Raw genomic sequence first — 54,478 nt, 5'->3', positions numbered from 1 at the left:
GCAAGTGCGTAACGTTCCAGACAGTGCGTCAGGAACGGAGCCAGGCATGCCATTGGCCGACCCCAGCGGCGTGGGTACGCGTATCGCCGTCGCGCGCAAATCACGCCGCCTCAAGCAGTCCGACCTCGCCGACCTCGCCAACATCTCCCTCGACACCGTCAAGGCCGTCGAACAGAGCAGGCGAAACCCCTCCGAGTCCGTCCTCGACGCCATCGCAGATGCCCTCAACGTCGACCCATCACGGCTGCTCGGCACCTCAGAGCGCAGTGACAGCCGCGTTCACCTGGCCATCCCCGCCCTTCGGGCGACGGTCGATGCCTACGACCTCCCCGACGACGGACCCGTCCGCGATCTGCGAAGCCTGCAGGACTCAGTCACAGAACTGGAGGCGTGGCGGCTCGCGGCCCGCTACACCCAACTCGCCCGCGGACTTCCCGACCGGCTCGCCGAACTCACCCGTGCACTGGACGTATGCACCGGTCCTGACCACCTCGCCGTCTCCCGGCTCCTGGTGTCCGCGTACCGGTCCGCCGATGCGGTGGCCTACAAGCACGGCTACCTGGATCTGTCCGCGCGCCTGATCGAGCTGATGCGCTGGGCCGCAACCAACTCCGAGGATCCGGTCCTCGATGCCGTCACCTCCTACGTCCGGATGGAGATCTTTTTCGCCTCTCGCGTGGAAGCCAACCTCGTCACCGGGCTGCGGATGCTCGAAACGTCGATCGATCGCGCGCCCGCCCCGGACGACTGCCCTGCCCAGGCCGCCATCGGCGCCCTGCACATGCGGGCCGCAGTCGTCGCAGGGCGGATGAAGGACAAGGCGTCCGCGCACATGCACCTGGCGCAGGCGCGGCCTCTTGCCGACGGACTGCGGGAGGGCGTCTATGCGGGCACCGCGTTCGGCCCCGCGTCCTTCCGCGTGCACGAAGTCGCGGTGGCTGTGGAACTCGGCGACGGACCTACCGCACTGGCGGCAGCGCGTGAGTGGAAGCCACCGACAGATCTACCGGCTGAGCGCCGTTCGCATTACTACATCGATGTCGCCCGAGCCCAGCTGTGGCAAAACCGGTCCGCCGATGCGTTCGAGTCCCTGAAGGTCGCCCGACGGATCGCCCCGCAACACTGCCATGAACACCCACAGGTTCGGGACGTCCTGCGGTCCCTGGTTCGGTCGCAGCGATCAAACCAGAAGGCACTGTTGGGGTACGCGGAATGGGCGGGGGCTGTCTAGCCACGGGAGTACAAGGTGTACCCCCAGGTACCCCTGCAGGCAGGGAGCATGGTCGTATCCGAGCCCGTGAGGGAAGGCGGCCATGGCATGCTACCGACGGTTCATGAACTCCCCGTTGATACGACGAGCATTGTGCGCCTGCGCGGAGAGGCATGCATCGTATGCGGAAGCACAGCCCCGCCACTGACGTCGGCCGGGCACGTCGATACGCGAGACGGCAGGGGCGGTGTCATGTCGTGGTCCGTCGTCAACTGCGCCGAGCACTCTGACGGTCAGTCATGACAGCTTCGTGCAGGCGCCACACGACCCTGCCGCCGAGGATCTGCGACTACTGCAAGAAGCCGGCCACAGGCCCCTTGGTCGGCGTCGAGCCCGGCGTCCGCGACACCCGGCGCGTTGCCCTGGCCCACGATGCCTGCTACGAGCAGCACATCCAGTCCATGGATCCAGGGCCGGCCGCGATGGCCGCTCTCGCAGGGGCTGCCGAATGATCTATGACATCCTGCCGCCCCCCGGGACGACGAAGACCGGCTATTGCGGCAGCTGCGACCGGTGGACAGTCGGGGCCCGCGTCGTCGCCGAGGTCCACGGTGACACCGGTTGGGGCGGCACCGTCCTCCGCTGCGCCGGGTGCGACGTCCAGGCTGCGGCGAGAGCAATGCGTCATCGCAACCGAGATCGCGAACTCCGGCAGCGGCTTTGAACTCCCGCCCAGCCTGTGGTTAACGGGCTGGGCGGGGACGTCATCAGGGCGCGGCGGTACTCGCAGCGCCACTGCCTGCTCAGTGCCTGCGCTTGGTCTGTCGGCTGACTGCGGTGAACAGGAGCGCGCCGAGCGCGATGAGGATCGCGGCGATGCTGCCGAGGAGCCAGGCCGGGGAGCCGGTATCCGGCAGGTGGCCGTTGCCGTTGGCGCTGGCGCTGGCGCTGGCGCTGGGCGAGGCGGAGGCAGAAGCCGGGGTGGAGGAGGCGCTTTCGCTCGGCGTCGCGGACGAGGTGGTTGACGTCGGCGTGGGCGTCGCGGTGGTGGGTGTGGGCGTTGGAGACTCGGTGGTGGGCGTCGGCGTCGGCGTGGTTGTGGTCGCCGTGGGCGTCGGCGTGGTTGTGGTGGCCGTCGGCGTGGGGGTTGGCGTCGGCGTGGATGTTGAGCAGACCGGCAGTTCGCCGTTGAAGGGGTAGGCGTGCAACTCGTTGCCGCCGGCGCCCTCGTGGTTCAGGTTGCCGGCCGCGTAGACCCGGCCGTTGACGCCCGGCACGCTGACGCTGATCGTGCTCGCCGGGTCGCCGGCCAGGATCGACCCAGCGAACTGCGCGGAGCCCGTGATCCTCCCCGTGCTCGCGGTGGGGAAGTTCCACATCAGTCGTGCGCCCAGGTCGACGAGCGGATCGCCGCCCGAGAAGAACACGCTGTTGACGTTGATCACGGGATTGGAGCCGAGCATATTGACGAGCACGGTCGCGCCGGCCGGGATGCCGGTGAACGACAGCGCGACCATGCCACCACCCGTCCCCACCAGGTCGCCCGGCACGTTGAAGACCTGGAGCAGACTGCTGCCGTCGCCGGCGAAGGTGGCGGTGCCGAACTCGGTGGTCACGGTCCCGGTGGCGGCGGCCTCGGCGGCGCAGCTGGACCGTTCCTCGATGGTCGTCCGCACGGACCGGTACGGCGCCGCAGCGTCGGGGTCCTGGATGAGTTGCCCGGGAGCGGCGAAGTTGACCGTGCCGCTGCTCGTCCCGCCGTGGCGGACGTTGCCCCAGGCCGTTGTGGTCGCGTCGGACCCGCCGACCTCCATCCGGCTGCCCGCGCTGACGGTGAGGTCGCCGCCGACGGTGAGGAAGTCGTCGCCGTCCGGCGGGGGGACGCGCGAGCCGGCGCCGACCACCCCGACGTTGTAGACGCCGCCGCCGGACTTGTTCACGGTCATGTTGCCGAGGGCCACGATCTTGCCCTCGGCCTCGGCGACGCTTCCGGTGACGTTGATGTTGCCGCCGGCGAAGACGTTGATGGTGGCGTCCCGGCCCGCGAAGTTGCCGTTGCTGATGGGCGGGAACGGGTTGGGGCACGCCCCGCCCGTACAGGCGCCGAGCGGCGGGTCGAGCGGCGCGGTGCCGGTGACGGCGCCGCTGGCCGCCGTGACCGCCAGCATGGTGGCAGTCGCGGCGGCCACACCGAGCAGTGCGACGGCCTTCGCGGGCGTGGCGCGGGCCACCGCGCGGGCCAGGGTACGACGGGGCACAGGCTTTCCTCGTCAGGGGCTCGGGGAGGGCCCAGGACAGACGCTGCCGAGGGCGGGCACGGGAAACGACACCGATCCGATGAAACGACAGGTCGGCGGCCCGCTCCCGACACCGCTCCGCAGGCCGCGGCGAAGTTCACGCGGACGGATCAGCGGTCACCCGCAGAGGGTGGGCGCGTCGCCCCGGGTACCGTCCACCTGCAACCGGCTTGCCCTGCAACCGACCTGCATTGCCAGGGACATGACGACGTAACACTTTCAACAGAAAGTTGACGCAGCACGCCGCTCCCCCACGCGGCGGTGACACCTCGGGAGCCGCTCATGGACGCAGAAACCGTTCCGCAGCCCGCGCCGGAACCGGAATCGGAACCGGAGCGCCACCCCGTCGACCAACTCCTGCCGCCGACCCGGCTCGCGCTGCTCGGACTGCAGCACGTGCTGGTGATGTACACCGGATGCGTCACCGTCCCGCTGGTCTTCGGAGCGGCGGCGCACCTCGGCGTGTCCACCGTCGGGCTGCTGATCAACGCCGATCTGGTGGTGGCCGGGCTGATCACGCTGATCCAGGCGCTCGGCGTCGGCAAGGTGCTGGGCGTGCGGCTGCCCATCGTCGCCGGGGCGACCTTCACCGCCGTCACCCCGATGATCCTGATCGCCGGACAGTACGGGATGGCCGCCGTGTACGGGTCGATGATCCTCGCCGGGGTCTTCGGGCTGATCGTCGCCGCGCCCTTCGCCCGGGCCGTGCGTTTCTTCCCGCCCCTGGTCAGCGGATCGGTGATCACCGTGATCGGCCTGTCGCTGATCGGCGTCGCGGCCGGGCTGATCGCCGGGAACGACAGCACCGCCAAGGGCTACGGCGCACCCTCGCACCTCGCGCTCGCCGCCGGGATCATCCTCTTCATCCTCGGCGTCAACCGCTTCGGCCGCGGCATCGTCACCCAGCTCGCCGTCCTGCTGGGGCTGGCGGCCGGCACCCTGGTGGCGGTCCCGATGGGGCTCACCGACTTCTCCTCGGTCGGCGGCGCCCGCTGGTTCGGACTCCCCGGTCTGTTCCACTTCGGCGCGCCGGCCTTCCCAGCCGCCGCGGTGATCTCGATGTGCGTGGTGATGCTGGTGATCTTCACCGAGTCGACGGCCGACATGCTGGCGGTCGGCGAGATGACCGGCCGTCCGCTCAGCACCGGCGACCTGGCCCGGGGCCTCGCCGCCGACGGCCTCTCCGGCATCCTCGGCGGCGCGATGAACGCCTTCATGGACACCGCCTTCGCCCAGAACGTCGGCCTGGTCGGAATGACCCGGATCCGCAGCCGCTATGTCACCGCCGTGGCCGGCGGACTGCTGGTGCTGCTGGGTCTGATCCCCAAGCTCGGCGAGATCGTCGCCTCGCTGCCGGGTCCGGTGGTCGGCGCGGCCGGGCTGGTGATGTTCGCGACCGTCACCGCGGTCGGCATCAACACCCTGCGCACCGTCCGCTTCGAGGGCACCGACAACCTGCTGATCGTCGCGGTGTCGCTGGGCGTCGGCATGCTGCCGGTGGTGGCCCCGTCGATCTACCAGGGGATGCCGCAGTGGTTCCAGACCATCGCGGGCAGCGCTATCACCAGCGCCACCCTCACCGCGTTCGGACTGAACCTGCTGTTCCACCACACCGGCTTCGGCCGGTCGCGGATCCCGGCCACCCTCACGCCCGCCGCCGCGCCCACCGCCGCGCCCACCGCCACGCCCACCGCCGCATCCGCCGACGCGCCCACCGCCGTGGGAATGGATCAGGCCTGACGTTCGTTGGGCGAGTAGTTAAAGCTTCAACTACTCGGACGAAGGCAGGCCAGACACCATGATGCAGTTCGGGATCTTCTCGGTGGGCGACGTCACGGTCGACCCGACCAGCAACACCAAGCCGAGCGAGCACGAGCGGATCAAGGCCATGGTCGCCATCGCGCTCAAGGCCGAGGAGGTCGGCCTTGACGTCTTCGCCACCGGCGAGCACCACAACCCGCCGTTCGTCCCGTCCTCGCCGACCACCATGCTGGGCCACATCGCGGCCCGCACCGAGCACCTCGTCCTCTCCACCTCGACCACGCTGATCACCACCAACGACCCGGTGAAGATCGCCGAGGACTACGCCATGCTTCAGCACCTGGCGGACGGCCGGGTCGACCTGGTGATGGGACGCGGCAACACCGGGCCGGTGTACCCGTGGTTCGGCAAGGACATCCGCGACGGCATCGCCCTCGCGGTGGAGAACTACGCCCTGCTCCGCGAGCTGTGGACCAAGGACGTGGTCGACTGGCAGGGCCGCTTCCGCACCCCGCTGCAGAGCTTCACCTCCACCCCGCGCCCGCTGGACGACGTGCCGCCGTTCGTCTGGCACGGCTCGATCCGCAGCCCCGAGATCGCCGAGCAGGCCGCGTACTACGGCGACGGGTTCTTCGCCAACAACATCTTCTGGCCCAAGGAGCACTACCAGCAGCTGATCAGCCTCTACCGCAGCCGCTACGCCCACTACGGGCACGGCACCCCCGAGCAGGCGATCGTCGGGCTCGGCGGCCAGGTCTTCATGCGGAAGAACTCCCAGGACGCGATCCGCGAGTTCCGCCCCTACTTCGACAACGCCCCCGTCTACGGGCACGGCCCCTCGCTGGAGGACTTCATGGCCCAGACCCCGCTGACCGTGGGCAGTCCGGAGCAGGTGATCGAACGGACCCTGGCCTTCCGTGACCACTTCGGCGACTACCAGCGCCAGTTGTTCCTGATGGACCACGCCGGGCTGCCGCTGAAGACCGTGCTGGAGCAGCTGGACATCCTCGGCGAGGAGGTCGTCCCGGTGCTGCGCAAGGAGTTCGCCATCGGCCGCCCGGCCGGTGTCCCGGACGCCCCCACCCACGCCGCCCGCGTGGCCGCCGCAGTCGCAGCCGCGCCTGCCGCTGTCTGACCACCACCCGTTCCCCCGCCCGCCCAACTCCCGTTCGAGAGAAGGAAAACCGACCGTGAGCACCGCGCCCGTCCGCGTCGCCGTCATATCCGCCGGCCTGAGCCGGCCGTCGTCCACCCGGCTGCTCGCCGACCGCCTCGCCGAGGCCGTACGGCAGAGCCTGGACGGCGGCGGCGCGAACGGAACCGGACGCGGGCGCACGGTCGAGATCCAGGTCGTCGAGCTGCGCGAGCTGGCTCACGCCATCGCCGACAACCTGGTCACCGGCTTCCCCGGCGCCGCGCTGCGCGAGGCCGTCGCCACGGTGACCGACGCGGACGCGGTCATCGCCGTCACGCCCGTGTTCAGCGCTTCCTACAGCGGGCTCTTCAAGTCCTTCATCGACGTGATCGACAACACCGCGCTGGTCGGCAAGCCGGTCCTGATCGCCGCCACCGGCGGCACCGCACGCCACTCGCTGGTCCTCGACCACGCCCTGCGCCCGCTGTTCTCGTACCTCCGCGCGGTCGTCGTGCCCACGGGTGTCTACGCCGCCGCCGAGGACTGGGGCAACGGGGCCGCCGCCCACTCCGACAGCCTCCCGACCCGCATCACCCGCGCCGCCGCCGAACTCGCCGCCCTGATCGACGGCGTCCCCGCCCGCCGCTCCCCCGTCGAGGACTTCGTGCCCTTCGCCCAGCAGTTGGCAGCGCTGCGCCCGATCAGCGCGGACCAGGTTCCGGACAGACCCTAGGATCGGGGCACGGCATCGCGTGTCGGTCACCGTCCGGGTGAGGCATGGAGGTGGCCGTGAGATGCCCGTTGGAGGCATTCCACCGTGTCAGTCGAGCTGAACCACACCATCGTCTTCGCCCGGGACAACCGGGCTTCCGCGGAATTCCTGGCGGGCCTGCTGGGCCTCACCGTCGGGGCAGAATGGGGCCCGTTCATCCCGGTCGCCACCGGCAACGGGGTGACCCTGGACTTCGCCACCGGCGGACAGGAGACCATCGCCGCCCAGCACTACGCCTTCCTGGTCACCGAGGCGGAGTTCGACGCGATCTTCGAGCGGATCGAGCAGGCGGGGATCACCTACTACGCCGACCCGTTCCGGCAGCAGCCCGGCCGGATCAACCACAACCACGGCGGCCGGGGCGTCTACTTCCTCGACCCGTCCGGCCACGGCATGGAAGTGCTCACCCAGCCCTACGACAGCCACCGCTGACCGCGCCACCCCCGGGTGGGGGGCCCGCCGGCCCCGGGCGGCCCCCCACTCCGCTGCTGCCGCACAGACCGCTGATACCGCGTCAGCAGCCGTTGAGGATGGAGCTGAGCACCGCCTTCTCCGTGCTGTCGACGGACAGCCCGTAGTAGTGCTTGACCTGGACCCAGGCCCGGACGTAGACGCACTGGTAGGAGGCCTGCGGCAGCCACTCGGCCGGGTCGTCGTCGCCCTTGGAGCGGTTCGAACTCGCCGACACCGCGAGGAGTTGCGGGCGGGTGGTGTCATTGGCGAACGCCTGCCGCTGCGCGGTGGTCCAGGCCCAGGCGCCGGAGTCCCACGCCTCCGACAGCGGGACCAGGTGGTCGATGTCGAACGTGGACGGGTTGGTGGTCACCACGTTGTCGTAGGGGCTGGTCCAACTGCCCGACGTGGCGGTGCAGGCCGCGTTGGTGACCACATTGCTGCCGTCCCGCTTGATGACGTACTCGCGGGTGTCGCAGGTCCCGCTGATGGTGATCCAGGTCGGGAAGAGGTCGCGGTCGTAGGTGCTGGCGTGCGTCTCGGCGGCGACGGTCAGGCTGGAGAGGTACGTACGGGCCGTGGAGGCCGCGATGGGGGTGGGCAGAGCCGCGTTCGCGGTGCCGGCGCCGACACCGACCAGCAGTCCTGCGGCGAGCAGGACCGCGGCGAGCGCGGCGGAGAGGGCGGATATGGAATGGCGGAAAACGGATCCGGGCATGCGGGGGCCTTCCTGTGGCGAGGGAGCAGTGCGAACTGGAGTACGGACTGGAGTGCGCGCCAAGCCTCGCGGCCATGGGTCTATGCGGGTAGATGCCCAGCGGTAAATTTCTGATGACAAGGACATGGCGAAGCCAGGTCGTCCCGTCCGGGTAGGTCGTCCCGTCCGGGTAGGCTGCTGCCATGGCCCCGTACTCGCTCGCCGTCCTGCCGCCTCCCGCCCGCTAGCGGGCGGCACCGACCTCAGGACTCCCGCTCCGACCGCTCTCTGACGAGCCGTCGGAGAGGTGACCGCTGCCCGCATCTCGCCACCCCGCGGACCAGCGACCACCCACCGGAGCCCAGCCATGCCCTCCCTGCCCGTACGTTCCCCCCTGCCCGCCTCCCGGCCGGCCCGTCCGCGCGGCACCGCGGACTCGCCCTCCGAGGCGCCGTCCCACTCGCCCCACCTCTCGCCGTCCCACTCGCCCGTTCAGCGCCGCCGCGCGCTGCTCACCATCGGCCTCGCCGCCGTCTCCTGGGGCACCGCCGGGGCCGCCGCCGCGGTGCTGCACCGGATCAGCGACCTCGGGCCGATCACCGTGTCCTGCTGGCGCTTCGCCCTCGGCGCGCTGCTGCTGCTCGGCGCCAGGCCGCTCGTCCACCGGACCGCCGCCCGCACCACCCGTGACCGGTCCGACCAGGGCAGACGCTCCGGCCGCCGCCTGCTGCTGACGCTCGGCACCGGCCTGCTGATGGCGACGTTCCAGACCTGCTACCTCGCCTCGGTCGACCTGGCCGGGCTCGCCCTCGGCACCACCGCGACCCTCGGCGCCGCACCCGTCCTCACCGCCTTGGGCGCCCGCGTCCTGTTCGGCGAGCGCCTCGGCCGCCGCGGCGGCGGGACGATCGTGCTCGCGCTCACCGGCCTGGCCCTGCTCGCCTTCGGCAGCGGGCCGTCCGCGAGCGGCCCCGAACCGCTGTGGGGCCTGCTCTGCGCCCTCGGCTCCGCCGCCGGATCGGCCGCGATCAACCTGATCGGCCAGGCCCAGGCCCGCAGCGGCCGGGCCGGGGACCCGTACGACCGCGCCCTGGCCGGATTCACCGTCGGCGCGGTCTGCCTGCTGCCGGTCGCCGCCGCCACCGGACCGCTCCTCCCCGCCCCGCACCACCTGCTGGCAGCCGCGGCCCTGCTCGGCTACCTCGGTGCGGTGCCGACCGCCCTCGCCTACGCGCTCTTCTTCGCCGCGCTCAGCGTGGTGCGGGCGACGGCGGTCTCGGTGGTGATGATGCTGGAGCCGGTGGCGGCCCTGCTCCTCGCCGTCGGCCTGCTCGGCGAGCAGCTGACCCTCGCCGCGGCCTGCGGCACGGCCACCCTGCTCGCCGCCGTCCTGCTGCTCCCCGAGTAGCCCGGCCGGTAAAAAATGCCCGGCAGGCCGACTGGCAAGCTGGCTATAGTGCCCCGTTCATGTCTTCCGCCATGTCCACGTTGGCGTCCCGCCCCTGCCGCGTCCACAGATACCGAAGGAGCCCGCCGGATGAGTGCCGTGTTTTCCTCGACCGAGCCGTACGACCACGGAATGCTCGACACCGGCGACGGCAACCTCGTCTACTGGGAGGTCCGCGGCAATCCGGCCGCCAAACCGGTGCTGATCGTCCACGGCGGTCCCGGCGCGGGGAGCCCGACCGGCACTCCCAAGTCGTTCGACCCGGAACGCTTCTGGATCATCCTGTTCGACCAGCGGGGCTGCGGCCGGAGCACCCCGAACGCCAGCGACCCGGCCACCAACATGAGCCTCAACACCAGCCAGCACCTGCTGCGCGACATGGAGCAGCTGCGCGAGCACCTCGGCGTCGAGAAGTGGCTGATCTTCGGCGGGTCCTGGGGCTCGGGCCTGTCGATCGCCTACGCCGAGCATCATCCCGAGCGGGTCTCGGCGCTGGTGCTGCCAGCCTTCTGGACGATGAGCCGGGCCGAGGTCGACTGGCTCTACCGAGGGGGCGTCGCCCGGATCTTCCCCGGCGAGTGGGAGCAGTTCCGCAACGGCGTCCCCGAGGGCAGCGGCGGCGGGGACCTGGTCGCCGCCTACGCGGAGCTGATGGAGCACCCCGACCCTGAGGTGCGGGCCCAAGCCGCCGTCGACTGGTCCACCTGGGAGGACGTGGTCGTGTCGCTGGAGCCCAACGGCAGGCCCAGCCCCTACCGCAACCGCTCCACGGAGGCGCTGCAGGCGTTCGTCCGGATCTGCGCCCACTACGCCTCCCACGCGGGCTGGTGGGAGGACGGCGAACTGCTGCGCGGCGCCGAGCGGTTGGCCGGCATCCCCGGCGTGATCGTGCACGGCCGCCAGGACCTGAGCTGCCCGCTCAGTACCGCCTGGGAATTCGCCCGCGCCTGGCCGGACGCCGAACTGGTCACCATCGACGACTCGGGCCACCGGGGCAGCCCCGCCTTCGGCGAGGCACTGAACGCCGCGATGGAGCGGTTCAGCAAATGACGGACACCCGGGCCGCAGGCTCACCCGGTTCCCCCGGCTCCTCCGGTTCCGCGGGAGACCGCCTCCGGCAGCTGATGCGCAGCCTGTCGGAGCAGGGAACCATGCCGGGCGTCTCGGTCGCCTGCGGAGTCCGGGAGCGGGAAGCCTTCCGCTCCTGGACCGGCGACGCCTGTCGACAGGGCGGACCCCCACGGCGCGTCGACGAGCACACCCGCTACGACGCCGCGTCCCTCACCAAGGTCATGTCCACCCTGCCGATCGTGCTGCGGCTGCACGCCGCAGGCGTGATCGACATCAACGCGCCGGTCAGCCGATGGCTGCCGGAGCTGGCCAATCCCTATCGGGATGAGATGACCATCCGTCATCTCCTCACCCACACCGCAGGATTGATCACCCATCAGGAATACTGGCGGCAGCTGGACGGCTACACCGCCGTGCTCGACGCCGTGCTGCGCGAGCCGCCCGCAGCGCCGCCGGGGACGGTCTTCGCGTACTCCGACCTCGGCTACATCATGCTCGGCGAGATCCTGCGCCGGGCCACCGGCGAGGAACTGCCGGCCCTTTTCGCCGCCCAGGTCAGTGCTCCCCTGGGCCTGCGCGTCACCAGCTTCCTCCCCACAGCCGGGAACATCGCCGCCACCGAGGTCAAGGACGGCGTTGCCGTCGAGGGCCGGGTCCACGACGAGAACGCCCGGGCCATGGGCGGCGTGGCCGGCCACGCGGGCCTGTTCACCGACCTGGGCGACGCCGCCGCTACCGCCGCCGCCTGGGCGCAGCCGGCACCCACCCTGCTGCCCGCCGATCTGGCGCAGGAGGCCGTCACCCGACAGCCCATGCCGGACTCCTCGTCCGCCCGCGCGCTGGGCTGGGTCTGTGCCGGCGACGAGAGCTGGGACCACATCGGTCCGTCCTGGCCGAGAACCACGGTCAGCCACACCGGATTCACCGGGGTGTCCATCGCCGCCGACCCGGTCTCCGGCTGGTGGGCGGCGGTGCTCAGCAACGCCGTCCACTCCGGCCGGGAACGGCCCCGCCTGCGCCGGGCCCGCCTCGATCTGCACGCGGCGATCGCCGACCTGCTGACCCGCCGGGGCCCGTGGATGACGGGGCTCGGGCGGCCCTGAGGGCGGTCGGGTCACCGCGCGTCGAGACCCAGGCCGAGCAGCGCGTCGGCGTGGGCGAGCCCGCTCTCCAGCGAGATCTGCTGCAGTGACTGGGCCTCGCGCACCGGCGCGAACTGCACCCGCCCCCGGTCGTCCGTGCTGAAGCCATGGACGGCCGGGCGGGGCAGGCTGTTGTAGGCCCAGTGCGTGGAGAAGTAGTAGGCGCCAGTGTCATGCAGCACCACGATGTCGCCCTCCTGCAACTCGGGCAACTCCCGGGCGTGGGCGACCACATCGCCCGCGAAGCAGCACGGCCCCGCGATGTCCTGCACCATCGCCGCAGTGGCCTTCGGCCGGCCCCGGCCGTCGTAGGCACCGACCCGCAGCGGCCACGCGTCCGGCATCAGCACTGTCCGGGTGGCGAGTTGGGCCCCGGCGTGGGTGATCGCGATCCGTCGGCCCCCGGCGTCCTTGGTGTACTCGACCAGCGCGCCGATGAAGCCGTTCTTGGCCAGCAGTGAACGTCCGAACTCGGTGACCAGCTGGTAGCGCCCGTCGAGCAGGGTGGGTACCGCCGCCCGCAGCGCGGCGGCATAGGCCGCGAAGGTGGGACGCGGCTCGGGACCGTCGAAGTTGACCGGCAGGCCACCCCCGGTGTCCAGGCTGGTGATCTGCTGCCGCCCCACGGCGTGGTTGACCTCCTCGGCGAGGCGGTGGGTCTCCGCGATGCCTGCCGTGATGAGTTCCAACGGGCAGCCCTGCGAACCGACATGGGCGTGCAGCCGGGTGAGCCAGGGTCGCTGCTCGAAGGCCCGCACGACCTCGGCACGTCCACCGGGATCACCCAGCGCCACCCCGAACTTCGAGGTCGCGGTGGCGGTGCTCATGGCCCCGATGGAACCGGCCCCCACCTGGGGATTGACCCGCAGGCCGATGACGGACGAGCAGTCCTGGGGGCGCAGTGCGTCGATCCGGTCGAGTTCGGCGAAACTGTCCGCGTTGAGCGCCACGCCGAGGGCCAGCGCCTGCTGGATCTCCCGGCGCGTCTTGGCCGGGGAGTCCAGCACGATCGTCGCGGGCGCGAACCCGGCCCGCAGCGCGATCTCCAGTTCACCGGGACTGGCCACCTCGCAGCCCAGACCGAGGTCGGCCAGCAGCGACAGCACCGGGATCAGCGAGGCGGCCTTGGCCGCGAACGTGTGCAGCACCGGCGGGGGCGCTGTGGGCCCCGGCAGTGCCGGGGGCGCCGGGACGAAGGCCGCCTGCAGCTCGGCCACCGTGGCGCGCACGCCGTCGACGTCGATGAAGCCCGCCACCGGCTGGTCCGCGCCGAGCAACCCGTCGGCCACGGCCTGTCGCAGCACGGCCGCGAACCGATCGGCGTCTACGGTTTCGTCGGACGATGCGGTGGTGGTCGTCACCGGGAGTCTCCATTCATGTTCATGAGGAGCGTCATGACAGGCAACCACAACGTACATCCGGCGATCAGTCGCACCGGGCCGCTGCCGCCCACGGAGCAACGCAACGCCGCCAGCTACCACCTCGACACGCTCGACGCCCTCGGCGTGGTCGAGCTGATGAACCGTGAGGAGCAGCGGGCCCTCGACGCGGTGGGCGAGGCCGCCGGCCAGCTGGCCACCGTCGCCCAGCGGGTCGCCGACTGCGTGCAGGCCGGTGGACGGGTCGTCCTGCTGGGCGCCGGGACCAGCGGGCGGCTCGCGCTGCAGGAGGTCGCCGAGCTGCCGCCGACCTTCGGGCTGGCTCCGGAGATCTTCCACGTCCTCGCCGCAGGCTCGGCGGCCATGGGACCCGCTGTCATCACCAACACCGAGGACGACACCGAGGCGGCGCCAACTGCCCTCGCCGCACAGGGCATCGGCCCGGCCGACGTGGTGATCGGCCTCGCCGCCAGCGGGACCACGCCGTTCGTCCGATCTGGCATCAAAGCTGCTACTCAGCTGGGGAGTTGGACCTGCGGGATCGCCAACAACCCCGGCACGCCGCTGCTCACCGACGGCGGCTACGGGGTGCTGCTGGACACCGGCCCCGAAGTCCTCACCGGGTCAACCAGGTTGAAGGCCGGAACCGCGCAGAAGCTCGCCCTCAACCGCATCACCACCGCCGCGATGGTGGTCGACGGTCGGGTGATCGAGAACCACATGCTGGATGTGACCGGCTCCAATGCGAAACTGCGCCTCCGTGCCCTGCGCATCGTCTCCGACATCACCGGCTGGGACGACACCCGGGTCCGCACCACCCTGGAGCGGAACGCCTGGTCCGTCCGGGCCGCACTGAAGGGCGCGGGCCGGGCCGGATGACCCGACCCGAGCCTCGGCGGACAGGTCGGCGGACAGGACGGGCTCAACCCAACCGCTCGGACGGCTCCCAGACCGAGCAGTCGTGGGCGAAGAGCACCCGTCGCGGGTCGAACTCGCTGAGCCGCTCCAGCCAGGGCCGATAGGGAGGAAGCGGCGGCTCCAGCCCTTCGCGGGCCGCACGCCGGGCCAGTTGGTCCGAGCCGAACTGGGACGCGAAGTCGTGTGCCTGACCGGCGAGGACCACGGTGCCGTCCGTCTGCCTGACCACCAGCGACTGGTGCCCGTCGGTGTGCCCGGGGGTGGGGACGATCCAGACCCCCGGGCGGATCTCGCACTCCCCCGCGATCTCCTCGTAGATCGCACCGGGGAAGTCCACCAGCGCGTCCATGGTGTAGTCGCCCCGGCGGGCCGTGGCCAGTTCCACCGCCTGCACCAGGATCGGCGTGCCGCCCAGCAGCGGATTTCCTCCGCAGTGGTCGAAGTGGAGGTGGCAGTTCACCACCAGGGAGACATCGGCGAGGGTGACTCCCGCGTCGCGCAGCGCGCCCTGCAGCGCCCGGCGCCGGGGGCGGTAGTGGGCCTCGGTCTCGGAGTCGACGGCGCCGATGCCGGTGTCGAAGAGGATCAGTCCGTCGTCGCGCCGGACCAGGTAGGCGAGCACGGGCTCCACCCGCGGCTGCGAGCCGTCGGTCTCCGACGCCGGCCGGACGAAGTAGCCCAGGTCGAGTCGACGCACTGCTGGTCCGTTGCCCGTACTGCCCATCCGCTTGCCCATCCGTCCATCGTGGCAGTCGGCCGCGCCCACCGCAGGGCATGGATATTTACTAAGGCAGATTGATAAGCTAGCCTTAGTATATGAGCGACGAGAGCAACACGCTGGACGGCGGCGACGCGGTGGACACCGACGGGATCGCGGCAGCCCTGCTGGCGAGCGTCAGCCTGCTGGTGCGAAGGGTCCGTCAGGTGCCCGTCGAGGGCGGGCTCACCATGCCCGAACGGCAGGCGCTGTCGCGGCTGGACCGCGAGGGCCCCGCCACGTCCTCCGAGCTGGCCCGGCAGGCGCAGATCACCGCGCAGGCGATGGGGGCCACCCTCGGCGCGCTGCAGGCACGCGGCCTGGTCGAACGGCGCCCGGACCCCGAGGACGGCAGGCGAGTGATCCTGACCGTGACCGATGCCGGACGGCAGGAGCTGCGCGACAAGCGCAACGCCCGGGCCGAACTGCTCTCGCGCGCCCTCTCCGGAACATTCACCCCGGCGGAACTGGAGCAACTCGCAGCAGCCGCACCGCTGCTGGAGCGGCTGGCCCAGAACGTCTGACTGACGTGCACGGAAACCAAGGAAGTGACCCCGATGACTGTTCCCGCGGTGACGCACGCCGCAAAGCGCCCGGCCGGTGACCGCTACAAGTGGATGGCGCTGACCAACACCACCGCCGCCGTCTTCATGTCCGCACTGGACGGCTCCATCGTGCTGATCGCGCTGCCGGCGATCTTCCGAGGCGTGCACCTGGACCCGCTGGCCCCGGGCAATATCGCCTACCTGCTGTGGATGATCATGGGCTACCGGCTGGTGCAGGCCGTCCTGGTGGTGACCGTGGGGCGGCTCGGCGACATGTTCGGCCGGGTGCGCATCTACAACTCCGGGTTCGCGGTCTTCACCTTCGCCTCGATCCTGCTGTCCTTCGATCCCTTCGACGGCGGCCACGGAGCCATGTGGCTGATCGGCTGGCGGGTGCTGCAGGCCGTCGGCGGATCGATGCTGATGGCGAACTCCGCCGCGATCCTGACCGACGCGTTCCCCAAGGAGCAGCGCGGCTTCGCGCTGGGCATCAACCAGGTAGCCGGGCTGGGCGGGATGTTCATCGGCCTGGTGGCCGGTGGCCTGCTGTCGGCCTGGGACTGGCGCGCGGTGTTCTGGGTGAACGTGCCGGTCGGCGTCTTCTTCACGGTGTGGGCCTACCGCACCCTGCGGGAGAGCGGTGAGCGCGGCGGCGGCCGGATCGACTGGTGGGGCAACATCACCTTCGCGGTGGGGCTGAGCGCGGTCCTGATCGCGGTCACCTTCGGCCTGCAGCCCTACGGCGGACACACCATGGGCTGGACCAACCCGCTGGTCCTGGGCCTGGTCGGCGGTGGTCTGGCGCTGCTGGCGGCCTTCGTGGCCATCGAGAACCGGGTCACCGCGCCGATGATCCAGCTCAGTCTGTTCCGCCTGCGGGCCTTCACCTTCGGCAACCTGGCCGGCCTGGCCATCTCGATCGGCCGGGGCGGGATGCAGTTCGTGCTGATCATCTGGCTGCAGGGCATCTGGCTGCCGCTGCACGGCTACGACTACAGCGACACGCCGCTGTGGGCCGGCATCTTCATGCTGCCGCTGACCGCGGGATTCCTCGCCGCCGGGCCGGTCTCGGGCTACCTGTCCGACCGGATCGGCTCCCGGGGCCTGGCCACCGGCGGCGCGCTGCTGTTCGGCGCCAGCTTCCTGGGCCTGATGCTGCTGCCGATCGACTTCAGCTACTGGGTCTTCGCGGTGCTGATAGCGCTCAACGGGATCGCCAGCGGGATGTTCGCCTCGCCCAACTCCTCCTCGATCATGGGCAGTGTGCCGGCCAGGCTGCGCGGCGTCGCCTCCGGTATGCGGGCCACCTTCCAGAACTCCGGCACCGCCGTCTCCATCGGTGTGTTCTTCTCACTCATGATCGCCGGGCTGGCCAGCAGCCTCCCGCACACCCTCACCAGCGGACTGACGCAGCAGGGCGTGCCGGCCCACGTCGCCGCCCAGGTCGGCGGGCTGCCCCCGGTCTCGTCCCTGTTCGCCGCGCAACTGGGCGTCAACCCGATCCAGCACCTGCTCCAGCCCAGCGGCGTCCTGTCCCACCTGACGGCAGCGCAGCAACAGGCGCTGACCGGACGGGAGTTCTTCCCGAACCTGATCTCCGGACCGTTCCACTCCGGCCTGGTCGTCGTCTTCGCCTTCGGCGCCGTCCTGGCGCTGCTGGCAGCCATCGCCTCCATGCTGCGCGGCACCAACACCGCCGCCGCGGCAGAGCCGAGCCCGGACGCGAGCCCGGCCCCGGCGGCGTCACCGGCCACGTCGCCGAGCAGCGACTGACACGCACCGTCCCTCCCCGACCAGAGAAAGAGCACCAGCACCATGCCATTGACATCGATCGACCCCACGTCCGCACTGATCGTGATCGACCTGCAGAAGGGCGTCGTCCCGCCCTGCGCGGACATTCCGGTCACCCCGGTCGTGCAGCGGGCGGCGGAACTGGCCACCGCCTTCCGCCGCCGGGGCCTGCCGGTGGTCCTGGTCAACGTCACCGGACGGCCGTCCGGACGCACCGACGCCGGCCGGTCCGGTAGCCGCGGCAGCGCGGCCGGTGCCGCGTTTCCGCCCGGCTGGGCCGACCTCGTGGACGAGTTGGACGTGCAGCCGACCGACCACCTGATCACCAAGCGGCGGCGCAACGCGTTCCACGACACCGGACTCGACACCCTGCTGCGGGACTTGGGCGTCACTCAGGTCGTGCTCGCCGGGATCTCGACCAGCAGCGGCGTCGAGTCGACCGCTCGCGCTGCCTACGACTACGGCTACCACGTCGTCCTGGCGACCGACGCCATGAGCGACCCCGACGCCGAGGCCCACCGCAACAGCATCGAGCGGATCTTCCCCAAGACCGGCGAAACCGCCACCACCGCCGAGATCACCGCCGAGATCACCGACATGGTCGAGGAGACCCGATGACCCTCCTGGGCACACTCCTGCGCAACCGCAGGGCGGGCGAGGTCCATGTGGCCTGGAACCAGCCGCAGTTGCAGGGCCCCGAGCTATTGAGCGTGACGAGCCGTCAGTTCGTCGAACGGGGAACGATTCCGCTGGAGCACTGCGGCAGGATGGTCGGCGGCACCAACCAGTCCCCGCAGCTGGCCTGGAGCCCGCCGCCGGCCGGCACCGCGCAACTGCTGCTGGTCGTCGAGGACACCGACGTGCCCACCAGCAAGCCCGCCGTGCACTGCCTGGCGCTGATCGACTCGACGGTCGAGCAGTTGGACCCCGGCGCCCTCGCCGCCAAGCAGCCCGCCGCCGGAGTGCGGATCTGCCGCTCCACCATCGGGCGCGGGTACCAGGGCCCCGGGCCGATCAAGGGCCACGGCCCGCACCACTACACCTTCCAACTGTTCGCCCTCGGGGGCGTGGTGGATGCCGAGGCCGCTCGGGCCCGTCCCCGCGCGCTGCTTGCCGCCCTCGACGCCCCCGTCCTGGCCCGGGGCCGCCTGATCGGCGTCTACGAACGCTGACCCCGGGTCAGGCAAGTACGGTGCCGACCTACGCGTCCTTCAGCCAGCTCGGGGGCCGGAACGCCCCGCCGTACATCGGGAGTTCTATCTCCGCGCCGTAGCGGGCGAGTTGGCTCCAGGGGCGGTTGAGGCCCGCGGTGCCGTAGGCGCGGACCCGGGTGACGGTGTCCAGGTCGAGGACGTCGACCAGGATCTCCTCACCCGGGCCGGCCTGCTGGCGGACGATGCCCTCCGGGTCGACCACGGCGCTGGCGCCGACCCCGCACGGGTCGGCGCCATTGACGTTGACCACGTAGACCTGGTTGGTCCAGGCGTTGGCGCGGGCGCAGACCAGTTCCATCTCGCGGTCGCGGGTGGTGGTCAGCGTGGGCTGGATGATCACCTCGGCGCCGAGCCAGGCGAGTTGCCGTGCGGTCTCGGGGAACGAGCCGTCGTAGCAGATGGCCAGGCCGATCCGGCCGACGTCCGGGATGTCGAAGACCACGAACTCCTTGCCCGGCGTGCAGGCCTCGTAGGGCTGCCAGGGGAAGATCTTGCGGTAGCGGGCGACGATCTCGCCCTGCGGGGAGACGGCCAGGGCGGTGTTGTAGATGTTCCCGTCCCCCGCCCGTTCGAAGACGCTGCCCGGGACCAGCCACAGGCCGGTCTCCACGGCCAGGGCGCAGATCCGGTCGGTCAGCGGGCCGGGGACGGTGACCGCGGCCCGCTGCATCCAGTCCTCCGGGCACGGCCGCAGCAGCGGGGCCTCGGCGGCGAGCAACAGCTCGGGGACGACCACGAGTTGGACATGGGGGAACAGCGCACGGGTGGACCGGACCTGGTCCGCGAAGCGCTGCCAGCTGGCTTCGAGGTCCAGCGGGACGGGAGCGGTCTGGATGGCGGCGACGGCAAGGGTACGCATGGGTGGTGTTCAGTCCTCGGTGATGGTGAGTTCCACGACGGACGTGCGGCCCTCGCGGAAGAAGCGGCGGAAGCGGGTGCGGACGATCAGCATCACCGGCACACCCACGGCGATGGAGCCCACGCCGAGCAGGAAGACCCCGCCGATGCCGTGGAAGGAGGTGTAGCCGTAGTCGGGGCTGTACATGTCGTGGGCGCTGCGGACGAAGGCCGCCAGCATCATCAGGCCGCCAAGCAGCGGGAGGATGCCCTTGAGCAGCAGGTCGCGCGGGGAGTTGCGGAGCTGCTTGCGGAAATACCAGACGCAGGCCAGGGCGGTCATGCCGTAGTAGCAGGCGATCAGCAGGCCGGTGGAGAGGATGGCGTCGCCGAGGAACGCCCCGGACACCACGGAGAGGATCACGAGCAGGACGGCCGCGGCGGCGCCGAAGAACACGGTCCCGAAGCTGGGGGTCCGGTTGCGGGGGTGGATCCGGGCGAACGCCTGCGGCAGGGCGCCGTGGGCGGCCATCGAGAGGTTGCCGCGGCAGCTGCTGACCACGCTGGTGAGCAGCGCGGACACGGCCGAGATGCAGACCGCGAGCTGCAGCACCTTGGCCAGCGCGGTGCCGAGGACCGGCGGGGCGAGGCTGGCCAGGATGTCCCCGGAGTTGGCCGGGTTGCCCAGGCCGACGCCGGTGCCGCCGGTGCCGGCGAAGCTGATGGCGGCGAAGGCGGTGAACAGGTAGGTGCCCAGCAGCACGACGGTGGAGATGATCACCGCCTGGCCGGGGACCCGGCCGCTGTCGCGGGTCTCCTCGTTGACGGTGACCAGGGCGTCCCAGCCCCAGTAGATGAACAGGCACAGCAGCACCGCCTCGGCGAAGGGCCCGAAGCCGCCGAAGCCGAGCGGGTTCAGCCAGGACAGGCTGGGCGCGGCGGCGCCGTGCCGGGCGAAGGCGGCCACCCCGAAGCCCAGCAGAGCGACCATCTGCAGCGCCAGCAGCACGTACTGGACGGAGGCGGCGATCTCCAGGCCCCGGTAGGCGACGGCGGTGACGGCGGCCAGCAGCAGCACGGCCAGCGCGGTCACGGCGGTGGTATTGCCGGCGAGGGAGTGCAGGCCGAGGAACGCCAGCAGGTAGGCGGCGCCGACCTGGGCCAGGGCCGCCATGGCGATCAGCGTGGCGACGGTGGTCACCCACCCTCCGACCAGCCACCCGTTCATCGGCCCGAAGGCGCGGGTGATCCACACGAAGTTGGTGCCGCAGTCGGGCATCTCCCGGTTGAGCTCGCGGAAGGCGAAGGCCGTGAGCAGGATCGGCACGAAGCCGAGCAGCAGCGCGGCCGGGGCCAGATGCCCGACGACCAGGGTCACCAGACCGAGGGTGACGGCGATGCTGTACGCCGGGGCGACCGAGGACAGGCCCATGGCGACAGCCGCGAGCAGGCCCACCGAGCCGCCGCGCAGACCCTTGCCGGCAGCGGCGGGAGGAGGCAGGGTTCTCGGCTCGGCGTCGGTCGGGTTTGTCGTCACGAGGGCTCCTGACATGGGGACCGGTTGTTAAACGGAGATTTAAGAGGTCCCGGTCCAACCCGTCAAGAGCAGGGCCTGTATTGTTAAACCCCGATGGAGAATTCGGATCGGGGCGTCGGATCGGGAAGGGCGACATGGCAGCAAAGAAGGGCGGCGGCAAGGAGGCCCGGAGGGCCGAGCTGAGCGCGGCCGTGCAGCGGGCGCTGCTCGTGCGCGGCCTGGAGGGCCTGCGGCTGCGCGACATCGCCGACGAGGCCGGGGTCACCCCCGCCGCGGTGCTCTACTACGGCGACCTGGACGCGCTGGTCTACCAGACCTACCAGCAGGCCATCGAGCGCTACAGCCAGGAGCGCGAGCAGGCCGCCGACCAGTTCGCCGACGCCCGGGACAAGCTCGGCGCCTGCATCGACAACGGCGTCGCCAGCGGCCCCGACGACGCCCTCACCCGGCTGCTCTTCGAGTACTGGCCGCGCTGCCTGCGCGACGCCAAGGCCGCGGCCCTCGACAGTGCGTTGACGGAACGTCAGATCGCGGTCTACGCAAGCATCCTGGTGCTCGGTCAGGCCCAGGGCCACTTCACCCTGCAGGACCCGCCACGGCTGCTCGCCGCCAACTTCGTCGCCATGGAGGACGGCTACCAGATGGAAGTCCTCGCCGGCCGCCGCACCCGCACCGAGGTCATCGCCGCCCTGCGCTCCCACGCCCGGGCCGTCACCGGCCACCAGCTCCGCCCCTGACCGGACGCCGACTCGCCATCGGCACCGCTAGGGTCGCCGGATGCGCCTCTACCTGTCGTCCTTCCGCCTCGGCGACCGCCCGGACCAGTTGGTCGCCCTGCTCGGCGAGGCCGGCCCGGGCCGGATCGCCGTGATCGCCAATGCGATGGACTCCGCCCCCGCCGACGTCCGGCAGGCCGGGGTGCAGCGCGAGACCACCGCGCTCACCGCGCTGGGCTTCCACCCCGTCGAGCTCGACCTGCGCACGTTCTTCGACCAGCCCAAGGACGCCGTCCGCGCTGCCCTGCACGATTTCCCCGCAGTATGGGTCCGGGGCGGGAACGCGTTCATGCTGCGCTACGCGCTCGCCCGCAGCGGGGCCGACACCGCGCTGGTCGACCTGCTACGCCGCGACGCACTCGTCTACGCCGGATACAGCGCCGGCCCCTGCGTCCTCGCACCGACCCTGCGCGGCCTGGAGCTCGTCGACCCCCCTCAGGCCGTCACCGAGACCTGGGGCGACCAACCGCTCTGGGACGGGCTGGGCGTCCTGGACCACGTCTTCGTCCCGCACGTCGACTCCCCCGGCCACCCCGAGACGGACGCCTGCGGCGCCGCCGCCGAGCACTACCGCACCACCGGCACCCCACACCGCACCCTGCGCGACGGCCAGGCCCTCGTGATCGACGGCGACCAGTCCCAGTCCCGGATCATCTGACGGCTCCGACCCCGCGCCACTACCGCCCTCAGGCCACCCGCGTGGCGGACCCGTCCTCCCCCTCGTGCCCGGCGTCCTCCCGCGCGACCATCGCCGCGTTCCACTCCGCGACCAGCGCGTCGTGGTACTCCCATTCACCCCTGGTCAGCGGGTGTCCCCCGGCCAGGCCCAGCCAGAACTGACGTATCGCCGCGTTCGCGCGGTCGACAGCACGCTGGAGATCGGGTCGCGGCTCGGGCGAAAGTGACATACCCCCAGCATCCCAGGTCCAGGGACACCGTTGTCACCCCGGGCCGGTTACATCACCCCCAAGCACATCCGATCAGGTCAGACCGCCGTCCCCACTGCGGCACCCGCTTCAACTCAACGCCCCGGTGATCTCGCCCTCAGCCAGCACCTCGATGCCGCTCAATGGGCGCTGAAGAGTTGATCTCCAGATCGCCTCCAGATCGCCTCCAGATGGAGCCAAAACGAGCCCCGGACCTTTGGGGTCCGGGGCTCGTCGGCTGGTCACTGGCTGTGGGCGCAGACGGTTTCGAACCGCCGACATCCGCCTTGTAAGGGCGGCGCTCTACCGCTGAGCTATGCGCCCGAGTCAGGGAAACAATACCTGCTAGCCGGAGGGTTCGGTGCCGGGCCTGGTGCGGCGCGGCGGGGGCGGGTGCGAGGATGGGGCCCGCGGGCCGGGGCGGCCTGGTGGGCGATCGGTGCGAGCGGGAGAAGACGTGGCGGGCGGATCAGCGCGGTGGCGGCGCGGCGAGGCTGTGCGCGCGGACGCACAGGCCGCGAAGGACGCCGCGGCGCAGGCGTTCTACGAGCTGGACACCGTGCAGCGGGACGTGCGGATCTCGGTGCAGGCGGTGGCCGCCGCGGACGACTCCCCCGGCGCACGCCGCGCCATCGCGGACTTCACCGCGCTCGGCAACCGGATCGACGAGGTCAGCGCCGCCTATATCTCCGCCCTGGACGCCCATGACCTGGACGCCGAGGACCTCGACAGCGGCGCCGCGGCCCGGGCCCGGCAGCAGTTGGACCAGTCCAAGCAGCAGTTGCTCGCGGTGAAGGCGGAACTGGAGCGCTTCAACGGCTTCCTGGAACCGCTGGTGGTCGCCGCCGAGGCGCAGCTGGCGCAGGTCACCCCGGCGGTGGAGCGGGCCAAGCAGTCCTGGCTGGCGGCCAGCAACGCCCTGGACGCGGCCCGGGCCGCCCGGCTCGGCACGGACGACCTGTCCCGCCGGCTGGCCTCGCTCGGCCCGCAGCTGACGCTGCTTGGCGAGGGGGCCGGTAAGCACGGGGTGCAGACGATCCTGCGGACCGCCGCCGAGGCGCAGCGCACCGCCGAGGCGATCCGGGCCGAGGCCGCGCGGCTGCCGGAGCAGGCGCGGGACATCGACCAGCGGCTGAGTTCGCTGCGGACCCGCACCCAGGCGCTGGAGACCAAGTCGGGGAACATCGCCCCGGTGCTGAGCGAGCTGCGCCGCCGCTTCAGCTCCGCCTGCTGGCAGGATCTGCAGCACGTGCCTGAGCAGACCGCGACGGCGGTGCGCAACGCGCAGAACCGCCTCGCCGAGGCGTCCAAGGCCCGGGACGAGCAGCGCTGGGCGGACGCGATCGGCATCCTCTCGGCCGTCCGCGACCTGCTGAACACCGCGGACGGCTCGGTGACCGTCGTGAACGAGCGGCTGCACGCCCTCAACGAGGCCCAGCGCGCCCCGGAGGCGGAGATCGAGAAGGCCCGGTTCGCGCTGCGGGACGCGCAGCGGCTGGCGATGGCCGGACGCAGCGCCCCCGACCCCCGGCATGCCGCCCCGCTGGACGCGGCGGTGGTCCGGTTGGACAGCGCGGCCACCGCGCTGACCGGCCGCCACCCGGACTACTGGCACTTCCTGACCGAGCTGGCCGCGGTGCGGGAGACGGCCGCGCAGGTGGTGCAGTCGATCCGGGAGGAGCGCGGCGCCGGGGCCCGCTGACCCGCGGACGCGGAACAGGAAGGTCCACCGGGACCGGGCGGAAACGCCCCGCAGACCGGGCGGCCCGCACGCCGTAGAGTACGGGCATGCCTCGTTATGACTACCGCTGCCGTTCCTGTGGCGCCACGTTCGAACTGCGCCGCCCGATGTCCCAGTCCGACGCGCCGGCGATGTGCCCGGCCGGGCACGACGACGTCGCCAAGCTGATGTCCATGGTGGCCGTGACCGGCACCGCGTCCGCGTCGGGGAGCAGCGGCGCCGCCCCCGCGGAGGGCGGGGGCGGCGGTTGCTGCGGCGGGGGCTGCTGCGGCTGAGCTCCGGCCTTCAGAAACACCGGGACTAGCCGACCGCGGTCCTGACCCGGACCCGGGCGAGGAGCAGCCGGACGATCTCCTCGCCCGCCGCGACGCCGACCTGCTCCAGCGCGGTGACGCCGGGGCCGACCCAGCCGCTGTCGGCGAGTTCGCCGTGTCCCGGCCGGTAGCCGGCGTCGGCGGCGAGCAGCAGTTCCGCGTCCAGCAGCGAGTCGCCGGCGGTGAGCACCGTGGACGCGCCGGTGCGCCGTTCGACCTCCGCCAGCGCCGCCGACTTGGTGAGCGGCTGCGGCACCAGGTAGATCTTCCGTCCCTGCAGCGAGACGGTGTAGCCGCGTTCGTCGGCCCAGCCGGTCAGTTCGGCCACCCAGCCCGGCGGCAGCATCTCCCGCTCGACCACCAGGTAGGCGAAGAGGTCCTCGGCGACCCGGCGCTTGAGGGTCCACTCCGGGTCCGCGTCCAGGGCGAGGTGGTGCACGATCTCGTCCAGCGGTGCGCAGTTCTGCGCGAGCGTGGCCTTGATCTGCGCGTTCCAGTCCTCGTCGGTCACCCCGTCGACGAGCAGCTGCCCGCCGTTGGCGCAGATCGCGTAGCGCGGGGCCCAGCCGGGGACGGGTCCGGGCAGGTGGACCCGCTGGTACTGGGCCCGGGTCCGGGTGGTGACCGGGACGAACTCCGCCGCCGAGATCAGCTCGACCAGCAGCTCGGCGCAGCGCTCGGTCATGAACGACAGCGGCTTGCCGTGGTGCACCTCGACCGTGAGCAGCCGCGGGGCCTGCTCGTCGGCCATGTCCAGGGCCAGTGCCCTGGGCGAGTAGATCAGTGTGCGGTCCAGGTCGCTTCCGATCAGGAAGCGTGCGGGCGCGGGTGTGCTGGAGCTGCTCATACGGCCGTCCCCTCGTCGCCGGTCGCGCCTCGTGTGTACTGGGGGTGGATCAGTCCGACGCAGCTGTAGGGCAGGTTGTCGACCACCTCGACCGGTACGCCGCGCTGCTCGGCGAGCAGCCGGACGTGTCCGAGCTCCGCCTCCGCGCCGCGCCGCACCAGTACGCGCCACGGCACCCGCCGCAGCAGGACCCGGGTGGTCTCACCCACCCCTGGCTTGACCAGGTTCACACTGTTGATGCCGTACTCCTCGCTGATGCGCTCCATGGCGGCCCAGCCGGACCAGTCAGGTTCGCGGTCGGACGTGTCTGCGGCAGCGCTGGCGCGGACGTCGGGAAAGCACTCGGTCACGGCGTCGAGGAACTGGTTGGAGACATCGCCGTCGGCGAGCTCGCGGTAGTACTTGGCACCGTGGAAGTCGTCGGGGCCGATCAGCCCCTCCCTCAGCACCGTACGCGAGACCAGGCCCGAGACGGTGGAGTTGAGGCAGGCGGAGGGGATCAGGAAGTCCTCGCGGGTGCCGAAGGTGCGGACGCAGTGGGCCGGGTCGGCCAGCACCGCCATCTCCGGGTTGAAGCCGGTGCCGGCCAGGGCCTCGGCCAACTCCCGGGTGATCGCGCCCTTTCCGGTCCAGCCGTCCACGAACACCACGTCGGCGGCGTGGTGACGGTCCGCCAGGTAGCGCAGCGCGACCGGGTCGATGCCCCGGCCGCGGACGATGGAGACCGCGTAGTGCGGCAGCTCGAGCCCGTGCGCGTGCTGGGCCCAGCGCCGCATCAGGATGCCGACGGGGGTTCCGGCCCGGGCCAGCGAGGCGAGGACGACGCCGTGGCCGCGCTCGGCGAGGACGGTCTCGGTGACCACGGCGACGGCCTCGGCGATCCGGCCCGCGTACTCGCTCAGCGCCTGCTGGAACAGCTGCTGGTACTCGGCGCTGGGCTGGTACTCGACCGGCAGCGACTCGGCGTAGTGGGCGCCGCCCTGCTGGATCGCCTCCTCGCGCTCCTCCACCGGCGCCTCCAGGGTGATCCCGGAGAGGTCCTTGAGCAGCCAGGACACCTCCTCGGCCCGGTAGGACCCGAAGGCGGGCCCGTGCAGCGCGGGCGGCAGGGCGGCCCCAGCGGCGGCCTTCGAAACGGCGGCCTTCGAAACGGAAGCCGGAGCGGCGGCAGCGGCGGCCGGACGCGGGCGGAGGGCGGGGACGGTCACGAGCAGTACCTCATCGGTGACATGGCGCAGCCGGTCGAGCAGACCGCGTCCGGGGGCGTGCAGCGGGGGGCGGTCGGCGGCGTCGTCGATGACCAGCACGATCGTCTCGAAGCGGCGGGAAAGGTCGCGTCCCGGCGCGACGTTGTAGGCGTAGCGCAGCCCGTCGCCGTCGGCGGGGGCGTCGTGGGCGGGGAAGGAGAGCCGGGTGCGCAGCGCGTAGCCGGGGTCGTCGACGGTGAGCGCGGGCGAGCGGGTGGTGGTGGAGAAGCGCACCTCGCTGTCGGCCCCGAGGCGTTCCTGCAGCGCCCCGGCCAGCCGCAGCGGCGCGTACATCAGCTCCTCGTAGCCGAGCACCAGCACCCGGCGCGGTACGGCGGCCGTGGTGCCCGCCGTCGTGGCCCCCGCGGTGACCGCCGCGGCGACCCGCTCCGCCATGGCGGGCAGCGCCGCGTCCAGCCGGAGCCGGTCCGCGGCGGTGAAGCCGTGCCGGCCGCCGTCCGGCAGCCCGGCCGGCCAGCCGGGGTCGACCCTGGTCAGCGGGGCCTGCGGACCGGCCGGGGGCACCGCGCAGCCCTGCCGGGTCTCCTCGGCGGCGACCAGCGCGGCGCCGCGCGCGAGCACGTTCTCCGGCAGTTCCACCGCGCCGGTGGCCACCGCCGCGACCTCGATCCGCACCCCGAGGTCGGCGGCGGTCTTGGCGAACCGCTCCCGGTCCGCCTCGCCGCGCAGATCGACCAGCGCGGCGACGACGTAGCGGGTCCGCGGGAAGCGCCCGTGCAGGGCGGCGATGGTGTTGAGCACGGTGGTGCCGGTGGAGAGCTCGTCGTCCACCAGGACCAGCGGGCCGCCGCCGCCCAGGAAGCCGGGGTCGGCGGGCAGCAGCAGGTGCGAGGTGGCGTGCGAGTGCTCCTCCTCGAAGCCGCCGACCGGCTCGATCCCGGCGACCGGCCGCCGGGTCGAGTGCAGGTACGGGGCAGCCCCGCCGTCCGGGCCGCCGAGCCCGTCGGCGACGCAGTGGCCGAGGCCGGTCGCGGTCTCGGCGTAGCCGAGCACCACGGCGGAGGCCGCCGCGTCCGGGCCGAGCAGCTCGCGCACCGCGAGGCCGAGGTCGTAGCCGGTCCGGTAGACCACCGCGGGCAGCTGCGGGACGTGCTTGCCCAGCACCTGGGACACCAGCAGCTGCGCACGGCGCGGGTTGCGCCGCAGCGCCAGCCCCAGCAGCTCCCGCACCGAGGGTTCCGGCAGCCGTACGCCGAGCCGGCGTTCGACCCACTCCCCGGTCCACATGCCGTCGGTCTGCTGCTCAGTTGTCATCGTGCTGCTTTCGTCGATCGTGCTTCGGAGCCGGCCCGCGCGTCAGTCCACTCCCCCACTTCATCATGGAGGAGTGACAAACGGGTGTCCTGCATGCCTCGTCAGGGACAACCCCGGGTCACGGGCACAGGCAGGCGGCGAGGAGTTCGGCGAAGGTCACGCCCTCCCGCGAGACGCCGAACACCGAGGCGCGCAGCATCACCCGCTGGGCCCAGGCGCGGTGCGGCTTCACCTCGTTCATCTTGTTGGTGTACGCCGACCTGAGCACCCCGCCGCCGGCCCGGTCCTGGTGCAGGATGTCCGCCGCGTCGGACCACTCCTCGTGGGTGGCGACCGACAGCGCGTGCACCGCGGGGACGTGGGTGGGGTGGATGCAGGTCTTGCCGAGCAGGCCGTTGGCCCGGTCCAGCTCGATCTCCCGGATCAGCCCGTCAAGGTCGTGCGCGATCAGCTTGCGCCGGACCGACTCGGTCGGCGGCTCGGTCCCGGCGAACGGGCTGCTGCGCAGCTGTGGCTTGAACTTGCGCTCCTGGACCGGGAAGTACTCCCAGACCGGCCCGGTGATGGTGTAGCCGGTGCCGTTGGCCCGTCCCAGCACGTTCACCACGTCGCCGATCACCGAGGCGACCAGCTGGACGTCGTAGGCGCTGAGGTCGGGCGGGCGGCGCAGCCCGTACGCGGAACAGAGGTCGGTGACGCCGAGCCGGACCGCGAGGATCGCCTCGCGGTGCTTCTCCAGCACCCGGGAGATCCCGGCCAGGGTGTCCTGCCTGGTCTCCAGGTGCGCCAGCTCGGGCGACTCCAGCACCGGCATCCCGAACAGCCGCAGCCCGGTGCTGCCGCGCACCTGCTCCAGCGCCTCCAGGAAGGGCTGGCCGGTCTCCTCGGTGAACTTGGGCATGACGAAGCCGGACAGCACCGACAGCGCGGGTCCGAGCCGGGCGGCCAGGTCGGTGATCTGCTCCGGGTTCCGGACCCGGACGAAGAGCAGCGGGATCTGCGCCCCGGCCGCGGCCTGCTCGGCGGCCAGCAGCGGCAGCTGCCGCACCAGGTTGGCCTCGGCGTCCGCCACCTCGGCGTCGTCGATGGCGTCCTCCAGGCAGAGCACCATGGAGACCACGCCGTTGGCGGCCTGTTTGCGTATGTCCTCGACCAGTCGCGGCCGGGTGGCGGGTGAGTACAGGGTGGCGCCCAGCGCCGTCGACAGCACTGCGGCTTCGCTGTTCCGGTCGAAGCTCGCAGGCTCACGCAGGAAGAGACGTCGTCGGGTCTCCCCGTCGAGCTGGCTGAAATGGCGCATGGGCCCCTTCCCTGGTGAGTCTGCGAGAGCTTGCTACGTCCGGGGTCCACCGGGGCCGTTGACGGATTATCGTACGTAAGAACTAGTAATAAATCAGCCAGGAAACGTGTTGTTCTCCGAAGCGTGGCCACCGGTTAACACGTCTGCCCTGCATGCGCCGAGGCATGCGCTTGCGGATTCGCCGGGGGGCTGCATAGTGTCGCCCCAGGCCACCCTGTGGCAAGCCCGGCAACGGCGGCCCTTGAAGAGCGGCCCGAGACCCCAGCTTAAGGAGGCGGACGCCATGCGGCATCTCAGCGCCCTCCTCTGCGGTCTGCTGGGCCTGTCCGGCCTGCTGCTCGCCGACCAGTCGGGCGGTAGTACTGGCCTGGTCGCCCTCGCCACCGGCGTCGGCCTGCTGCTGCTGGCCGCGCTCAGCGCCGCCGACGCGGTCGGCGCCCGCCCCGGCAGCCCCTCCTTGCACGCCGTGCGCAGCACCGCGGTCCGGCGCAGGGCCTGGCGTACGGCGTACCTCCCGCAGCGCGACCCCGACGGACGCGGCCGTTGCCGCCCACGGGCACCGGGCCTCAGCCCGGCAGCCGCGTCCTAGCCCTTCTTCACCGCGCGGCTGTCCTCCAGCGCACTGTCATCCCCGACAACCGGAGGGCTCAGCCACCATGTCCGTCTTCGCCTTTCTCGACGTCCCCGCCGAATACGCCCAGCACGCCGCCACCGCCCTGGCCGGCGGCGTCCACCCGCTGCTCGGCGCGACCGCCACCGCCGCCGTGATCGTGCTGACCACCGCGCTGGTGCGGCTGGCGCTGCACCCGCTGGCCCGGCTCCAGGTCCGCGGCGAGAAGCTGCGCACCAGGATCGCGCCGCAGCTCAAGGAGCTGACCAAGCGCCACAAGGGCGACCCGGCCCGGCTCCGCGAGGCGCAGGTGGCGCTCTACCGGGCCGAGGGCGCCTCGCCGCTGTCCGGTCTGCTGCCCAGCCTGCTGATGTGGCCCTTCATCGCGGTGCTCTACCGGCTGTTCAGCCTCCCGGTGCTGGGCGGCCACGCCAACACCCTGCTCACCGGCACCCTGGCCGGGATCCCGCTGGGCAGGCATCTGACCGGCGCGCTCCCCGGCCAGCTCCCGGTGTTCCTGGCCCTCTACGCGCTGCTGGCCCTGGTCGGCCTGATCGGCTTCCGCAGGGCCCGGCGCGGCGCCGACCCGACCGCGCCCGGCGCCTCGGTCCTCCCCTACCTCTCCTTCGGCACGGTGCTGTTCGCCGCGTTCGTGCCGCTCTCGGCCGGGCTCTACCTGCTGACCACCACCAGCTGGACCCTGGTTGAGCGCGCCCTGCTGCGCTCCTGAGCTGCCGGAACCGAGCCGCGGAGCCGCTGGGTCTACCCTGGTCCCGTCACACCGGCGGGGACGGCCAAAGAGGGAGTGCAGCAACTCGATGACCAAGGTCATGCCCAAGGGCTCCAACACTCCGCTCTCGAACGTCGCCGCGGTGCGGGCGGTACTGCGCTGGCGCCTGGTCGCCGGGGCCCCGGACGTGGACGCGTCGGCGCTGCTGCTCGCCCCCGACGGGCGGGTCCGCTCCGACGCGGACTTCGTCTTCTACAACCAGCCCCGCCACCCCAGCGGGATGGTCCGGCACCTGCGCAAGAGCAGGCTCGCCGGGGAGGTCACCGACACCGTCGACATCGACCTGGGCAAGCTCTCCGCGGAGATCGACCGGGTCGTCGTCGGCGCCTCGGTGGAGCACGGCAGCTTCGACGAGATCCCCGGCCTGCAGATCCTGCTGTACGACATCGCCGGCGGCCCCAACGCGGAGGCCCTGGCCCGTTTCGACATCACCGACACGGCCGGGGTCACCGCGCTGCTCTGCGGCGAGCTCTACCGCAGGGGCGGCGGCTGGAAGTTCCGCGCCATTGGGCAGGGCTACTCGTCCGGGCTGGTCGGACTGGCCACGGACTTCGGGATCACCGTCGAGGAGGACGAGCAGGAGACCGTGACCGGCCCCGCAGCTGGTTCCCCGGCCGAGCCGGAGGCCGCGGCGGAGCCGCTGCCGCAGCCGGCCGCGGAGCCCGAGCCGGTCATCCCGCCGCTGCCCTCGCAGCCGCCGACCCCGCCGACCCCGCAGCCCGCCGTCCCGCAGCCCCCGCTGCAGCCGGCCGGCTACGGCTACCCGCCGCCGCACCAGCCGGGCCTGCTCCCCGAGCCGCCCGGCTTCGCCCTGCCGCTGCAGGGGCCGCAGTTCCAGCACGCCAACCGCTGACCCCCGGCCGCTGCCACTGCCGCTTCCGTCAGCCGCTGACCGGTTTGTAGCCGCGCTGCCACTGCAGTCCGAAGCCGTACAGCCGGTCCAGTTCGGCCTGGAACCCGTAGACGTACTTGACCTCGCGGCTCACCATCAGGTTGCCGTCCTTGTTCTCGATCAGTGCCACCGCGCAGGAGCGCGCCTGCGGCGCCCGCTTGTCCAGCTTGACCTCGATCGGCGGTCCGCCCGGCAGGAACAGGGTCACCAGCGCGTGCGCGCGGTCGAACGCCGGGGTCTCGTCGTAGATGTACACAAAGATCAGGATTCGTTTGAACTCGTCCTTCTTGCCCAGGTCGATGTACATCATCTCGCCCGAGGGGGCGCCGGTCCGGTCGTCCCGGCTGAGCTTGATGTACGGCGCGTGCTGCAGGTCGCCGAAGAACTCGCCCAGCGGCTGCACCACCCCCTTGGTGCCGTCCGCGAGTTCGTACATGCAGCCCAGGTCCAGGTCCACCGAGGTGATCTGGCTGCCCGAGGCCGGCATCTCCATCGGCTTGAACAGGGTCGGACGCAGCAGCCCGCGCCAGCCGCTGCCCGGCTCCCGCACCGAGCGGTTCTCCTCCCGGGCCGTCCAGTGCAGGTTGACCTGCAGCGTTCCATAGCCGGTGCCCAGTTCGGTGAGCGATACCGGCGGCGAGCCCTTGGTCAGGGTCAGCCGGTCGACGCCGGTTCCGAAAGTCCGGTCGCCCTTGTTCATAAAGTCCCGCAGCCCCGCCACAGCCCCCACCCCTCCATGTCCCTCAGGACAGCCCCGACTCCGGGACTCCATCAGCGAGTTACCCAGTTCAGGGCCCCCGCGCACCACTCTGCCGCATCGGCTCTCCGGCCCTTCCGGCGACCCGTCAACAGGAATGACTGGTGGTCACAACTGACTCACGCGTACGATGCGTGCTCTGCCGACGCGATATCGTCGCCTCGCACGCGTGTCGCGGCGTCAACTCCGGCGCCCCTGGGGGAGACACCGCCGTCGCATCCCCTGCCCTGAGTGCCGCCCGATCCTGAAGCCGAGGCTGACCCGGTATGACTCTTACATCCATACAACTGGTGTGGCTGGCCGTCGGCTGCGCGATCGCCCTGGTCATCGCCGTGGTGATGGGCCTGTTGCGCACCAAGAAGCCCAAGCACGCCGCCGAGCCCACCGACGCCTGGGAGCGCAGCGAGGAGCGCCGCCGCCGCAAGGAGCGGCTGTACGGCAGCGCCTCCTACATCCTGCTGTTCGCCTGCGCCTCGGTGGCCGCCGCGCTGTCGTTCCACGGCCTGGTCGGTTTCGGCCAGGAGAACCTGAGCCTCACCGGCGGCTGGGAGTACCTGGTCCCGTTCGGTCTGGACGGCGCCGCGATGTTCTGCTCGGTGCTGGCCGTGCGCGAGGCCAGCCACGGTGACGCCGCCCTCGGCTCCCGGATGCTGGTCTGGCTGTTCGCCGGCGCCTCGGCCTGGTTCAACTGGGTGCACGCGCCGCGCGGCGGCGACCACAACGGCGCCCCGCAGTTCTTCGCCGGGATGTCGCTGTCGGCCGCGGTGCTGTTCGACCGGGCGCTGAAGCAGACCCGCCGGGCCGCGCTGCGCGAGCAGGGCCTGGTGCCCCGCCCGCTGCCGCAGATCCGGATGGTCCGCTGGCTGCGCGCGCCGATCGAGACCTACCAGGCCTGGTCGCTGATGCTGCTGGAGAACGTCAGGACCCTGGACGACGCGGTCGAGGAGGTCCGCGAGGACAAGCGCGAGCGCGAGGCCGCGGCGGCCCGCCAGCGCAGCGAGAACCGGCGCGAGCGCGCCGAGTTGAAGGCCATCTCGCGCTCCGCGCCGCTGCGCGAGCTGACCACGCTGGAGGCCTCCGGCAACGGCGAGGCCGCCGCCGCGCTGGAGCCGGCCTCGCCCCGGGGCCTGCCGTCCCGGCGCCGCCGCACCGACGCGCTGGAGGCTCCGGCCGGCCCGTCCGGCTACTCCACCGGGTCCGCCGAGGAGGAGCCGCTGCCGCGGCTGGACTCGCTGGAGAAGAAGCTCAAGGACCTGGAACAGCAGTTCGGCTGAGGCACAGCAGAGGCATATGCGTGGGCGCTGACGGCGGGGCCTGGCAGGAGCACTAAAGTGAGTGCATGATTGCCAGGCCCGCGACCTCCTCCACGCTCAAGGAGATCAACCTCCGGACCGTCCTCGACGTGATCCGCGCCGTACCACCGGTCTCCCGCGCGGAGATCGCGCGGCGTACCGGAATCTCCAAGCCGACCGTCTCGGCGCTGCTCCAGGACCTGTTGGAGATGGGCCTGGTCTCCGAGACGGTCCGTACCGAGCTCGGTCCCACCTACGGCGCGCTGTTCTTCGCCCCGCGGCCCGAGGCCGCGTACGTGCTGGCCCTGGACGTCGGCGCCCGCCGCCTCCGCGGCGCGGTCGCCGACCTGGACGGCACGGTACGCATCCGCCGCGACACCACCGTCGAGGGCATGGACGCGCCCCGGATCGTGCTGGCGGCCAGCGAACTCGCCGAGGAACTGTGCGCCGAGGCCGGCATCGACCGCTCCTCGCTGGCCCATGCCGCGGTCGGCGTCCCCGGTGTGGTGGACCGCCGCGACGGCCGGATCTGGCAGGCCACCAACATCCCCTCGCTGGACGGCTTCATCGCCCAGGACGCCTTCGGGGAGGCGCTCGGGCTCCCGGTCAGCGTGGAGAACGACATCCACCTGGCCGCGCTGGGCGAGCAGCGCCACGGCACCGGCACCGAGGCCGAGAGCTTCACCTTCCTCTCGGTCGGCACCGGCGTGGGCGCGGGCCTGGTGCTCCGCGGCGAACTGCACCGCGGCTTCGCGGGCGCTGCGGGCGAGTTGGACAGCGCGGTGGACCCGGACCACTTCGACGCGCAGGACCCCTGCGCCGCCTCGCTGCTGCACTTCGCGGTGGAACTGCTGCCGGAGGAGGCCGCCGCGGGCCCGCTGACCACCGAGCAGGTCTTCGCGCTGGCCCGGGAGGGCCACCCGGGCGCGGGCGCGGTGCTGGACGAGGAGGCCCGGCGGATCACCGGCTACCTCGCGCCGGTCGCCGCGGTGGTGGACGTGGAGCTGGTGGTGCTCGGCGGCGGCATCGGCCTCAACGGCGACCTGCTGCTGGACCGGATCCGCGAGCGGCTGGCGGCCCGGCTGCCCTACCCGCCCCGGGTGGAGGTCTCCGCCCTCGGCGACGCGGCGGTGCTGACCGGCGCCGTCTCGGTCGCCACCAGGGCCGCGCTGGAGCAGATCCTCACCCTGCGGTTCGCCCCCTCCGGCCACCGGCGCCCGCTCTGAGCGCCGCCACCAGCCCGGTGACGGGTCCCGGGGCCGCCCCCGGAGCCGGTCAGGACCGTGCGGCCCAGGCCGCCGCGCTGGAGTCGCTGCTGCGCGCGGAACCGGCCGAGTGGCCGCTGCTGGCTCCCGCGGTGGTGCGGCAGTTGGGCCCGGAGCGGCTGCGCGGCATCGTGGAGGCCACCCGGGAGCGGGTGGGCGCCGTCGAGGCGGTGTACGACGCCCCCGACGGGCTGGTGATACGCGGCGCCCGCGCGGCCGTCCTCGGCTGGGCGCGCCTCGGCGAGGACGGGGCGCTGCAGGACCTGCGGATCTCACCCAGCCTCCGCGGCAACGGCGGCCGGACCCCACGGCTGCCGCCGTCCGCCGTCCGCTGGGCCGTCCGGGCCGCCCTGTGCCTGCTGTTCGCCTCGCGGGTCGACGGCTGCTGGGGAGCCGCCTCCCGCACCGGCTGGCTCGGCGGTGCGCTGCTCCTCGCGGCCCTGTACCTGCTGTACGAGGGCTGGTTCAACCCGGCCATGGAGCCCTGGTGGATCCGCCGTCCGATCGAGTCCGGCGCCGTGGTGGCGCTCGCCTCGGCGGTCCGGCTGCCGGCCCTGCCCGACGGCGGCGACGTGATCGGGCCGGTGCTCGGCGCGGCCCTGCTCGCCCTGGCGGCCGGCCTGCTGGTGCGTGCGCGCCGCTACCGCCCGCCGGTCGGCACGGCCGCCCCGCTGGACCGGTTCCCCATGGACGGCGCCTGGTACATCGTCCAGGGCGGCGGTCCCGGCCTGAACCACCATCTGCGGGCGCCCGAGCAGCGCGGCGCGCTGGACCTGCTGCGGGTCGGCCCCGGCGGCTCGCACCGGGGGGATCCCGCCGCCCTCGGTTCCTACCCGGCGTACGGGGCCCGGGTGTACGCGCCCTGCGCGGGCACCGTGGTCTCCGCCGCCGACGGGATCGAGGACCAGGTCCCCGGAGCCGTCCGCTACGCCCCGCTGTACGGCAACCACGTCTTCATCAACACCGGCAGCGAGACCGTCAGACTCGCCCACCTGCGCCCCGGCAGCCTGGCCGTGACGACCGGTCAGACCGTGTCGGCCGGTCAGTTCCTCGGCGAGGTCGGCAACTCGGGCAACAGCAGCGAGCCGCATCTGCACCTGCACGCCGAGCGCGACGGCCAGGGTCTGGCCCTGCGCTTCACCGGCGTCGCCGGACACCTCCACCGGGGACGCACGGTCCACGCCTGACGGCAGGAAACCCCGCGACCGGCCGGTCGCGGGGTCCCTGTGCTCCGGTGGGCCCGGCTACAACTCCGGGACGTCCCCCGCGGCCGCCAGCCGCTTGTTGCGCAGCAGTGAGGACAGCAGCGCCAGGCCGATGAAGGCCACCCCGATCAGGCCGGTGACGATCTCCGGGATGGTGTACTTGATGGACACCATCAGGATGATCGCCAGCGCGCCGATCGCGTAGTGCGCGCCGTGCTCCAGGTAGACGTAGTCGTCCAGGGTGCCCTGGCGGACCAGGTAGACCGTCAGCGAGCGGATGTACATGGCGCCGATGCCGAGACCCAGGGTGATCTGGAAGATGTCCTGGCTGATCGCGAACGCGCCGACGACGCCGTCGAAGGAGAACGAGGCGTCGAGCACCTCCAGGTACAGGAACAGGAAGAACGCGGCCTTCCCGGCCACCAGCACGGCCGACTTCCCGGCCGGGGCGGCAGCCTCCGCGCCCTCCTCGGCCTCGTCGTCGTCCTCGTCCTCCTCGCCCGCGCTCTCGAACAGGTTGGAGAGCCCGCCGACCAGCAGGTAGGTGGTGAGTCCGGCGACCCCGGCCAGCAGCACGGTCTCCGCGCCGTGCCCGGCGAAGAAGCGCGCGGACAGCATCAGCACGATCATCGCGACGACCACCGACAGCTGGTCCAGCTTGCCGATCTTCTCCAGCGGCTTCTCGATCCAGTGCAGCCACTGGATCTCCTTCTCCCCGAGGATGAAGTCAAGGAAGATCATCAGCAGGAACATCCCGCCGAAGGCGGCGATCGCCGGGTGCGCGGCGTCCAGGTGCTGAGCGTAGGTCAGCCCGTTCTGGGTCTTGGTGGAGTCGAGCGCGAGCTGCACCACCGACACCGGGTTGATGTGCGCGGTGAGCGCGACGACCAGCAGCGGGAAGACCAGCCGCATGCCGAACACGGCGATCAGCACACCGACGGTGAGGAAGATCTTCTGCCAGAACGGCGTCATCCGCTTGAGGATGGTCGCGTTGATCACGGCATTGTCGAACGACAGCGAGATCTCGAGTACGGAGAGGATCAGGACGACACCGAAGCCGTCCGCCCCCCAGAAGTACGCGGCTGCCGCGAGGCCGATCAGGGTGATCCCGAAGGACCACCCGAAGGTACGGAGGAGCACTGGGTGCCTGGACCTTTCTGTCACGCGCGGCAGCCACAGTTGCGGGGACCGCTCTCCACTTCCGTGGGAGCGATCCCCGACATTCCCCGCCCTGCCCGCAAGATTTTCTTACTGAACGTTAACCCCGAAGTCTAGGGCGATACCACGCAGCCCAGAGGCATACCCCTGTCCCACTGCGCGGAACTTCCACTCGTTGTTGTAGCGGTAGAGCTCACCGAAGATCATCGCGGTCTCGTTGGACGCGTCCTCGGACAGGTCGTAGCGCGCCAACTCCACGCCGTCGGCCTGGTTGGTGACCCGGATGTAGGCGTTGCGCACCTGCCCGAAGTTCTGCAGCCGCGCCTCGGCCTCGTAGATGGAGACCGGGAAGACGATCTTGTCCACCTGCGGCGGGACCTGGGTCAGGTTGACCTTGACGACCTCGTCGTCCTCGGCCCCGGTGCCGCCGACCAGCTCGTCGCCCATGTGCTCGACCGAGCCGTCCGGGCTCTTCAGGTTGTTGTAGAAGACGAAGTACTCGTCGCCCAGGACCCGGCCGTTGGAGCAGAGCAGCGCACTGGCGTCGAGGTCGAAGGCCGCACCGGTGGTCGCCCTCGCCTCCCACCCCAGCCCGATCTGCACGGCGATGAGGTTGGGGGCGGCCTTGGACAGCGAGACGTTGCCGCCCTTGGCGAGCGTGACACCCATGTGTATCTCTTCCCTCCCTAGGGAACGGGCCGCTGACGCAGCAACACCCGAGGGGTCACGGCGTCAGCGGCCCGTCAGCGAAACATTTGATGCGGGACTGCAGTCGATCGAAGACGCGCGGTCAGACGTTGACGCCGAAGTCCTGCGCGATGCCGCGCAGGCCGGAGGCGTAGCCCTGGCCGATGGCGCGGAACTTCCACTCCGCCCCGTTGCGGTACAGCTCACCGAAGACCATCGCGGTCTCGGTCGAGGCGTCCTCGGAGAGGTCGTAGCGCGCGATCTCCTGGCCGCCGGCCTGGTTCACGATCCGGATGTAGGCCTCGCGGACCTGGCCGAAACTCTGCCCCCGGTTCTCGGCGTCGTAGATGGAGACCGGGAAGACGATCTTCTGGACGGTGGCGGGGACCGCGGCCAGGTTGACCTTGATCACCTCGTCGTCGCCCTCGCCCTCACCGGTGGTGTTGTCACCGGTGTGCTCGACCGAGCCGTCGTCGGACTTGAGGTTGTTGTAGAACACAAATCCCTTGTCCGAGACGACCTTGCCGGTTTCGGACGTCAGGATGGCACTGGCGTCGAGGTCGAAGTCGGCGCCCGTGGTCGTACGGGCGTCCCAGCCCAGGCCGACGAGGACCGCGGTCAGGCCGGGCGCCTCCTTGCTGAGCGAGACGTTGCCACCCTTGCTGAGGCTGACACCCACGAGTCCTCCATATGCAGGGGGAGCACTCCGTGGTGCCCCCGTTGGTGCGGTTGCGGTTACTGTCCAGCCAACGGATCGATCGTAGTGGCCAGTTCCCCTAAAAGCATGGAGCCCGGACACCGCAGCCGCACCGCACCCGCGGTCTTACCCGGGACCGCGGGCCGGGACGGCCGGTCAGATGGCCGCGAGCGCCTTCAGGTAGTCCTGGGTGTCGCGCGCGTCCGGCAGGCCGTTGACCACGGTCCAGCGGACCGTGCCGGTCTTGTCGACCACGAAGGTGCCGCGCACCGCGCAGCCCTTCTCCTCGTCGAACACGCCGTAGGCCCGGGAGACCTCGCCGTGCGGCCAGAAGTCGGACAGCAGCGGGTACTCCAGGCCCTCCTTCTCGGCGAACACGCGCAGCGTGAACGGCGAGTCGTTGGAGATCGCCAGGATCTGCACGTCGTCGTTCTGGAACTGCGGCAGCTCCCGCTCCAGGCTGCACAGCTCGCCGGTGCAGACGCCGGTGAAGGCGAACGGGTAGAAGACCACGACGACGTTCTTCTCGCCGCGGAAGTCGGAGAGCTTCACCAGCTCGCCGTGCTGGTTCTTGAGCTCGAAGTCCGGAGCCTCGGTGCCGACCTCGATAGCCATGTGTACCCCTCAGAGTGCGTGCGGACGTCGTGCCCGAGGACATCCTGCCACCCCCCGCCCGGCCCCGGTCTGGGGGGTGTCTGACGGGTCTCCGCGGCGTCGCGGAGACCCGTCAGACACCCCCTATCGCATCCCCGGCAGCCGTCCCAGCAGCCCGACCGCGCCCACCGCGCGCCGCAGCAGCGCCCCGCCGGGAAGCCCGGGCACCTGCTCCACCAGTGGCGCCAGCGCCATCAGGCCGCCGATCCGGTGCAGCCGGACCTCGCCCCTGGCCAGCAGCGAGGGCAGCGCCGCCCGCCCGTTCGGCACCCCGAGCACGGTGGCCGCGGCGCCCTCGACCCCGGGGACGTCCGCGGGGCCGCCCAGCGTCTCCCAGCCGTCCGGGTCGGCCCGGAAGCTCCAGCCTCCGCTGCCGGGCCCCCACACCCCCGCAGCGGCCCGCAGGCCCTGACGGTGGGCCAGTGCCCCGACCACGTCCACCAGGGCCGCCACACCGGCGTCGGTGATCGCCTCGGGGACCGGGTCCGCGCCGCTGCCGATCGCCGCCAGCGCCAGTTCGTGCGCCATCGCGTGCACCTGGGTGAGCAGCGGCAGCGGCCCGAGGGGCGACTCCAGCACGGTGAGCCCCAGCGGCGGGTCCGCCTCGATCGCGTCCAGCGCCCCGGCGACCCTTCGGCCGGCCCGCTCCAGGGCTGCCAGCACCGCGTCGCGCCCGTCCCGCGCGTGGTCCTGCCGGGCGGCCTCGGGGCCGGCCTCCTCGCCCCCGGCCTGGGCCAGCAGCCGGGCCAGCACCGGGCGCTCCGGCCAGGAGCCCAGCTCCGCCAGTGCGCCGAGCCGCTCCGGCGCCAGCCCGCCGGCCAGCGGGAGCAGGGCGTCCCAGGCTCCCAGCAGCCGGGCACGCAGCTGCTCCGGCGGCCCGGTGGCGACTCCGCGGCGATGGTCCATCCCTGCATTCTGCCCCGGAACGCGCGACCGCCCGGCCGGACGTCCGGGGCGAGCCGGACGCCGACCGGGCGGTCGACTGCGTAGAAGTGCTCCGTCAGGCCGTCAGCGCTGACCTGCCTTGGCGTTGGCCGCCTTGGGGGTGGCCAGCCGAACGGCCTGCCAGTCCTTGCTGACAGAGACGGTGCTGGTCTGGGAGAGGCCCGCGGTCTGCGCCGCCTCGGCGATGTCGCTCGCCTCCACGTGCCCGGTACGCCCGGTCTTGGGGCTGAGCAGCCAGACGAGGCCCCCCTCCACCAGGTACTCCTGGGCATCGACAAGGGCGTCGGTGAGATCGCCGTCCTCGCTGTCCTCGCGGAACCACATCAGCACGGCGTCTGCGACGTCGTCGTAGTCCTCGTCGACGAGTTCCGTTCCGGTGAGGTCCTCCACGGCCTCACGCAGATCCTGGTCGACGTCGTCGTCGTAGCCGAGCTCCTGGACCACCTGTCCGGGCTGGAAACCCAAGCGATTAGCCGGGTTGGACCTGTCCTCCGCGGGGTCCGCGGTCGCGCTCACGGGAATTGCCTCCTATATCCGACCCTGTCTCCGGAAGCCAGGGCTGTGGCCGTAGTCCACACGGGCCGGGCGCTCAGCGCAAGTACCCGATCCTCGTTCCTCTGCCTCCAACGATGCGCCGCAACGCGACACGCCGCTGAGCGTGACACACATCACGCCCTTTTGCCCCAGTATCGACAGGTGCGGCGGGTCCGCACAGCGGATTGCCGTCTCCCCTACCCGGGACATCCTCGGCTCACTCCTGGTACTGCCAGTGCGCGCCGGGTCAGCGAAGCGTACGGGAGCACACCCCGGCCGGGCGTAGAGTTCTGGATTGGCCCTCCCCAGCCTTCCCCACCACCACAACGTTGTGGATTGGTCGGGCCCCTCGTCGTAGTCCGCCCGTCACCCCGGGACCGGACTGCAGGACGGGCGCCGGTTTCACCCGAAAGGGGCGCATCCGGACGGAAACGTCCCTGCGCAGCAACCGGTTACCCATGGGTAGAGATGACGTTTCTCGACCTGCGGTCCACGATGGAGGCGGCGCGACACCACCTCCTAGTTCGACCGACAGTGAAGGAACAGCGTGGCTTCCGGATCCGATCGCAACCCGATCATCATTGGCGGCCTGCCCAGCCAGGTCCCGGACTTCGATCCCGAGGAGACCAGCGAGTGGCTGGAATCGCTCGATGCCGCCATCGACGAGCGGGGCCGCGAACGCGCCCGCTACCTGATGCTGCGGCTCATCGAGCGGGCCCGTGAGAAGCGTGTCGCCGTCCCCGAGATGCGCAGCACGGACTACATCAACACCATTGCGACCAAGAACGAGCCGTTCTTCCCCGGCAACGAGGAGATCGAGCGCAAGGTCCTGAACGCGACCCGCTGGAACGCGGCCGTGATGGTGTCCAGGGCGCAGCGCCCGGGCATCGGCGTGGGCGGGCACATCGCCACCTTCGCCTCCTCCGCGTCGCTCTACGACGTGGGCTTCAACTACTTCTTCCGGGGCAAGGACGCGGACGGCGAGTCCGGCGACCAGATCTTCTTCCAGGGCCACGCCTCCCCCGGCATCTACGCCCGCGCCTTCCTGCTGGACCGGCTGAGCGAGCAGCAGCTCGACTCCTTCCGCCAGGAGAAGTCCAAGGCCCCGTACGGTCTGTCGAGCTACCCGCACCCGCGCCTGATGCCGGACTTCTGGGAGTTCCCGACCGTCTCGATGGGCCTCGGCCCGCTCGGCGCGATCTACCAGGCGCGGATGAACCGCTACCTGGAGCACCGCGGCATCAAGGACACCTCGCAGTCGCACGTGTACGCCTTCCTCGGCGACGGCGAGATGGACGAGCCGGAGTCGCTGGGCCAGCTGTCCCTCGCCGCGCGCGAGAACCTGGACAACCTGACCTTCGTGGTCAACTGCAACCTGCAGCGCCTGGACGGACCGGTCCGCGGCAACGGCAAGATCATCCAGGAGCTGGAGTCGCAGTTCCGCGGCGCCGGCTGGAACGTCATCAAGCTGATCTGGGACCGCAGCTGGGACCCGCTGCTGGCGCAGGACCGCGACGGCGTGCTGGTGAACAAGATGAACACCACCGCCGACGGCCAGTTCCAGACCTACGCCACCGAGTCCGGCGCGTACATCCGGGAGAACTTCTTCGGCGGCGACCTGCGGCTGCGCAAGATGGTCGAGGACCTGACCGACCAGCAGATCCAGCACCTGGGCCGCGGCGGGCACGACCACGCCAAGGTCTACGCGGCGTTCAAGGCGGCCCGTGAGCACACCGGCCAGCCGACCGTGATCCTGGCGCACACCGTCAAGGGCTGGACCCTGGGCCCGAACTTCGAGGGCCGCAACGCGACCCACCAGATGAAGAAGCTCACCACCGAGGACCTCAAGCGCTTCCGCGACCGGCTGCACCTGCCGATCACCGACAAGCAGCTGGACGAGGGCTACCCGCCCTACTACCACCCGGGCAAGGACTCGGAGGAGATCCAGTACATGCACGACCGCCGCAGCGAGCTGGGCGGCTACATGCCGACCCGCAAGGTGCGCCCGGTCAAGCTGCAGCTGCCCGGCGACGACATGTACAAGCTGCTGAAGAAGGGCTCCGGCAAGCAGGAGATGGCCAGCACCATGGCCTTCGTCCGGCTGCTCAAGGACCTGATGCGGGACAAGGAGATCGGCAAGCGCTTCGTACCGATCGCCCCGGACGAGTACCGCACCTTCGGCATGGACTCGCTGTTCCCCTCGGCGAAGATCTACAACCCGCAGGGCCAGCAGTACGAGTCGGTGGACCGCGAGCTGCTGCTCGCCTACAAGGAGTCCCCCACCGGCCAGATGCTGCACGACGGCATCTCCGAGGCCGGCTGCACCGCCTCGCTGATCGCCGCCGGGTCGTCCTACTCGACCCACGGCGAGCCGCTGATCCCGGTCTACGTCTTCTACTCGATGTTCGGGTTCCAGCGCACCGGCGACCAGTTCTGGCAGATGGCCGACCAGCTGGCCCGCGGCTTCGTGCTCGGCGCCACGGCCGGCCGGACCACCCTGACCGGTGAGGGCCTGCAGCACGCGGACGGCCACAGCCACCTGCTGGCCTCGACCAACCCGGCCGTGGTCGCCTACGACCCGGCGTACGGGTACGAGATCGCCCACATCGTGCAGGACGGCCTGCGCCGGATGTACGGCAGCAGCGCCGAGTTCCCGCACGGCGAGGACGTCTTCTACTACATGACGGTCTACAACGAGCCGATGCGGATGCCCGCGGAGCCCGAGAACGTCGACGTGGAAGGCATCCTCAAGGGCCTGTACAAGGTGGCCCCGGCCACCGGCGGGCAGATCCCGGCGCAGATCCTCGCCTCCGGCGTGGGCGTGCCGTGGGCGCTGGAGGCGCAGCGGCTGCTGGCCGAGGAGTGGAACGTCAAGGCGGACGTCTGGTCGGCGACCTCCTGGAACGAGCTGCGCCGCGACGCCATCGAGGCGGAGGAGTTCAACCTGCTCCACCCGGAGGAGGAGCAGCGGGTCCCGTACGTCACCAGCAAGCTGACCGGCTCCGAGGGCCCGTTCGTGGCGGTCTCCGACTGGATGCGCGCGGTGCCGGACCAGATCTCGCGCTGGGTCCCGGGCCAGTGGCAGTCGCTGGGCGCGGACGGCTTCGGCTTCGCCGACACCCGTGGCGCGGCCCGTCGCTTCTTCCACATCGACGCCCAGTCCGTGGTGCTCGCCGTGCTCACCGAGCTGGCCAAGCAGGGCAAGATCGACCGCACCGCGCTGAAGGCGGCCATCGACCGCTACCAGCTGCTGGACGTCTCGGCGGCGCACCCGGGCGCGGCCGGCGGCGACGCCTGACCGGGCGGCGCAGCCCGCAGCACAGCCTGTAGAGACCTCCGCCCGTCGGCTTTCGGCCGCCGGGCGGAGGTTTTTGGCCATTCGGAAGTCTTCACAAAGAAACCACTCTGCGGGGTGTCAGGGAGCGCTACCTTGTCGGAACTCCGACAATCTCGGGGAAGCCCCCACGCGACAAGGAGCACCATGTCGACGACCCGTCGTGCCACCGCTCTGTCCGCCACCCTGCTGGCCGTGCTCGGCGCTGCCGCCCCCGGCGTGGCCACGGCCGCCCCCAGCCTGGTCAACGCCCCGATCCAGCTGTCCGCGACCGGCCACCACGCGGTCCCGCAGATCGGCGGGATCCGGAACAGCACCAGCTCCAACTGGTCCGGCTATGCCGCCACCGGAGCCAAGTTCACCAGCGTCACCGCCAGCTGGGTCCAGCCCACCGGCCACTGCACCAGCGCCACCACCTACTCCAGCTTCTGGATCGGCCTGGACGGCGACGGAAGCAACTCGGTCGAGCAGACCGGCAGCGAGGTCGACTGCTCCGGCGGCTCCCCGCAGTACTACTCCTGGTACGAGATGTACCCGGCCTACCCGGTCAACTTCCCCGGCACGGTCCGCCCCGGCGACCACTTCACCTCCTCGGTCACCGAGAGCGGCAGCGGCTCCTTCACGCTCAAGCTCTCCGACACCACCCAGGGCTGGAGCAAGACCGTCACCAAGACCCTCCGCAACGCCGCCCTGGCCTCGGCCGAGGTGATCGCGGAGGCGCCCTCCAGCAGCTCCGGCGTGCTCCCGCTGACCAACTTCGGCACGGCGTCCTTCACCAGCGCCACCGCCAACGGCCAGCCGATCGGCAACTTCTCCCCCGACAACATCACCATGGGCTCGGGCTCGACCACCAAGGCCACCACTTCCGCGCTCTCCGGCGGCAACGCCTTCTCGGTGACCTGGAAGCACAGCTGACACCCGGCCGGCACCGCCGTACGGGCCGTCGCTCCCACCCGGGGGCGGCGGCCCGTACTGTTGTGAAGCAGCGGTGAATCTCTTAGCCCGAATGGTGCTGGTTGTGACGGTTGTCGCAGTTTAGTTACCCGTCGTACACCGTACGCAGCACCGCGGAGCGCTTAGGCTGACGCAGAGCCACTTCAGCAAGACCTCCGGGCCAGGCCCGTTCGACGGTCGCCGGAAGCCCTAGGAGAAACACGCGTATGCGGTTCAGGCGCACCCTGATAGCGGCGATGGTCTCCTTCACTGTGCTGGCGGGCACCGGCGCCGCCGCGGCGGGGGCGGCCGTCTCCGACGAGCAGATCGCGATCACCACCCCGCCGGCGGGCAGCAAGGCCTGGGCCCAGGACCACTGGCTCGGCCGCACCATGCCGGACCCGGCCACCGCGAAGGCCACCGAGGTCGCCGCGTTCTTCGCCTCGCTGACCGGCGCCGAGCAGCAGCGGCTGGTCCGCACGTACCCGCTGGTCGTCGGCAACTTCGACGGAGCCCCGACCGCCCTGCGCTACCAGGCCAACGCGCTGGCCATGGAGCAGGAGCTGGCCCGGCAGAAGGACCGGGCGGCGAACCCCGCGCTCAGCGGCGTGCAGCGCTCGGTCGCGGCCGGACAGGTCGCCACGCTCAACAAGCTGCTGGTCCCCGGCCGCCAGTTCCTGGTCTTCGACCCGCGCGGACGCGGCCTGGTCGCCGAGGTCTACGGCGACCTCGCCACCGCCCAGCGGGTGTCCGTCCTGGTCCCCGGCTCGGACATGGACCTGCAGCACTTCGACCGCGGCGACACCGCCACCCCGCTGAAGGGCGCGGCCGGCATGGCCCAGGCGCTGCGCGCCGAGGAGCAGCAGGTCTCCCCCGGCACCGGCACGGCGGTCATAGCGTGGTCCGGCTACGTCACCCCGGTGGGCCTCGGCGCGGACGCCGCGACCGCCCGGCTGGCCGAGGCCGCCGCGCCCCGGCTGGAGCGGCTGCTGGCCGGCCTGGCGCTGACCTCGCACCCGGACGCCGCGCCGACCCTGCTGTGCCACTCCTACGGCTCGGTGGTCTGCGGCATCGCCGGACCCGAACTGCACTCCGCGCTGGGCATCAGCGACATGGTGGTCTTCGGCAGCCCCGGCATGGACCAGCCGGACGCCGCCGCGCTCGGCGACGGCGTCCGGCTGTGGGCGACCGCGCGCAACCCCGGCGACTGGATCGGCAACGTCCCGTACCTGGAGGTCGCCGGGCTCGGCCACGGCGCCGACCCGACCAGCCCCGACTTCGGCTCCCGGGTCATCGCCTCGACCGGCGCGGTCGGCCACACCGGCTACCTCGACCCCGGCTCGGCCAGCCTGCGCAACTTCGCCGACATCGCCCTGGACCGCTACCGCGACGTGGTCTGCGGCAACAACAACGGCGGCTGCATCAGCGGGCTGTAGCGCTCCGGGGCGGTGAGGCTGCGGCTGCCGCTACTCGCGGGCGGCCGAGGTGCTGCTCATGTCCGGGTAGCGGTCGCCGGTGACCTGCGCGGCGATCGGCTCCAGCGCGGCCAGTTCCTCGGCGCTCAGCCGCAGCGACGCCGCGGCGGTGTTCTCCTCGAGACGGCTGCGCTTCCTGGTGCCCGGGATCGGCACCACGGTCAGCCCGTGCACCTCCGCCTGCTGCTGCACCCAGGCCAGTGCGACCTGGGCCGGAGTCGCGCCGTGCGCGGCGGCGATCTTGTGGACCGGGGTGAGCAGCGCCGCGTTGTGCGCGGCGTTGTCGCCGGTGAACCGGGGCTGGTAGTTCCGGAAGTCGCCGCCGCCCAGCTCGGCGGCATTGGCGAAGGCCCCGGTCAGGAAGCCGCGCCCGAGCGGCGAGTAGGGCACGAAGCCCACCCCGAGCTCGGCGGCGGCGGAGACCGCGCTGCGCTCCACGTCGCGGGAGAACAGCGACCACTCCGACTGCAGCGCGGTGATCGGGTGCACCGCGTGCGCCTCGCGCAGCTCGGCCCCGGTGACCTCGGACAGGCCCAGGTAGCGCACCTTCCCGGCCTGGACGAGCTCGGCCATCGCCCCGACCGACTCCGCGAACGGCACCTCAGGGGTGTGCCGGTGCATGTAGTACAGGTCGATCACGTCCACCCCGAGCCGGCTCAGGCTGGCGTCCACGGCCTGCCGGATGTAGGCAGGGTCGTTGCGCACCGAGCGGTAGGTCGGGTCGTCCAGGCGGCGCTCGATGGCGAACTTGGTCGCCAGCACCACCCGGTCCCGGTTCGCCCGGACGAACGGGCCGATCAGCTTCTCGTTCTCGCCGTTGCCGTAGATGTCGGCGGTGTCGAACAGGGTGACGCCCAGTTCCAGGGCCCGGTCCAGGGTGGCCAGTGCCTCGGCGGTGTCGGTCTCGCCGTAGAACTCACTCATTCCCATGCAGCCGAGGCCCTGGATCCCGACGACGGGACCGTCGGTGCCGAGGGTGGTGCTGGGGACGGTGCTGCTGCTCATGGCTGCTGCCTCTCCGCATAGATGTCGATCTTGTAGTCGATGATCAGCAGGGTGGCCTGCAGATCCGCGATCCGCTGCCGCACCTCGTCCCGGTGCCGCACCAGCAGTTCCTGCCGGGCGGCCTCGGTGTGCTCGCCCTCCCGGCGCAGGTTGGCGTAGCGGACCATGTCGGCGACCGGCATGGCGGTCAGCCGCAGCTTGCCGAGGAAGTCCAGCCAGCTCAGATCGCGCTCGCTGAAGCGCCGCTGGCCCGAATGGGACCGGGCCGGGTGCTCCAGCAGCCCGATCCGCTCGTACCAGCGCAGGGTGTGCGCGGTCAGTCCGGTCCTGGCGGCCACCTCGCCGATGGTGTAGCGCGGGGTGTCCTCGGGTTCCGGCTGTTCGACTGCGACCGCCAGTGACATCGACATGCCCCGAACCTACCTAGTTGGAGTGCACTCCAAGCAAGCGCCGCTCCCGGGCTCGCTAGTCTGTCCGGTATGGACAGCCTGTTGATGATCGACAAGTGGCCGGTACCCACGGCGGCGGCCGCAGTGGTGCGAAGGGACGGGACGCCCGCCGGGGAGCGCGGCCCGCAGCAGCACCCCTTTCCGCTGGCCTCGGTGACCAAACCGCTGACCGCCTGCGCGGTCCTGGTCGCGGTCGAGGAGGGGGCGCTGGAGCTGGACCAGCCGGCCGGGCCCGAGGGCTCGACCGTGCGCCACCTGCTGGCCCACACCTCCGGACTGGCCTTCGACGAGCACCGGCAGATGGCCGCACCCGGCACCCGCAGGCTCTACTCCAACGCCGGCTTCGACGTGCTGGCCGAGACCCTGGAGAAGGCCACCGGCATCCCCTTCGCCCGCTACCTGGCCGAGGCCGTGTTCGAGCCGCTGGGCATGGCCGACACCAGGATCGACCCGGCCGCCGCCAGCCCGGCCGGGGCCGGCGGTATCTCCACCGCCGCCGACCTGTCCCGCTTCGTCGCCGAGCTGCTGGCGCCCACCGTGCTGCACCCGACCACCCTGGCCGAGGCCACCTCGGTGGCCTTCCCCGGCCTGGACGGGGTGCTGCCCGGCTTCGGGCACCAGCGTCCCAACGACTGGGGCCTCGGCTTCGACCTGCGCGACCACAAGGCCCCGCACTGGATGGGCGCCGCCAGCGCCCCCACCGCCTTCGGCCACTTCGGGCAGACCGGCACCTTCCTCTGGGTGGACCCGGTCGCCGGGGCCGGCTGCGTCACCCTCACCGACCGCGCCTTCGGGGCCTGGGCAGCCGAGCTCTGGCCGCCGTTCACCGACGCGGTGCTGGCCGAGCTCCCCCGCCTGCCGTAGCCGGCCATTGACGGGCCGTCAGCCGAAGCGCAGGGCCGATCCCATCACCCACAGCAGCGCCTCCACCCCGGCGGGTCCTGCCACCGGGTCGACCGGCTCCGCGGGGCCGCTGAGCCGCAGGCTGTCGCCCGGGCCCAGCTCCCGGCCCACCCCGCGCGGCCCGGTCGCGGTGCGGAAGCCGAGGCCCCCGCGCACCAGGTGCAGATAGCGGTACGCGGCGGCCGGGAGCGCCGGCAGCGGGGCGTACGGGCCGAGCCGGAGCAGGTGCAGGGCGGCGTCGGCGCGGCGCAGCTCCGTCCCCTCGGCGAGCGGGTGCAGCCCGGGACCGGCCGGCGCGGCGCGCAGGCCGTAACGGGGCGGGGCGCCGAACTCGTCCGGCTGCAGCCAGAACTGGACGAAGCGCACCGGGCCCTCGGCGCCGCCGACATTGCCCTCGCTGTGCCGCACTCCCGCGCCGGCGCTCAGGTACTGCACCCGGCCCGGGCGGACCACGGCCGCGTGCCCGTGGTCGTCCCGGTGCGAGAGCGCGCCCTCGACCACCCAGCTGACGATCTCGGTGTCCCGGTGCCGGTGCGGGGCGAAGCCGGCGCCGGGCGCCAGGGTCTCCTCGTTGCAGGCCAGCAGCGCCCCGAAGTGGGTGTTCTCCGGGTCGTAGTGCCCGGCGAAGGAGAACGCGTGGCGGGTGTCCACCCCGTCCTCGGGCGCGGACCGGTAGCGCTGGTCGGCGCGGTGCACGGTCAGCGCGGCCGGGGGCGGGTCGTGGTCAGCCATGCGCCGACGCTACCGTCCGCGCCGCCCGCTGTGACCGTTGCCACGCAGCTGGGGCGCGCTGCTCGGCGCACTTCGCGCCCTCGGTAGGGCAGTCTTGTGCCTGTGCCAGCCGCCCCCGCCAAGAAGCCCGCCAGGACCGCCTCCGCCTCGCCCGCGAAGAAGGCCGCCGCGCCGCCCGCCGCCGAGCCCGCCGCGGGCGACCCCCCCGCGCGCCGCGGCTCCCCGCGCGGCACGGCCATAGAGCGGCGGACCGCCGCCGAGCGGGCCGAGCGGCATGCCGCGACCCTGAAGCGGCTCGAACGCGCCTCGGGCAAGCTGTCCACCGCGGCCATCGCCCGGATGGACGAGCAGCTGTCCTGGTACCGCAACATGCCGCCGGAGCACCGCTCCTGGATCGGCCTGGTGGCCCAGGCCGGCATCGCCGCGTTCACCGAGTGGTTCCGCCACCCGGAGGCCCCGCAGGCGATCAGCACCGATGTCTTCGGCACCGCCCCGCGCGAGCTGACCCGGGCGGTGACGCTGCGGCAGACCGTGGAGATGATCAGGACCACCATCGAGGTGGTCGAGGAGGCCATCGACGAGGTGGCCTCCCCCGGCGGCGAGGACGGGCTGCGCGAGGCGGTGCTGGTCTACGCCCGGGAGATCGCCTTCGCCACCGCCCAGGTGTACGCGCAGGCCGCCGAGGCCCGCGGCGCCTGGGACGCCCGGCTCGAGGCGCTGGTGGTGAACTCGCTGCTGTCCGGGGACGCCGACGAGGGCGTGCTGTCGCGGGCGGCGGCGCTCGGCTGGGGCTCGCCGGACCGGGTGATGGTGGTGATGGGCAGCGCCCCGGCCGGGGACAGCGAGCTGGTGGTGGAGGCGATCCGCCGGGCCGCCCGGCACGCCAAGCTGCACGTGCTGACCGGGGTGCTGGGCGCCCGGCTGGTGGTGGTGGTCGGCGACGGCGGGAAGAACCCGGACCGGATCTGGGACCCGGTCCCGGCCGCCCGGGCGCTGATCGGCCAGTTCGCCGCCGGACCCGTGGTGATCGGCCCCACCGTGGGCGACCTGCTGTCCGCGACCAGCTCCGCCCAGGCCGCCGCGGCCGGGCTGCGGGCCTGCGCGGCCTGGCCGGACGCACCGCGCCCGGTACTGGCCGACGACCTGCTGCCGGAACGGGCGCTGGCCGGCGACCAGGCGGCCCGGCAGCAGCTGGTGGAGGAGATCTACACCCCGCTGGACGAGGCCGGCTCCGCCCTGCTGGACACCCTCTCGGTCTACCTGGAGCAGGCGTCCTCGCTGGAGGGCGCGGCCAGAATGCTGTTCGTACACCCCAACACCGTCCGCTACCGCCTGCGTCGTGTGACCGATGTCACCGGTTATGCGCCCAGCGACGTCCGTTCCGCGTTCACGCTGCGCATCGCCCTGGCCCTGGGACGACTCCAGGCAGCCTGACCTGCGCAGTTGAGCGACTGTAGGGAACCCACAACCAGGGGTTCGGTTCTTCGTCTCCGTCCCCACCCGCGCGAGGTGGCCCCAGCGAGAGAAGGTTGGTTTCGTGCTCGTTATCGTTGCTCCCGGACAGGGGGCCCAGACGCCAGGATTCCTCGCCCCGTGGCTCGAGGTGGACGGTGTGGCCGACCGGCTGCACTGGTGGTCCGCCGTGGCCGGGCTCGACCTGGTGCACTACGGCACCGAGGCCGACGCCGACACCATCAGGGACACCGCGGTCGCCCAGCCGCTGCTGGTGGCCGCCGGGATGGCGGCCGGGTCGGTGCTGTTCCCCGGGTCCGGCTCGTCGCTGACCGGCCGGGTGGGCGCGGTGGCCGGGCACAGCGTCGGTGAGATCACCGCCGCCGCCTTCGCCCGGGTGCTCACCCCCGAGCAGGCCGTCGCCTTCGTCCGGCAGCGCGGCCTGGCCATGGCCGGCGCCGCGGCCGAGACCGCCACCGGGATGTCCGCCGTCCTCGGCGGCGACCCGGACGAGGTGGCCGCGAAGATCGCCGAGCACGGCCTGACCGCGGCCAACAACAACGGCGGCGGCCAGATCGTCGCGGCCGGGACGCTGGAGCAGCTCGCCGCGTTCAAGGCGGACCCGCCCGCCAAGTCCAAGGTGATCGCGCTGTCGGTGGCCGGGGCGTTCCACACCCACCACATGACCGCGGGCGTCGAGCGGCTGGCCCGGCTGGCCCCCGGCCTCACCGTGCGGGACCCGCGCACCGCCTATGTCTCCAACGCCGACGGCAAGGCCATGGACGGCGGCGCCGAGATCCTGGGCCGACTGGTGTCGCAGGTGTCCAACCCGGTGCGCTGGGACCTCTGCATGGAGGCGCTGGAGCGCCTGGGCGCCACCTGCGTGATCGAGGTCCCACCTGCTGGGACGCTGACCAACCTGGTGAAGCGCAACCTCAAGGGGGTGGCTACCCTCGCTCTGAAGACTCCGGACGACCTCGACAAGGCCCGCGAGTTGATCGCTGAGCACGCCGCACCCGAGGGGACTCCGTCATGACACAGCCAGCACAGATCCGGCCCAGTACCGGTGCCGCGTTCTCCCGGATCATGGGTGTGGGCGGCTACCGCCCGGTCCGGGTGATCCCCAATTCCGAGGTGCTGAACTGGATCGACTCCTCGGACGAGTGGATCCGCACCCGCAGCGGCATCACCGAGCGCCGCTGGGCCGGGCCCGAGGAGACCGTGGCGGAGATGTCGGTGCAGGCCGCCGCCAAGGCCATCGCCCAGTCCGGCATCGCCCCCGAGCAGATCGGCGGCGTGATCGTGGCCACCGTCTCGCACCTCAAGCAGACCCCGGCCATCGCCACCGAGATCGCCCTGCGGCTCGGCTGCGGCACCGCCCCCGCCTTCGACATCTCGGCCGCCTGCGCCGGCTTCGGCTACGGCCTGAGCCTGGCCGACGGCATGATCCGCAGCGGCAGCGCCGAGTACGTCGTGGTGATCGGGGTGGAGCGGCTGTCCGACCTCACCGATGTGACGGACCGTTCGACCGCCTTCATCTTCGGCGACGGGGCCGGCGCGGTCGTGGTCGGCCCGTCCGAGACCCCCGGCATCGGCAAGGTGATCTGGGGTTCCGACGGCGCCCAGAAGGACGTGATCTCGCAGACCCAGGCCTGGGACACCGCCTTCGCCAAGCCGGACGCCGTCAACGGCACCGGCGCCGAGGTGAAGTGGCCGGCCCTGCGGATGGAGGGCCAGGCGGTCTTCCGCTGGGCCGTCTGGGACATGGCCAAGGCCGCCCAGCGGGCGCTGGACGCCGCCGGGATCACCGCCGACCAGCTCGGCGCGTTCATTCCGCACCAGGCCAACATGCGGATCATCGATGCGATGATCAAGGCGTTGAAGCTGCCGGAGACGGTCCCGGTCGCCCGGGACATCGCCGAGACGGGCAACACCTCGGCCGCCTCGATCCCGCTGGCGATGGAGCGGATGCTGCAGACCGGCGAGGCCAAGAGCGGCGACCTGGCCCTGATCATCGGCTTCGGCGCGGGGCTGGTCTACGCGGCGGCAGTGGTTACCCTCCCCTGACGGGACCGCCCGGTCCCCCCACCAGACGACCGTGGCCCGCATTCCGGCGGGACACGGAGAGTGCACAACACGAAGGAGTGCCGACATGGCCACCAAGGACGAGGTCCTTTCCGGTCTCGCGGAGATCGTCAACGAGATCGCCGGGATCCCGGCCGAGGACGTCGAGCTGGACAAGTCGTTCACCGACGACCTGGACGTCGACTCGCTGTCCATGGTCGAGGTCGTCGTCGCGGCCGAGGAGCGCTTCGGCGTCAAGATCCCGGACGACGAGGTCAAGAACCTGAAGACCGTCGGCGACGCCGTGGACTTCATCCTCGCCAACAGCTGAGCCTCACCCCTCAGTCGGTGCTGTCCTCCGGCCGCTCTCGGCGGCCGGGGGCGGCCCGCACCACCCAGCCAACCGACCAGACCCGGCAGTAGACGCAGACAGACGTGGGAGACACAGCAGTGACCAACGACAACCGCACCGTGGTCGTCACAGGGATCGGCGCTTTCACGCCGCTCGGCGCCGACGCCGCCTCCACCTGGGAGGGCCTGGTCAACGGGCGCTCCGGAGTGAGGCCCCTGACCGAGGCATGGGCGGCGGACATCCCGGTCCGGATCGCCGCCCGCACCGCCGTCGACCCCGGCGAGATCATCCCCAAGCACCAGGCCCGCAAGCTGGACCGCTCAGCGCAGTTCGCGCTGATCGCAACCCGCGAGGCCTGGGCCGACGCCGGCTTCGAGACCCCGGCCACGGCCGAGGGCTCGACCGTGGACCCGGACCGGCTCGGCGCGGTCGTCGCCTCCGGCATCGGCGGCGTGACCACCCTGCTCGACCAGTACGACGTGCTGAAGGAGAAGGGCGTCCGCAGCGTCTCCCCGCACACCGTGCCGATGCTGATGCCGAACAGCCCGGCGGCCAACGTCGGTCTGGAGATCGGCGCGCGGGCCGGCGTGCACACCCCGGTCAGCGCCTGCGCCTCCGGCGCGGAGGCCATCGGCTACGCCGTCGAGATGATCCGCACCGGCCGCGCCGACGTCGTGGTCGCCGGCGGCACCGAGGCGGCCATCCACCCGCTGCCGATCGTCGCCTTCGCCAACATGATGGCGATGTCCAAGAACAACGAGCACCCGCAGGCCGCCTCGCGCCCCTACGACAAGGCCCGCGACGGCTTCGTCCTGGGCGAGGGCGCCGGCATCGTGGTGCTGGAGTCCGCCGCGCACGCCGCCGCCCGCGGCGCCCGGGTGTACTGCGAGGCCGTGGGCCAGGG

General features: G+C 71.8%; 52 protein-coding genes and 1 tRNA gene (1 of these 53 running past the window's edge). 32 read left to right on the top strand and 21 right to left on the bottom strand.

From position 1 onward, the window contains the following. Positions 1 to 46 precede the first annotated feature (46 nt). On the top strand, positions 47 to 1,231 hold the full coding sequence (locus ACEZDG_RS12035) for a helix-turn-helix domain-containing protein (RefSeq protein WP_380506812.1): 1,185 nt from the start codon (positions 47 to 49) through the stop codon (positions 1,229 to 1,231). A 782-nt stretch (positions 1,232 to 2,013) separates the two neighbouring features. Here the strand turns inward: ACEZDG_RS12035 and ACEZDG_RS12030 are convergent. Then, positions 2,014 to 3,468: a choice-of-anchor A family protein gene (locus ACEZDG_RS12030; protein ID WP_380506809.1), complete on the bottom strand. Its 1,455-nt coding sequence runs from the start codon at positions 3,466 to 3,468 to the stop codon at positions 2,014 to 2,016. Positions 3,469 to 3,789: 321 nt separating this feature from the next. Between ACEZDG_RS12030 and ACEZDG_RS12025 the strand changes: the two genes are divergently transcribed. The 4 genes from ACEZDG_RS12025 to ACEZDG_RS12010 all read left to right on the top strand — a co-directional run bounded on the left by ACEZDG_RS12025 (position 3,790) and on the right by ACEZDG_RS12010 (position 7,607). Continuing rightward, on the top strand, positions 3,790 to 5,247 hold the full coding sequence (locus tag ACEZDG_RS12025; RefSeq protein ID WP_380506806.1) for a nucleobase:cation symporter-2 family protein: 1,458 nt from the start codon (positions 3,790 to 3,792) through the stop codon (positions 5,245 to 5,247). Positions 5,248 to 5,308: 61 nt separating this feature from the next. Next, positions 5,309 to 6,403, top strand: a complete 1,095-nt coding sequence (locus ACEZDG_RS12020) for an LLM class flavin-dependent oxidoreductase (RefSeq protein ID WP_380506939.1) — start codon at positions 5,309 to 5,311, stop codon at positions 6,401 to 6,403. 55 nt (positions 6,404 to 6,458) lie between these two features. Continuing rightward, positions 6,459 to 7,136: an FMN reductase gene (locus ACEZDG_RS12015; protein ID WP_380506803.1), complete on the top strand. Its 678-nt coding sequence runs from the start codon at positions 6,459 to 6,461 to the stop codon at positions 7,134 to 7,136. 84 nt (positions 7,137 to 7,220) lie between these two features. After that, positions 7,221 to 7,607, top strand: coding sequence for a VOC family protein (locus ACEZDG_RS12010; RefSeq protein ID WP_380506800.1), 387 nt, complete (start codon positions 7,221 to 7,223; stop codon positions 7,605 to 7,607). 82 nt (positions 7,608 to 7,689) lie between these two features. Here the strand turns inward: ACEZDG_RS12010 and ACEZDG_RS12005 are convergent, their stop codons facing one another. Then, a complete protein-coding gene (locus tag ACEZDG_RS12005) occupies positions 7,690 to 8,346 on the bottom strand; it encodes an HNH endonuclease family protein (RefSeq protein ID WP_380506798.1) in 657 nt (218 codons plus the stop codon). Between the two features lie 346 nt (positions 8,347 to 8,692). Between ACEZDG_RS12005 and ACEZDG_RS12000 the strand changes: the two genes are divergently transcribed. The 3 genes from ACEZDG_RS12000 (at position 8,693) to ACEZDG_RS11990 (ending at position 11,946) form a co-directional block, all read left to right on the top strand. After that, a complete protein-coding gene (locus ACEZDG_RS12000) occupies positions 8,693 to 9,733 on the top strand; it encodes an EamA family transporter (protein ID WP_380506795.1) in 1,041 nt (346 codons plus the stop codon). Between the two features lie 129 nt (positions 9,734 to 9,862). Beyond that, entirely contained in the window at positions 9,863 to 10,822 is a 960-nt protein-coding gene (gene pip / locus ACEZDG_RS11995; RefSeq protein WP_380506792.1) for a prolyl aminopeptidase, read from the top strand. Continuing rightward, on the top strand, positions 10,819 to 11,946 hold the full coding sequence (locus ACEZDG_RS11990; RefSeq protein ID WP_380506790.1) for a serine hydrolase domain-containing protein: 1,128 nt from the start codon (positions 10,819 to 10,821) through the stop codon (positions 11,944 to 11,946). The genes pip and ACEZDG_RS11990 overlap by 4 nt, the downstream gene beginning before the upstream one ends. An 11-nt stretch (positions 11,947 to 11,957) precedes the next feature. On the opposite strand, the gene ACEZDG_RS11985 is transcribed toward ACEZDG_RS11990, so the two are convergent. After that, entirely contained in the window at positions 11,958 to 13,346 is a 1,389-nt protein-coding gene (locus ACEZDG_RS11985) for a diaminopimelate decarboxylase (protein WP_380506787.1), read from the bottom strand. A gap of 33 nt (positions 13,347 to 13,379) precedes the next feature. Between ACEZDG_RS11985 and ACEZDG_RS11980 the strand changes: the two genes are divergently transcribed. Beyond that, entirely contained in the window at positions 13,380 to 14,243 is an 864-nt protein-coding gene (locus ACEZDG_RS11980; RefSeq protein ID WP_380506784.1) for an N-acetylmuramic acid 6-phosphate etherase, read from the top strand. A gap of 43 nt (positions 14,244 to 14,286) precedes the next feature. Here ACEZDG_RS11980 and ACEZDG_RS11975 read toward each other — a convergent pair whose 3' ends face one another. Continuing rightward, a complete protein-coding gene (locus tag ACEZDG_RS11975; RefSeq protein ID WP_380506781.1) occupies positions 14,287 to 15,018 on the bottom strand; it encodes an N-acyl homoserine lactonase family protein in 732 nt (243 codons plus the stop codon). 80 nt (positions 15,019 to 15,098) lie between these two features. Between ACEZDG_RS11975 and ACEZDG_RS11970 the strand changes: the two genes are divergently transcribed. From ACEZDG_RS11970 to ACEZDG_RS11955, 4 genes are read left to right on the top strand one after another with little or no spacing between them, the layout of a single operon-like run. Continuing rightward, a complete protein-coding gene (locus ACEZDG_RS11970; RefSeq protein WP_380506779.1) occupies positions 15,099 to 15,563 on the top strand; it encodes a MarR family winged helix-turn-helix transcriptional regulator in 465 nt (154 codons plus the stop codon). A gap of 33 nt (positions 15,564 to 15,596) precedes the next feature. After that, the gene (locus ACEZDG_RS11965; RefSeq protein WP_380506776.1) at positions 15,597 to 17,357 is read left to right on the top strand and encodes an MFS transporter; all 1,761 of its coding nucleotides are present in this window, start codon (positions 15,597 to 15,599) and stop codon (positions 17,355 to 17,357) included. A gap of 42 nt (positions 17,358 to 17,399) precedes the next feature. After that, on the top strand, positions 17,400 to 17,993 hold the full coding sequence (locus tag ACEZDG_RS11960) for an isochorismatase family protein (protein ID WP_380506773.1): 594 nt from the start codon (positions 17,400 to 17,402) through the stop codon (positions 17,991 to 17,993). Then, a complete protein-coding gene (locus ACEZDG_RS11955; RefSeq protein ID WP_380506770.1) occupies positions 17,990 to 18,547 on the top strand; it encodes a YbhB/YbcL family Raf kinase inhibitor-like protein in 558 nt (185 codons plus the stop codon). The genes ACEZDG_RS11960 and ACEZDG_RS11955 overlap by 4 nt, the downstream gene beginning before the upstream one ends. A 28-nt stretch (positions 18,548 to 18,575) precedes the next feature. Here the strand turns inward: ACEZDG_RS11955 and ACEZDG_RS11950 are convergent, their stop codons facing one another. Then, on the bottom strand, positions 18,576 to 19,448 hold the full coding sequence (locus ACEZDG_RS11950) for a carbon-nitrogen hydrolase family protein (protein WP_380506768.1): 873 nt from the start codon (positions 19,446 to 19,448) through the stop codon (positions 18,576 to 18,578). 9 nt (positions 19,449 to 19,457) lie between these two features. Next, positions 19,458 to 20,963, bottom strand: coding sequence for an APC family permease (locus tag ACEZDG_RS11945; protein ID WP_380506766.1), 1,506 nt, complete (start codon positions 20,961 to 20,963; stop codon positions 19,458 to 19,460). Positions 20,964 to 21,097: 134 nt separating this feature from the next. Here ACEZDG_RS11945 and ACEZDG_RS11940 point away from each other — a divergent pair, with 134 nt between their 5' ends. Both ACEZDG_RS11940 and ACEZDG_RS11935 read left to right on the top strand, forming a co-directional pair. Beyond that, positions 21,098 to 21,700: a TetR/AcrR family transcriptional regulator gene (locus tag ACEZDG_RS11940; RefSeq protein WP_380506763.1), complete on the top strand. Its 603-nt coding sequence runs from the start codon at positions 21,098 to 21,100 to the stop codon at positions 21,698 to 21,700. A 40-nt stretch (positions 21,701 to 21,740) separates the two neighbouring features. Continuing rightward, positions 21,741 to 22,397 carry a Type 1 glutamine amidotransferase-like domain-containing protein gene (locus ACEZDG_RS11935; protein ID WP_380506760.1) on the top strand — a complete coding sequence of 219 codons (657 nt, stop codon included), beginning with the start codon at positions 21,741 to 21,743 and terminating at the stop codon, positions 22,395 to 22,397. Between the two features lie 28 nt (positions 22,398 to 22,425). On the opposite strand, the gene ACEZDG_RS11930 is transcribed toward ACEZDG_RS11935, so the two are convergent. Together ACEZDG_RS11930 and ACEZDG_RS11925 are read right to left on the bottom strand one after the other, a co-directional pair. Next, a complete protein-coding gene (locus ACEZDG_RS11930) occupies positions 22,426 to 22,647 on the bottom strand; it encodes a hypothetical protein (protein ID WP_380506757.1) in 222 nt (73 codons plus the stop codon). 270 nt (positions 22,648 to 22,917) lie between these two features. Continuing rightward, positions 22,918 to 22,989: transfer RNA gene (locus tag ACEZDG_RS11925), tRNA-Val, on the bottom strand. 115 nt (positions 22,990 to 23,104) lie between these two features. On the opposite strand from ACEZDG_RS11925, the gene ACEZDG_RS11920 reads away from it, so the two are divergent. Next, complete coding sequence (locus tag ACEZDG_RS11920; RefSeq protein ID WP_380506754.1) at positions 23,105 to 24,367, top strand: hypothetical protein; 1,263 nt, start codon at positions 23,105 to 23,107, stop codon at positions 24,365 to 24,367. 86 nt (positions 24,368 to 24,453) lie between these two features. Continuing rightward, positions 24,454 to 24,681, top strand: coding sequence for an FmdB family zinc ribbon protein (locus ACEZDG_RS11915; RefSeq protein ID WP_380506751.1), 228 nt, complete (start codon positions 24,454 to 24,456; stop codon positions 24,679 to 24,681). A gap of 25 nt (positions 24,682 to 24,706) precedes the next feature. Here ACEZDG_RS11915 and ACEZDG_RS11910 read toward each other — a convergent pair whose 3' ends face one another. The 3 genes from ACEZDG_RS11910 to ACEZDG_RS11900 form a co-directional block, all read right to left on the bottom strand. Then, the gene (locus ACEZDG_RS11910) at positions 24,707 to 25,567 is read right to left on the bottom strand and encodes an HAD family hydrolase (RefSeq protein WP_380506748.1); all 861 of its coding nucleotides are present in this window, start codon (positions 25,565 to 25,567) and stop codon (positions 24,707 to 24,709) included. After that, the gene (locus tag ACEZDG_RS11905; protein ID WP_380506745.1) at positions 25,564 to 28,089 is read right to left on the bottom strand and encodes a phosphoribosyltransferase; all 2,526 of its coding nucleotides are present in this window, start codon (positions 28,087 to 28,089) and stop codon (positions 25,564 to 25,566) included. The genes ACEZDG_RS11910 and ACEZDG_RS11905 overlap by 4 nt, the downstream gene beginning before the upstream one ends. Before the next feature lie 118 nt (positions 28,090 to 28,207). Continuing rightward, a complete protein-coding gene (locus ACEZDG_RS11900; protein WP_380506742.1) occupies positions 28,208 to 29,389 on the bottom strand; it encodes an HpcH/HpaI aldolase/citrate lyase family protein in 1,182 nt (393 codons plus the stop codon). 283 nt (positions 29,390 to 29,672) lie between these two features. Here ACEZDG_RS11900 and ACEZDG_RS11895 point away from each other — a divergent pair, with 283 nt between their 5' ends. From ACEZDG_RS11895 to ACEZDG_RS11885, 3 genes are all read left to right on the top strand, one after another. After that, on the top strand, positions 29,673 to 29,978 hold the full coding sequence (locus tag ACEZDG_RS11895; protein ID WP_380506740.1) for a DUF6412 domain-containing protein: 306 nt from the start codon (positions 29,673 to 29,675) through the stop codon (positions 29,976 to 29,978). A 67-nt stretch (positions 29,979 to 30,045) separates the two neighbouring features. Next, positions 30,046 to 30,729 carry a YidC/Oxa1 family membrane protein insertase gene (locus ACEZDG_RS11890; RefSeq protein ID WP_380506737.1) on the top strand — a complete coding sequence of 228 codons (684 nt, stop codon included), beginning with the start codon at positions 30,046 to 30,048 and terminating at the stop codon, positions 30,727 to 30,729. Between the two features lie 88 nt (positions 30,730 to 30,817). Continuing rightward, on the top strand, positions 30,818 to 31,642 hold the full coding sequence (locus tag ACEZDG_RS11885; protein ID WP_380506734.1) for a TerD family protein: 825 nt from the start codon (positions 30,818 to 30,820) through the stop codon (positions 31,640 to 31,642). Between the two features lie 28 nt (positions 31,643 to 31,670). Here the strand turns inward: ACEZDG_RS11885 and ACEZDG_RS11880 are convergent, their stop codons facing one another. Next, positions 31,671 to 32,381 carry a TerD family protein gene (locus ACEZDG_RS11880; protein WP_380506936.1) on the bottom strand — a complete coding sequence of 237 codons (711 nt, stop codon included), beginning with the start codon at positions 32,379 to 32,381 and terminating at the stop codon, positions 31,671 to 31,673. Between the two features lie 323 nt (positions 32,382 to 32,704). On the opposite strand from ACEZDG_RS11880, the gene ACEZDG_RS11875 reads away from it, so the two are divergent. From ACEZDG_RS11875 to ACEZDG_RS11865, 3 genes are all read left to right on the top strand, one after another. Continuing rightward, on the top strand, positions 32,705 to 33,712 hold the full coding sequence (locus tag ACEZDG_RS11875; protein ID WP_380506731.1) for a DUF2637 domain-containing protein: 1,008 nt from the start codon (positions 32,705 to 32,707) through the stop codon (positions 33,710 to 33,712). Positions 33,713 to 33,777: 65 nt separating this feature from the next. Further along, positions 33,778 to 34,956 (top strand): ROK family transcriptional regulator, encoded by a 1,179-nt coding sequence (locus ACEZDG_RS11870; protein WP_380506728.1) that lies wholly within the window; start codon positions 33,778 to 33,780, stop codon positions 34,954 to 34,956. A gap of 17 nt (positions 34,957 to 34,973) precedes the next feature. After that, a complete protein-coding gene (locus ACEZDG_RS11865; protein WP_380506725.1) occupies positions 34,974 to 36,182 on the top strand; it encodes a M23 family metallopeptidase in 1,209 nt (402 codons plus the stop codon). Between the two features lie 57 nt (positions 36,183 to 36,239). Here ACEZDG_RS11865 and ACEZDG_RS11860 read toward each other — a convergent pair whose 3' ends face one another. The 6 genes from ACEZDG_RS11860 to ACEZDG_RS11835 form a co-directional block, all read right to left on the bottom strand. Continuing rightward, positions 36,240 to 37,340, bottom strand: coding sequence for a DUF475 domain-containing protein (locus ACEZDG_RS11860; protein WP_380506722.1), 1,101 nt, complete (start codon positions 37,338 to 37,340; stop codon positions 36,240 to 36,242). 108 nt (positions 37,341 to 37,448) lie between these two features. Then, entirely contained in the window at positions 37,449 to 38,027 is a 579-nt protein-coding gene (locus tag ACEZDG_RS11855; protein WP_380506719.1) for a TerD family protein, read from the bottom strand. Between the two features lie 121 nt (positions 38,028 to 38,148). Continuing rightward, a complete protein-coding gene (locus tag ACEZDG_RS11850; RefSeq protein ID WP_380506716.1) occupies positions 38,149 to 38,724 on the bottom strand; it encodes a TerD family protein in 576 nt (191 codons plus the stop codon). A 174-nt stretch (positions 38,725 to 38,898) separates the two neighbouring features. Then, positions 38,899 to 39,357, bottom strand: a complete 459-nt coding sequence (locus ACEZDG_RS11845) for a peroxiredoxin (protein WP_380506713.1) — start codon at positions 39,355 to 39,357, stop codon at positions 38,899 to 38,901. 123 nt (positions 39,358 to 39,480) lie between these two features. Beyond that, positions 39,481 to 40,302, bottom strand: coding sequence for a hypothetical protein (locus ACEZDG_RS11840; RefSeq protein WP_380506710.1), 822 nt, complete (start codon positions 40,300 to 40,302; stop codon positions 39,481 to 39,483). A gap of 102 nt (positions 40,303 to 40,404) precedes the next feature. Beyond that, positions 40,405 to 40,857, bottom strand: a complete 453-nt coding sequence (locus ACEZDG_RS11835) for a DUF3052 domain-containing protein (RefSeq protein ID WP_380506707.1) — start codon at positions 40,855 to 40,857, stop codon at positions 40,405 to 40,407. 565 nt (positions 40,858 to 41,422) lie between these two features. Here ACEZDG_RS11835 and aceE point away from each other — a divergent pair. From aceE to ACEZDG_RS11820, 3 genes are all read left to right on the top strand, one after another. Then, positions 41,423 to 44,173, top strand: a complete 2,751-nt coding sequence (gene aceE / locus ACEZDG_RS11830) for a pyruvate dehydrogenase (acetyl-transferring), homodimeric type (RefSeq protein ID WP_380506704.1) — start codon at positions 41,423 to 41,425, stop codon at positions 44,171 to 44,173. Between the two features lie 183 nt (positions 44,174 to 44,356). Then, positions 44,357 to 45,124, top strand: coding sequence for a G1 family glutamic endopeptidase (locus tag ACEZDG_RS11825; protein WP_380506701.1), 768 nt, complete (start codon positions 44,357 to 44,359; stop codon positions 45,122 to 45,124). A gap of 245 nt (positions 45,125 to 45,369) precedes the next feature. Beyond that, the gene (locus ACEZDG_RS11820) at positions 45,370 to 46,578 is read left to right on the top strand and encodes an alpha/beta hydrolase (protein ID WP_380506698.1); all 1,209 of its coding nucleotides are present in this window, start codon (positions 45,370 to 45,372) and stop codon (positions 46,576 to 46,578) included. Between the two features lie 30 nt (positions 46,579 to 46,608). Here ACEZDG_RS11820 and ACEZDG_RS11815 read toward each other — a convergent pair whose 3' ends face one another. Together ACEZDG_RS11815 and ACEZDG_RS11810 are read right to left on the bottom strand one after the other, a co-directional pair. Continuing rightward, the gene (locus ACEZDG_RS11815; RefSeq protein ID WP_380506695.1) at positions 46,609 to 47,622 is read right to left on the bottom strand and encodes an aldo/keto reductase; all 1,014 of its coding nucleotides are present in this window, start codon (positions 47,620 to 47,622) and stop codon (positions 46,609 to 46,611) included. Next, positions 47,619 to 48,032 (bottom strand): MerR family transcriptional regulator, encoded by a 414-nt coding sequence (locus ACEZDG_RS11810; RefSeq protein WP_380506692.1) that lies wholly within the window; start codon positions 48,030 to 48,032, stop codon positions 47,619 to 47,621. The genes ACEZDG_RS11815 and ACEZDG_RS11810 overlap by 4 nt, the downstream gene beginning before the upstream one ends. 69 nt (positions 48,033 to 48,101) lie before the next feature. Between ACEZDG_RS11810 and ACEZDG_RS11805 the strand changes: the two genes are divergently transcribed. Then, positions 48,102 to 48,935, top strand: a complete 834-nt coding sequence (locus ACEZDG_RS11805) for a serine hydrolase domain-containing protein (RefSeq protein ID WP_380506689.1) — start codon at positions 48,102 to 48,104, stop codon at positions 48,933 to 48,935. 18 nt (positions 48,936 to 48,953) lie between these two features. Here ACEZDG_RS11805 and ACEZDG_RS11800 read toward each other — a convergent pair whose 3' ends face one another. Next, positions 48,954 to 49,706 (bottom strand): pirin family protein, encoded by a 753-nt coding sequence (locus tag ACEZDG_RS11800; RefSeq protein ID WP_380506686.1) that lies wholly within the window; start codon positions 49,704 to 49,706, stop codon positions 48,954 to 48,956. 237 nt (positions 49,707 to 49,943) lie between these two features. Between ACEZDG_RS11800 and ACEZDG_RS11795 the strand changes: the two genes are divergently transcribed. From ACEZDG_RS11795 to fabF, 5 genes are all read left to right on the top strand, one after another. Beyond that, positions 49,944 to 51,140: a PucR family transcriptional regulator gene (locus ACEZDG_RS11795; protein ID WP_380506933.1), complete on the top strand. Its 1,197-nt coding sequence runs from the start codon at positions 49,944 to 49,946 to the stop codon at positions 51,138 to 51,140. Between the two features lie 103 nt (positions 51,141 to 51,243). Then, on the top strand, positions 51,244 to 52,194 hold the full coding sequence (locus ACEZDG_RS11790; protein ID WP_380506683.1) for an ACP S-malonyltransferase: 951 nt from the start codon (positions 51,244 to 51,246) through the stop codon (positions 52,192 to 52,194). Beyond that, a complete protein-coding gene (locus ACEZDG_RS11785) occupies positions 52,191 to 53,225 on the top strand; it encodes a beta-ketoacyl-ACP synthase III (RefSeq protein ID WP_380506681.1) in 1,035 nt (344 codons plus the stop codon). The genes ACEZDG_RS11790 and ACEZDG_RS11785 overlap by 4 nt, the downstream gene beginning before the upstream one ends. A gap of 85 nt (positions 53,226 to 53,310) precedes the next feature. Next, complete coding sequence (locus tag ACEZDG_RS11780) at positions 53,311 to 53,553, top strand: acyl carrier protein (RefSeq protein ID WP_030251060.1); 243 nt, start codon at positions 53,311 to 53,313, stop codon at positions 53,551 to 53,553. 119 nt (positions 53,554 to 53,672) lie between these two features. After that, positions 53,673 to 54,478 carry the 5' portion of a beta-ketoacyl-ACP synthase II gene (gene fabF / locus ACEZDG_RS11775; RefSeq protein WP_380506678.1) on the top strand. It continues 460 nt past the right edge of the window, so 806 of the gene's 1,266 nt are visible here — the first part of the coding sequence; its start codon is at positions 53,673 to 53,675; its stop codon lies beyond the right edge, outside the window.

This window comes from Streptacidiphilus alkalitolerans, assembly GCF_042511045.1.
Classification (GTDB): domain Bacteria; phylum Actinomycetota; class Actinomycetes; order Streptomycetales; family Streptomycetaceae; genus Streptacidiphilus; species Streptacidiphilus alkalitolerans.
The sequence above is the reverse complement of the archived record's forward strand: the minus strand, read 5'-3'. Positions and strand labels throughout refer to the sequence as shown.

Excerpts from the sequence above, each read along its gene's own strand:
- ACEZDG_RS12035 (WP_380506812.1), top strand. The coding sequence starts at position 47 with ATGCCATTGGCCGACCCCAGCGGCGTGGGTACGCGTATCGCCGTCGCG.
- ACEZDG_RS12025 (WP_380506806.1), top strand. The coding sequence starts at position 3,790 with ATGGACGCAGAAACCGTTCCGCAGCCCGCGCCGGAACCGGAATCGGAA.
- ACEZDG_RS12020 (WP_380506939.1), top strand. The coding sequence starts at position 5,309 with ATGCAGTTCGGGATCTTCTCGGTGGGCGACGTCACGGTCGACCCGACC.
- ACEZDG_RS12005 (WP_380506798.1), bottom strand. The coding sequence starts at position 8,346 with ATGCCCGGATCCGTTTTCCGCCATTCCATATCCGCCCTCTCCGCCGCG.
- ACEZDG_RS12000 (WP_380506795.1), top strand. The coding sequence starts at position 8,693 with ATGCCCTCCCTGCCCGTACGTTCCCCCCTGCCCGCCTCCCGGCCGGCC.
- pip (WP_380506792.1), top strand. The coding sequence starts at position 9,863 with ATGAGTGCCGTGTTTTCCTCGACCGAGCCGTACGACCACGGAATGCTC.
- ACEZDG_RS11990 (WP_380506790.1), top strand. The coding sequence starts at position 10,819 with ATGACGGACACCCGGGCCGCAGGCTCACCCGGTTCCCCCGGCTCCTCC.
- ACEZDG_RS11980 (WP_380506784.1), top strand. The coding sequence starts at position 13,380 with ATGACAGGCAACCACAACGTACATCCGGCGATCAGTCGCACCGGGCCG.
- ACEZDG_RS11975 (WP_380506781.1), bottom strand. The coding sequence starts at position 15,018 with ATGGGCAAGCGGATGGGCAGTACGGGCAACGGACCAGCAGTGCGTCGA.
- ACEZDG_RS11970 (WP_380506779.1), top strand. The coding sequence starts at position 15,099 with ATGAGCGACGAGAGCAACACGCTGGACGGCGGCGACGCGGTGGACACC.
- ACEZDG_RS11965 (WP_380506776.1), top strand. The coding sequence starts at position 15,597 with ATGACTGTTCCCGCGGTGACGCACGCCGCAAAGCGCCCGGCCGGTGAC.
- ACEZDG_RS11960 (WP_380506773.1), top strand. The coding sequence starts at position 17,400 with ATGCCATTGACATCGATCGACCCCACGTCCGCACTGATCGTGATCGAC.
- ACEZDG_RS11955 (WP_380506770.1), top strand. The coding sequence starts at position 17,990 with ATGACCCTCCTGGGCACACTCCTGCGCAACCGCAGGGCGGGCGAGGTC.
- ACEZDG_RS11950 (WP_380506768.1), bottom strand. The coding sequence starts at position 19,448 with ATGCGTACCCTTGCCGTCGCCGCCATCCAGACCGCTCCCGTCCCGCTG.
- ACEZDG_RS11940 (WP_380506763.1), top strand. The coding sequence starts at position 21,098 with ATGGCAGCAAAGAAGGGCGGCGGCAAGGAGGCCCGGAGGGCCGAGCTG.
- ACEZDG_RS11935 (WP_380506760.1), top strand. The coding sequence starts at position 21,741 with ATGCGCCTCTACCTGTCGTCCTTCCGCCTCGGCGACCGCCCGGACCAG.
- ACEZDG_RS11930 (WP_380506757.1), bottom strand. The coding sequence starts at position 22,647 with ATGTCACTTTCGCCCGAGCCGCGACCCGATCTCCAGCGTGCTGTCGAC.
- ACEZDG_RS11915 (WP_380506751.1), top strand. The coding sequence starts at position 24,454 with ATGCCTCGTTATGACTACCGCTGCCGTTCCTGTGGCGCCACGTTCGAA.
- ACEZDG_RS11910 (WP_380506748.1), bottom strand. The coding sequence starts at position 25,567 with ATGAGCAGCTCCAGCACACCCGCGCCCGCACGCTTCCTGATCGGAAGC.
- ACEZDG_RS11905 (WP_380506745.1), bottom strand. The coding sequence starts at position 28,089 with ATGACAACTGAGCAGCAGACCGACGGCATGTGGACCGGGGAGTGGGTC.
- ACEZDG_RS11900 (WP_380506742.1), bottom strand. The coding sequence starts at position 29,389 with ATGCGCCATTTCAGCCAGCTCGACGGGGAGACCCGACGACGTCTCTTC.
- ACEZDG_RS11895 (WP_380506740.1), top strand. The coding sequence starts at position 29,673 with ATGCGGCATCTCAGCGCCCTCCTCTGCGGTCTGCTGGGCCTGTCCGGC.
- ACEZDG_RS11890 (WP_380506737.1), top strand. The coding sequence starts at position 30,046 with ATGTCCGTCTTCGCCTTTCTCGACGTCCCCGCCGAATACGCCCAGCAC.
- ACEZDG_RS11885 (WP_380506734.1), top strand. The coding sequence starts at position 30,818 with ATGACCAAGGTCATGCCCAAGGGCTCCAACACTCCGCTCTCGAACGTC.
- ACEZDG_RS11880 (WP_380506936.1), bottom strand. The coding sequence starts at position 32,381 with ATGAACAAGGGCGACCGGACTTTCGGAACCGGCGTCGACCGGCTGACC.
- ACEZDG_RS11875 (WP_380506731.1), top strand. The coding sequence starts at position 32,705 with ATGACTCTTACATCCATACAACTGGTGTGGCTGGCCGTCGGCTGCGCG.
- ACEZDG_RS11870 (WP_380506728.1), top strand. The coding sequence starts at position 33,778 with ATGATTGCCAGGCCCGCGACCTCCTCCACGCTCAAGGAGATCAACCTC.
- ACEZDG_RS11855 (WP_380506719.1), bottom strand. The coding sequence starts at position 38,027 with ATGGGTGTCACGCTCGCCAAGGGCGGCAACGTCTCGCTGTCCAAGGCC.
- ACEZDG_RS11845 (WP_380506713.1), bottom strand. The coding sequence starts at position 39,357 with ATGGCTATCGAGGTCGGCACCGAGGCTCCGGACTTCGAGCTCAAGAAC.
- ACEZDG_RS11840 (WP_380506710.1), bottom strand. The coding sequence starts at position 40,302 with ATGGACCATCGCCGCGGAGTCGCCACCGGGCCGCCGGAGCAGCTGCGT.
- ACEZDG_RS11825 (WP_380506701.1), top strand. The coding sequence starts at position 44,357 with ATGTCGACGACCCGTCGTGCCACCGCTCTGTCCGCCACCCTGCTGGCC.
- ACEZDG_RS11820 (WP_380506698.1), top strand. The coding sequence starts at position 45,370 with ATGCGGTTCAGGCGCACCCTGATAGCGGCGATGGTCTCCTTCACTGTG.
- ACEZDG_RS11815 (WP_380506695.1), bottom strand. The coding sequence starts at position 47,622 with ATGAGCAGCAGCACCGTCCCCAGCACCACCCTCGGCACCGACGGTCCC.
- ACEZDG_RS11810 (WP_380506692.1), bottom strand. The coding sequence starts at position 48,032 with ATGTCGATGTCACTGGCGGTCGCAGTCGAACAGCCGGAACCCGAGGAC.
- ACEZDG_RS11805 (WP_380506689.1), top strand. The coding sequence starts at position 48,102 with ATGGACAGCCTGTTGATGATCGACAAGTGGCCGGTACCCACGGCGGCG.
- ACEZDG_RS11800 (WP_380506686.1), bottom strand. The coding sequence starts at position 49,706 with ATGGCTGACCACGACCCGCCCCCGGCCGCGCTGACCGTGCACCGCGCC.
- ACEZDG_RS11785 (WP_380506681.1), top strand. The coding sequence starts at position 52,191 with ATGACACAGCCAGCACAGATCCGGCCCAGTACCGGTGCCGCGTTCTCC.
- ACEZDG_RS11780 (WP_030251060.1), top strand. The coding sequence starts at position 53,311 with ATGGCCACCAAGGACGAGGTCCTTTCCGGTCTCGCGGAGATCGTCAAC.